Here is a 55,042-nt window from a genome sequence, read left to right as displayed (position 1 = left end):
AGCTGCGCATCTCTACGGTAGGCGTACCGGATTCGATTTTCGCGAGCGTCGTGATGGATAATCCGGATTGGGCGGCCAGGTCTTTTTGGCGAATTTTTCGCTCTAGTCGCCTGGTTTTGGCCAGAAGCCCTATTTTCATTAGCCTGTCGGCACACGCTAAAGGAAAAATATTCATTTTAAGGCCTGCTAAAACAGTTCTTATGTTAGATAAAAACTACTATAGCAGCTCTTATGTTTTGGGTTGCTTCGGTTTTTTGAGCGCTACCCAGTGCCAATTCTCACATCAGGCCTGCGCGGTGAATGGCACCAGCTCCGCCAGTATTTGCAGGGGGCTGCGCAGTCTCTGTAGGAGCTAGCGCAGCTCGCGATGGGCTGCAAGGCAGCCCCGGCAATATTGGCTGCGAAGCTGAGAACCTGGGGCCGCTGCGCAGCCCATCGCGAGCTACGCTAGCTCCTACCGGATCACGCAGGCTTTTTAAATTCTGAGCAAGACAGTTGCTCCGAAAGGTTTCGTAATTTCTGTAGGTGCTGGCCTTGCCATCGATGAGTCCGTTGCAGGAATAGCCGAACTCTGGCTACTCGCAGAACCTGTGGGAGCGGGCTTGCCCGCGAAGCAGACAACTCGGTGGCAGGCACCGGCTTCGCCGGTGTTCGCGGGCAAGCCCGCTCCCACAGTAACTGCACAGGTCAGCTATATTCCATGCAACCTGAGCGCCCGCTGAGCGCACTCCCGCCAGTTCAACTTGCGCTTCACCATCGGCGCCATCCCATCACCTTCAGCTGCCATCACCACTGGCATATCGCGCATCCTCACCCACGGTTCGCTCTGCCAATACAGCAGCGTCGCCGTCCGCCCGCCCGGCCAGCACATTCGCCCTAGACGAGGTGTATCCGCCGCTCCATCCACCTGCGCGTCACGCAGCGTAGATGGCGGTTCTCCGGAACATGGTGATGCGCCAGCAAGGTGTAGGCCCCGGACTCGCTGACCATCGCGGTCTCCTGGTACTGCCCGTAGCGCAGCAGCTGCACGGTGCGGTACTGGTCTGGGTCGAGCTTGCGGATGCAGTGTTCGTCGAAGAAGCGAGCGCTCAACCGGCCGAGTTCGTGGGCGCAGAACCAGGCTTGGGATTCGAGCCAGAGGGTATTAAGAGGGCGGTTGTTGCGGGTGAAGAGGGTAGGTGTATAGAGACTGTCCATGCTTGGCCATCCTGATATGGGAGAGCCGTTTCTGACGGGAACGGGATGCCGCTATGTGAGCGTTCTTAAGCGCCGGAAAACGCTATCGCGATCTCAAAGGAGAGGCAAGGTTGGAGCCAGTAGGACGCGTCCTCTTTTTCCTTGCAATAAAAAAGGCTGCCATACGGCAGCCTTCTCGACGATCAGCTCGAACAATCAGTCCCAGCTCAACGCACCACCTGTTTGATACTCGATCACGCGCGTCTCGAAGAAGTTCTTCTCTTTCTTCAAGTCCATGATCTCGCTCATCCAAGGGAACGGGTTGGTAGTCCCTGGGTACTCTTCCTTCAAACCAATCTGAGTCAAACGACGGTTGGCGATGAACTTGAGGTAGTCCTCCATCATCGCTGCGTTCATGCCCAGTACGCCGCGTGGCATGGTGTCGCGGGCGTATTCGATCTCCAGCTGGGTCCCTTGCAGGATCATCTGGGTCGCTTCTTCCTTCATCGCCGCATCCCACAGGTGCGGGTTCTCGATCTTGATCTGGTTGATCACGTCGATACCGAAGTTCAGGTGCATCGACTCGTCACGCAGGATGTACTGGAACTGCTCGGCAACGCCGGTCATCTTGTTGCGGCGGCCCATCGACAGGATCTGGGTGAAGCCGCAGTAGAAGAAGATGCCTTCCAGCACGCAGTAGTAGGCGATCAGGTTGCGCAGCAGTTCTTTGTCGGTTTCGACGGTGCCGGTGTTGAATTCCGGGTCGGAGATGGCGCGGGTGTACTTCAGGCCCCAGGCGGCTTTCTTCGCCACCGACGGGATCTCGTGGTACATGTTGAAGATCTCGCCTTCATCCATGCCCAGCGACTCGATGCAGTACTGGTAGGCGTGGGTGTGGATCGCCTCTTCGAAGGCCTGGCGCAGGATGTACTGGCGGCACTCCGGGTTGGTGATCAGGCGGTACACGGCCAGGGCCAGGTTGTTGGCAACCAGCGAGTCGGCGGTGGAGAAGAAGCCGAGGTTGCGCATCACGATGCGGCGCTCGTCTTCGGTCAGGCCGTCCATGCTCTTCCACAGGGCGATGTCGGCGGTCATGTTGACCTCTTGCGGCATCCAGTGGTTGGCGCAGCCGTCCAGGTACTTCTGCCAGGCCCAGTCGTACTTGAATGGAACCAGCTGGTTGAGGTCGGCGCGGCAGTTGATCATGCGCTTTTCGTCAACCGCAACACGGGCCGAGGAGCCTTCCAGCTCGGCCAGGCCTTCGGCGATGTCGAGGGCGTCCAGGGCAGCCTTGGCGCGCTTTACCGCGTCCGAGTCGGTCGCGGTGGCCGCACGGGCTTCCAGGGCGGCAGCACCACCGGCGCTGTCGAGCTTGTCGAGGGTCGCAGCGGCAGAGGCCTGCGCAGGGGTGTTGCCTTTGGCGGCGACTTCGCCGTCTTCTTTGTCGAATTCGTCCCAGCTCAGCATGGTTTGGCTCCTGCTTGAGGGTCGCCCTGGGGCAACCGGTTGGATTTTAAGAATGTGATGCCTGACGCAAGGCCGTTACGGCGAATGGACAGCTGAGAGGCTGACTCTCGTTACATCTGGCTTGTGCCTGGCCAGGCCTTGGGAAGGGGCCAGGGACATGAATGGGTGCCCTTTTCAGAGGGGGCGGAGTATACCGGAATTCGCTTTCGATCGGGGCGCGTGTCTTGCGGGTGAAGGTAAATTTTCGACCGGTGTGGCGCGCTTCCGTTCGGCTGGCTCTTTCCGAATCCTACGGAGGGGAAGTGTAGCGCCATCCTATATGTTGTGCCAGTTCATATTTTTCGGCACAGCATATTGTGTTCGATGGTTTTCGACATCAAAGCGAGAGTCCGCGCCCTGAAGGCCCGCACTACGGGATGTCGGGTCGTTTGCGAGCTGCTTGCGTAGGCGCGAAAGGGTGGGTTGGCACTCGTGCGCCACACCCGCCTGCGCGACCTGCAACTCATCCTGTTCCAGAGGTGCTGAGGCGCTCAAGCCGTGTGATGGCTTCGCAAGGTGCAAAAATCTCAGGGCAGGGGTGAGCGGTCACTCGCTTCAATGGTAGGCCTTGCACCAAATCCCACGCACCAACCAGAACCGTCCTGCATCAAGGCCTGCTGGCTACTGGTATGGTTCTACAGCTGACGACCTTTGGAGCAGTCTGTTCATGAACCACTCCAGAAGGATCCATAGTTGAAACACTTACCCTGCTCAATACGATTGTTCATGCGCAGAGAAAAACAAATTACAGTGTACTGGTCATGAAAAAACTATTAATCGCTTTAGCAGTATGTATGCTCTGTGGTTGCTCCCACTTCTTCAATAGTCCCTACGGCGGTCGTGGTAACGTTCACAGCATTGCATGCGACGCCACTCCGCCGAATCAGCCTGGCTGTTATGAGCGCCAATACGAAGAGGGCGTGCTAAATAAACTGGTTGATGTGATTCGCGAAAGGCTGTGATGGTCAATCAAATGGCTGGGGTGCCATAGTTTTAAAGCGCTGCCCATGTTGTCACTACAAAAGAAAAAGCCGGGCGCTAAATCCTCCCGGCTTCTTCTGTTGAACACAAGTCAGTATAAAAAGGGCGATAGAAGGGTTACCCCATCGATCGCCCTTTTTTCACCCTACTGGCAGGCTTCGCAATCCGGCTCGTCGATCGCGCAGGCCTTTGGCACTGGCGCTGGGCCCGCTGCCTGGACCGGGGCGCTGTCGCCGCCGCTGGATACGGCGTTGAGCTTGCCGGTGTTGATGGTCGACTTCTCGGTGCTGGTGGCGGCCAGGGCGCGGAGGTAGTAGGTGGTTTTCAGGCCACGGTACCACGCCATGCGGTAGGTCACGTCCAGCTTCTTGCCCGATGCGCCGGCGATGTACAGGTTCAGCGACTGAGCCTGGTCGATCCACTTCTGGCGACGGGAGGCGGCGTCGACGATCCACTTGGTTTCCACTTCGAACGCGGTGGCGTACAGGTCTTTGAGCTCTTGCGGGATACGCTCGATCTGCTGCACCGAACCGTCGTAGTACTTCAGGTCGTTGATCATCACCGAGTCCCACAGGCCGCGGGCCTTCAGGTCGCGGACCAGGTACGGGTTGATCACGGTGAACTCGCCCGACAGGTTCGATTTCACGTACAGGTTCTGGTAGGTCGGCTCGATCGACTGCGAAACGCCAGTGATGTTGGCGATGGTCGCGGTTGGCGCGATGGCCATGATGTTCGAGTTACGAATGCCTTTCTGTACGCGGGCACGCACCGGCGCCCAGTCCAGGGACTCTTCCAGGTTAACGTCGATGTACTTCTGGCCACGGGCCTCGATCAGGATCTGTTGCGAATCCAGCGGCAGGATGCCCTTGGACCACAGCGAACCCTGGAAGGTCTCGTAGGCGCCACGCTCGTCGGCCAGGTCGCAGGAAGCCTGGATCGCGTAGTAGCTGACCGCTTCCATCGACTTGTCGGCGAACTCGACGGCCGCGTCGGAGCCGTACGGGATGTGCTGCAGGTACAGCGCGTCCTGGAAGCCCATGATGCCCAGGCCAACCGGGCGGTGCTTGAAGTTCGAGTTACGCGCTTGCGGCACCGAGTAGTAGTTGATGTCGATCACGTTGTCGAGCATGCGCACGGCGGTGTTCACGGTGCGTTGCAGCTTGGCGGTGTCCAGCTTGCCATCGACGATGTGGTTCGGCAGGTTGATCGAGCCCAGGTTGCAGACCGCGATCTCGTCCTTGTTGGTGTTCAGGGTGATCTCGGTGCACAGGTTCGAGCTGTGGACCACGCCCACGTGCTGCTGCGGCGAGCGCAGGTTGCATGGGTCCTTGAAGGTCAGCCATGGGTGGCCGGTCTCGAACAGCATCGACAGCATCTTGCGCCACAGGTCTTTGGCCTGGATGGTCTTGAACACCTTGATCTTGTTGTACTCGGTCAGGGCTTCGTAGTACTCGTAGCGCTCTTCGAAGGCCTTGCCGGTCAGGTCGTGCAGGTCTGGCACTTCCGATGGCGAGAACAGGGTCCACTTGCCGTCATCGAAGACGCGCTTCATGAACAGGTCAGGGATCCAGTTGGCGGTGTTCATGTCGTGGGTACGACGGCGGTCATCACCGGTGTTCTTGCGCAGCTCGATGAATTCTTCGATGTCCAGGTGCCAGGTTTCCAGGTAGGCACACACGGCGCCTTTGCGCTTGCCACCCTGGTTCACGGCAACGGCGGTGTCGTTGACCACTTTCAGGAACGGCACGACGCCCTGGGATTTACCGTTGGTGCCCTTGATGTAGGAGCCCAGTGCACGCACAGGGGTCCAGTCGTTGCCCAGGCCACCGGCGAATTTCGACAGCATGGCGTTGTCGTGGATCGCGTGGTAGATGCCCGACAGGTCGTCCGGCACGGTGGTCAGGTAGCAGCTCGACAGCTGCGGGCGCAGGGTGCCGGCGTTGAACAGGGTCGGGGTCGAGGCCATGTAGTCGAACGACGAGAGCAGGTTGTAGAACTCGATCGCACGGGCTTCTTTGTCTTTCTCTTCCAGCGCCAGGCCCATGGCCACACGCATGAAGAACACCTGCGGCAGCTCGAAGCGCACGCCATCCTTGTGGATGAAGTAGCGGTCGTACAGGGTTTGCAGGCCCAGGTAGGTGAACTGCTGGTCGCGCTCGTGGTTGATCGCCTTGCCCAGTTTTTCCAGGTCGAAGTCGGCCAGCGCCGGGTTCAGCAGCTCGAACTCGATGCCCTTGGCCACGTAGGCCGGCAGGGCCTTGGCGTACAGGTCGGCCATCTCGTGGTGGGTGGCGCTGTCGGCGACGTTCAGGAAGCCCAGGCCTTCGGCGCGCAGGGTGTCCATCAGCAGGCGGGCGGTGACGAACGAGTAGTTCGGCTCACGCTCGACCAGGGTACGGGCGGTCATCACCAGGGCGGTGTTGACGTCCTTGATGGCCACGCCGTCGTACAGGTTCTTCAGGGTTTCGCGCTGGATCAGGTCGCCATCGACTTCGGCCAGGCCTTCGCAGGCTTCGCTGATGATGGTGTTCAGGCGCGCCATGTCCAGCGGCGCCAGGCTGCCGTCGGCCAGGGTGATGCGGATGCTTGGGTGCGGCTCGACCACGGCGTCGGTGCTGACGCGGGTGGCACGCTCTTTGGCGCGCTGCTCGCGGTAGATCACGTAGTCACGGGCGACTTTTTGCTCGCCGGCACGCATCAGGGCCAGTTCGACCTGGTCCTGGATTTCTTCGATGTGGATGGTGCCACCCGATGGCATGCGACGCTTGAACGTGGCGGTGACCTGCTCGGTCAGGCGCGCGACGGTGTCGTGGATGCGCGACGAGGCGGCGGCGGTGCCGCCTTCAACTGCGAGGAACGCCTTGGTGATGGCCACGGTGATCTTGTCGTCGGTGTAGGGGACGACAGTGCCGTTGCGCTTGATCACGCGCAGTTGGCCCGGCGCGGTGGCGGCCAGATCCTGGTTGGATTCGGCGGCCTGGGGCGCTTTGGCCTGCGGGTTCTCGCGAGTTGTGTCGGTTTGCATGGGTGGGTGTCTCCACAGTTTCTATAGTGTTCAGGCGCCTTATGGGCGCCCACCGTTCCGTCCACTTGCTCGATGGCCCTGGCGAGGATGCGTCATGCACGCGCATCCACCCGCTCGGGCGTACCGACTTCGGGACAGATCAGGAATTAGGGGCAAGAACCTTGCCGCTCCCTGGCCGAAGTCAAATGCTCTGGCATAGGCCAAAACAGGCTGTTCAGTTTCCGCTAGGAGCGGTTTGATCGTTGAAACCACAACGAGTTCTGCCAGAAAAATCGCTTGAATTTCTCTGCTGACTCATGCTTGGCGTTGGTGGGTGAAACCCAACATCTAGTGGTTTGCTGCGCTGGGGATACAAGATAATGCGGTCCAGGGGTCTTTGCAAGGCAATCGCCTGTGGATAACTTGTGCGTACTTTGTGTGTGAATAGTGGGTAATCGCTGTAGGCCTAGTGCCAAGGGGTTTGCACTATTTTTCTCTCGCCCGCTGCCCCCAGGCAGAAAATTTCGGGCGCGAACCCTATCACAAAAAGCGGTTCAGTCGAGGGGGCCGTTGGGCAGGTTGGCAGTGCCCGGTGGCGGACGTAGTATCGGCAGCGGATGTTGCGCTTTGGCGAAAGGACAACAACACATAACAAGAGAAGGGCAGGGCCATGGACCAACCCAGCAACCGCATCCTCATCGTCGAAGACGACCAGCGCCTGGCCGAACTCACCGCCGAATACCTGCAAGGCAATGGTTTCGAGGTGGCGGTGGAGGGCGATGGCGCCCGTGCCGCGCGGCGCATCGTCGACAGCCAGCCAGACCTGGTGATTCTCGACCTGATGCTGCCCGGCGAAGATGGCCTGAGCATCTGCCGCCGGGTACGCAGCCAGTACCCCGGCCCGATCCTCATGCTCACCGCGCGCAGCGACGAACTCGACCAGGTTCAGGGCCTGGATCTGGGGGCCGATGACTACGTCTGCAAACCGGTGCGCCCGCGCTTGCTGCTGGCGCGCATCCAGGCCCTGCTGCGGCGCAGCGAAAGCCCCGACAACAAGCGCCAGGCCCTGGCCTTCGGCGCCCTGCGCATCGACAACCGCCTGCGCGAGGCGTGGCTCGGCGAGCACCCCATCGACCTTACCGGCGCCGAGTTCGACCTGCTCTGGCTGCTGGCCAGCCATGCCGGGCGGGTGCTGTCCCGCGAGCAGATCTTCACCGCGCTGCGGGGGGTGGGCTACGACGGCCAGGACCGCTCGATCGACGTGCGCATCTCCAGAATCCGCCCCAAGATCGGCGACGATCCCCTCCAGCCGCGGCTGATAAAGACCCTGCGCAGCAAGGGCTACCTGTTCGTCGGCGAGGCGCCATGAACCTCAACCGCTCGATCTTCCTGCGCATCTATGGCGGCATGCTCGGGGTGCTGGTGCTGGTGGCGCTGCTCGGGGCGCTCAGCCTGCACCTGGTCAACGAAGTGCGCGCCGCCCAGCACCGCGAACGCCTGGCCCAGGGCACCTTCAGCCTGATGGCCGATAACCTGGCGCAGCAGAACGACACCGAACGCAAACGCTCGCTGCTGATCTGGGAGCGCCTGCTCGGGGTGCCGCTGGCCTTGCAGCCGATCACCGCGCGCACCCTCGACGGCGGCCAGCGCGCACGCCTGCAGCGCGGCCTGGTGGTGGTGGAGAAGACCGGCCCGCACGCCGCCCAGGTGCTGCGCAGGGTCGGCCAGGAAGAGTGGCTGCTGGTGGCGCAGGTCAAGCAGGTCAGCGAGCAATTGGCGCGCGCCACCCTTTACCTGCTGGCCGACGAACTGGTGCGCTACCCGGTGACCGAGCAGCCGCAGCGCCTGGCGGACATCACCCGCAGCAAGGGCTTCGGCTTTGGCGTGGCCCTGCAGCGCATCGAGCGCGCGGGCCTGGACGATGACCAGCGCCGCCGGGTAGAGGAGGGCGACACGGTCATGGCGCTGGGCCGCGATGGCGATTCGATCCGCGTGTTCGCCGGCCTGCCGGGCTCGCCCCTGGTGCTGGAAATCGGCCCGCTGTATCAATTGAATCCGTACCCGCCGCAGTTGCTGGTGCTGATCGCCTGCCTGGGCCTGTGCCTGATCGGCCTGGTGGTGTACTTGCTGGTGCGCCAGCTGGAGCGGCGGGTGTCGGGCATGGAGGTTGCGGCCACGCGCATCGCCCAAGGCAGCCTCGACACCCGTGTGCCGGCCGGCGACGCCGACTCGGTGGGGCGCCTGGCGGCGGCTTTCAATGGCATGGCCGAACACCTGCAGCGCTCGCTGAGCATGCAGCGCGAACTGGTGCGTGCCGTGTCCCACGAGCTGCGCACGCCGGTCGCGCGGCTGCGCTTCGGCCTGGAAATGCTCGAAAGCGCCAGCACCGAGCAAGCCCGCGCCAAGCACCTGGCCGGCATGGATGGCGACATCCAGGACCTGGACAAGCTGGTGGACGAGATGCTGACCTACGCCCGCCTGGAGCAGGGCGCACCGGCCCTGAAGTTCCAGCGCGTCGACCTCGACGCCTTGCTCGGCCGGGTGATCCAGGAGTTGGCGCCGCTCAACAGCCATGTGCGCCTGGTACGCGGCGAGTGCCAGGGCCACGACGGGGCCTGGGTGGAGGCCGAACCCCGCTACCTGCACCGCGCCCTGCAGAACCTGGTGAGCAATGCCCTGCGCCACGCCGCCAGCGAGGTGCGCCTGAGCTACCAGTTGGGCCAGCAGCGTTGCCGCATTGATGTGCAAGACGATGGCCCGGGTATCCCGGAAGGCTTCTGGGACCGCATCTTCACCCCCTTCACCCGCCTGGACGACAGCCGCACCCGCGCCTCGGGCGGCCATGGCCTGGGCCTGTCGATCGTGCGGCGGATCATCTACTGGCACGCCGGCCGCGCCACGGTAGGGCGCAGCGAGGCGCTGGGCGGTGCCTGCTTCAGCCTCACCTGGCCGCGCGAGCAAGCCGCGCAGTAAGGCTTAGACGCTGATCAGGCTGAGCAGGTGGCCGTCCTGCACGCAGAACTGGCCCTGCAGTTCCACGCCCTGGTGCCATTGGGCAGAGAGGTCGGTGAGCAGGCGCAGGCGCGCCAGGCCATCGGCCGACCATTCCAGCACCTCGGCATGTTCGAAATAGAAGCGCTGGCCCGTCAGCGGGTACAGGGCCTTGAACAGGCTTTCCTTGAGCGAGAAGGTCAGGGTGACGGCCAGGCCGAGTTGGCTGCGGTCCAGGCGTTCGAGTTCGGGTGGTGTCAGGATTTCGCCCATCAGGCGCTCGGCGCGCTCGTCATCGAGCAGCGCTTCCTGATCCAGCCCGATGCCACCGCAGCTGCCGTCGGCGGCCACCACGGCGGCGGCCCAGCCTTTACCGTGGGTGATCGAGCCATGGATGCCGGCCGGCCAGATCGGCGCGCGGTCCGCGTGGGTGCCAGGTACGTAATCGCGGCCATCCAGGCGCTGCAGCGCGGCGCGGGCACAGACGCGCCCGGCCAGGTACTCGGCCTGGCGCTTGGCCACCGAGCGTTGCAGGCTGGCGCTGGGCACGATGCCGGCGCGCTGGAAGTCGTCGGCAGCCAGATGGGCAGGGTCGAAGGCGCAACTGACCAGCACCGCGCCAGGCAACGGGCGGGGCAGGGGCCAGTGGTGCTGAAGTGGGGCGCAGCAGGCGGGGATTCTGTTCATGGCGGCTATTGTGCCAGCCGTGAGCCTTGTGTGGGAGATGTGGCGCAGCTCACCTTCTTGCAGGGGCGTGCCGGCCCCGCGAAGGGCCGCACAGCGGCCCCAGCGATAATTACTTGAACACCTGCTTGAAGAACGTCTGCATGTCCGCCCACGAGCTTTTGTCCGCCGCCTCGTTGTAGCCGATGTCCGGCCCACCGTGGTCGCCATGGCTCAACCGGTCGGCATCGGGGTTGGTGAACCCGTGCTTGGCCCCGGGAATGCTGACGAACTGGTAATTGACCTTGGCCGCATCCATTTCCTTCTTGAAGGCGTCCACCTGTTGCGGGGTGACCATGCTGTCGTCCGCGCCGTGCTCGACCAGAATGTAGGCCCGCACCACGCCAGGCTTCTCGACCGGCGTCTGGGTAGCCAGTGCGCCATGGAAGCTCACCACGGCATCGAGCCTCGCGCCCCGGCGCGCAGCGTCCAGCACCACCTTGCCGCCGAAGCAGTACCCCACCGCGCCCAGCTCATGGCGGTTGGTGTAGGGCTGGCGCTTGAGCAGGTCGAGCCCGGCATCGAAACGCTTGGCCGCCGCATCCGGGTCTTTCATCGCCTCGGCCATGAAGGCCTGGGCATCCTGCGGGTGTTCGGTGTGCTTGCCGTTGCCATACATGTCGATGGCCAGGGCGCTGTAGCCCAGCGCAGCCAGGTCGCGGGCGCGGCGCTTGGCGTAGTCGTTCAGGCCCCACCATTCGTGCACCACCAGGATGCCTGGGCGTTCGCCCTTCACCGCGTCGTCGTAGGCGTAGTAGCCGATCAGCGCGGTGCCGTCGGCGTCCTGGTAACGAATTTCTCGGGTCTGCACTGCCGCTTGGGCGAGGGCGGCGCTGCACATCAGAACTACGGCCAGCAGGGCGCGCATGGTCACTACTCCTTGTTTTGCACTCGAATCGTTCAGCCGCGGTTCAGCCAGGGTTCAGCCGCGGTTCAGGGCACCCTGCTTACTCTAGCTTCCAGACCGCAACAGCGCATTCAACTGGAGTAAGAAGTCATGAAAACCTTCAACACCCTGCTCGCTGCCATGGCCGTTTGTGCCGCCGGCATTACCACTGCCCAGGCCGCTGACGACAACTTCGCCAGCCTGACCTACGGCCAGACCAGCGACAAGGTTCGCAAATCTGGCCTGCTGCAACGCAACACCGACAACCTCAATGCCGACGGCATCATCGGCAAGGATGATACCTGGGGTGTGCGCCTGGGCCAGATCAACGACCAGGGCCGCTACTACATGACCTACGACAACGTGTCGGGCGACCACAGCGGCCTGAAGCTGCGCCAGGAAAACCTGTTGGGCAGCTACGACCTGTTCCTGCCGGTGGGCGATACCACCAAGCTGTTTGGCGGTGCCAGCCTGGGCCTGACCAAGCTGACCCAGGACTCGCCGGGTGCCAGCCGTGATACCGATTACGGTTATGCCTATGGCTTGCAGGGCGGTGTGATCCAGGACATCACCGACAAGGCCTCGGTGGAGCTCGGGTATCGTTACCTGCGCACCAACGCGGCCACCGAAGTGGGCGACCGCGGTGGGCCGAAAGACGGTACCCTGCGCCTGACCAGCAGCGCCCAGACGTACCTGGCGGCCACCTACAAGTTCTGATCGCGCTATGCTGTGCCGGCCGCTTCGCGGGGCAAGCCCGCTCCTGCAAGGGATACGCAATCCTCTGTAGGAGCGGGCTTGCCCCGCGAAAAGGCCGGCACAGGCACTACCCAATCAAGGAGCCTCACATGAAACTGCTGGTGGTCGAGGACGAAGCCTTGCTCAGGCACCACCTCCACACGCGCCTGGGCGAAAGCGGCCATGTGGTCGAAGCCGTGGCCGACGCCGAAGAAGCGCTCTACCAAACCGAACATTTCCATTTCGACCTGGCCATCATCGACCTCGGCCTGCCGGGTATCAGCGGCCTGGAACTGATCGGCCGGTTGCGCGGGCAGGGCAAGGCGTTCCCCATCCTTATCCTCACCGCCCGCGGCAACTGGCAGGACAAGGTCGAAGGCCTGGCCGCCGGTGCCGACGACTACCTGGTCAAGCCATTCCAGTTCGAAGAACTCGAAGCGCGCCTGAATGCCTTGCTGCGCCGCTCCAGCGGCTTCACCCAGTCGACCATCGCCGCCGGCCCGCTGCTGCTCGACCTCAACCGCAAGCAGGCCACCCTGGATGACAAGCCCCTGGCCCTGACGGCCTACGAGTACCGCATCCTCGAATACCTGATGCGCCATCACCAGCAGGTGGTGCCCAAGGACCGCCTGATGGAGCAGCTGTACCCAGGCGACGAGGAGCGTGACCCTAACGTCATCGAAGTGCTGGTTGGCCGCCTGCGGCGCAAGCTCGAAGGCGACAGCGGCTTCAAGCCGATCGACACGGTGCGCGGCCTGGGCTACCTGTTCACCGAGCGCTGCCGATGATCCGTTCGCTGCGGGTGCGCCTGATGCTCGCGGCGGCGGTGCTGGCGCTGTTGTTCATGCTGGCGCTGTTGCCAGCCCTGCAGAAAGCCTTCAGCCTGGCGCTGCAGGAGTCGATCGAGCAGCGCCTGGCCTCGGACGTGACCACGCTGATCTCTGCCGCGCGCATCGAGCATGGCCAGTTGCAGATGCCTGACCTGCTACCCGACGAGCGCTATAACCTGCCCTACACCGGCCTGCTCGGCTATATCTTCGACCGCGATGGCAACCTGGTGTGGCGTTCGCGTGCCACGGCCGACAAGCACATCAACTACCAGCCGCGCTACGACGGGCGCGGCAATGAGTTCGCCCGCATCCACCAGGGCGATGGTGAAGAATTCTTCGTCTATGACGTGGAGATCAAGCTGCTGGGCGGCCAGAGCGCGGCCTACAGCATCGTCGCCCTGCAGCCGCTGAGCGAATACAAGGCCACCTTGCATGGCCTGCGCGAAAAGCTTTACCTGGGCTTCGGCGCAGCCTTGCTGGCGCTGATGGTGCTGCTGTGGGCCGGCCTGACCTGGGGCCTGCGTTCGCTGCGCCGGTTGAGCCACGAACTGGACGAGGTGGAAGCGGGTGCGCGCGATGGCCTGAGCGGTGAGCACCCGCGTGAGTTGCTGCGCCTGACCCGCTCGCTGAACCGCCTGCTGCGCAGCGAGCGCGAGCAGCGCACGCGCTACCGCGACTCGCTGGGCGACCTGGCGCACAGCCTGAAGACCCCGTTGGCGGTATTGCAGGGCGTTGGCGAGAGCATGTTGCAGCGCGACGGCGAGCGCGAGCAGGCACGGGTGCTGCAAAGCCAGATCGAGCGCATGAGCCAGCAGATCGACTACCAGCTGCAGCGCGCCAGCATGCGCAAGAGCGGCCTGGTGCGCCACAGCGTGCAGTTGCTGCCAGTGCTGCAGAGCCTGTGCAGCACCTTGGCCAAGGTGTACCGCGACAAGCAGGTGCAGGTGGACCTGCAAGTGCCCGAACAGGCGCGCCTGCCAATGGAGCGCGGCGCCCTGCTGGAACTGCTGGGCAACCTGCTGGAGAACGCCTACCGCCTGAGCCTTGGGCAGGTGCGGGTTACCCTGCAGCAAGCGCCGGGGGTGCTTACCCTGTGCATCGAGGACGACGGGCCGGGCGTGCCGTCCGACCAGCGCGAGCGGATACTTGAGCGCGGCGAGCGGCTGGACCGCCAGCACCCGGGGCAGGGCATCGGGCTGGCGGTGGTGAAGGATATCGTCGACAGCTACGACGCCCAGCTGAGCCTGGGCGATTCGCCCTTGGGTGGGGCAGCCTTCAGCATCACCTTCCACCTTGATTAACCAGTTCGCGAGCAACCCCGCCCTGTAGGAGCGGGCTTGCCCCGCGAAGAGGCCGCCCCTGCCTAAAAGGGTCAGGCGGATTCCCGCCATCCCCCCTGTACATTTCCCGCCACCGGGCGGAAATCCGCCACACCCTCCCGCGAAATTGCCCTGTCATTGGGCATCCACACCCAGCAAACAGGGCATTTGCACCCTGGATGGGCATTTTGGCATCGCCCTTGCTATCTCATTGGCAGAGGCCTGCCCAGGCAGCTCGAACACAACGACAAATCCCTCCAGGTGCAGGAGGGTTAGCGATTCAGGTGCCCAACCACCCTGGGAAGGGTGAAGCCGGCACACTTGAGGAAAATTAGCCATGACGACACGTCAGCCGCTGTACAAATCCCTGTATGTCCAGGTGTTGGTCGCCATCACCATCGGTATCCTGCTCGGCCACTATTACCCTGAAACCGGCGTCGCCCTGAAGCCGCTGGGTGATGGCTTCGTCAAACTGATCAAGATGGTCATCGCGCCCATCATCTTCTGTACCGTGGTCAGCGGCATCGCCGGCATGCAGAGCATGAAGTCGGTCGGCAAAACCGGCGGCTACGCGCTGCTGTACTTTGAAATCGTCTCCACCATCGCCCTGATCATCGGCCTTGTGGTCGTCAACGTGGTCCAGCCGGGCGCCGGCATGCACATCGACGTCACCACCCTGAACGCCAGCAGCGTGGCCGCCTATGCCGCCGCCGGCGCGCAGCAGACCACCGTCGGCTTCCTGCTCAACGTCATCCCCAACACCGTGGTTGGCGCCTTCGCCAACGGCGACATCCTGCAAGTGCTGATGTTCTCGGTGCTGTTCGGTTTCGCCCTGCACCGCCTGGGCAGCTACGGCAAGCCAGTGCTCGACCTGATCGACCGCTTCGCCCATGTGATGTTCAACATCATCAACATGATCATGAAGCTCGCGCCTATCGGTGCGCTGGGCGCCATGGCCTTCACCATCGGCCAGTACGGCGTTGGCTCGTTGGTGCAACTGGGCTACCTGATGGCCTGCTTCTACATCACTTGCCTGCTGTTCGTGCTGGTGGTGCTGGGCGGTATCTGCCGCGCCCACGGCTTCAGTGTCCTCAAGCTGATCCGCTACATCCGTGAAGAGCTGCTGATCGTGCTGGGTACTTCCTCCTCGGAATCGGCCCTGCCACGCATGCTGGCCAAGATGGAACGCCTGGGTGCGAAGAAATCGGTGGTTGGCCTGGTGATCCCGACTGGCTACTCGTTCAACCTCGACGGTACTTCGATCTACCTGACCATGGCCGCGGTATTCATCGCCCAGGCCACCGACACGCACATGGACATCACCCACCAGATCACCCTGCTGCTGGTGCTGCTGGTGGCCTCCAAGGGTGCTGCCGGCGTGACCGGTTCGGGCTTCATCGTGCTGGCTGCCACCCTGTCGGCGGTTGGTCACCTGCCGGTGGCAGGCCTGGCGCTGATCCTTGGCATCGACCGCTTCATGTCCGAAGCCCGCGCCCTGACCAACCTGGTCGGCAACGCCGTGGCCACCGTGGTCGTGGCCAAGTGGGTCAAGGAAATGGACAACGACAAGCTGGCCTCGGAACTGGCTTCCGGCGGCGGCCCGCTGGTCGATACCCGTCCAACCGACGACCTGGGCGTGGCTGAAGGCCCATCGCGTTGAGCGTGATGATGTGAACAAGAAGGCGACCCTCGGGTCGCCTTTCTTATGCCTGTGTCGGACCCTTCGTGGGGCAATCTAAATATCTAACGGATATTTTTGTAGGAGCGGGCTTGACCCGCGAAGCAGGCACCGCGGTGCATGGCACTGGCTTCGCCGGTGTTCGCGGGGCAAGCCCGCTCCTACAGCAGCAGGGCTATTCGACGCGGGTTTCCCCGCTGTACACCAGAATCGCCCGGCAGCGCCGGCACAGGTATCGGCGCCCCTGCCTGACCAGCTTGTGCCGCTGCGCAGTGAACGGGAAATCACTTTCCGGGCACGGGCAGCGGTAGATGTAGCGCGTCACCACCCGCCGCTGCACCTCATAGTTGTGGCAGCGATTGGGCGGCAGTTCATACACCCCGCGCATGATCAGCTGCCATTCCTCGCCATGGGCCTGGATACGGTCACCGAACAGTTGGTGGGCCACCAGGTGCGCCACCTCGTGGGCCACGGTCTGGCGCAGGAAGTCTTCCTGGTTGTCGCGGTACAGCTGCAGGTTGAAGCGCAGCAGGTTCTCGTGCAGGTGCGCAACGCCAGCCTTCTGCCCGCGCAGCTTGAAGCTGACTTCCGGGCGGGGGAAGGGGCGTTTGAAGAAGGCTTCGGCTTGTTGGTAACAGGTTTCGACGCGTTGTTTAAGCAGCTCGGGCATGGCGGGGCGGTTCTCCTGGCCGGGCATTATGCCGCAAGCAGGGTGCGGCTGCCGAGCCACCGGTCAGCAGCGGCCCAGGCAGACAAAGGCCGCCTTGCGGCGGCCCCTGGCTTGATGCCCCAGTGTTGGTCACTCTAATTGGTATACATCGGCCCCACGCCCAGGCCCCAGATGATCACGGTGGCCGCCATGATCGCCACCAGCACCACCAGGCCCACTGCCAGCACGGAGCTGGAGAACAGGAAGCCTTCGTCGGTCGGGATGTTCATGAAGGTCGGCAAGCCGACATACAGCAGGTAAACGGTGTAGCAGATGGCTGCAGTCCCCAGCAGCATGCCCAGCCACAGGTGCGGATAAAGCGCCGCCAGGCCGCCCAGGAACAGGGGCGTGGCCGTGTAGGTGGCGAACGCCACGCACTGCGCCATGGACGGGTTGGCGTCGTAGGTGCGCGCCATCCAGTGAATGAACGCGCCCATCACCGCCACCCCGGCGAGCATCGCCACGTAGGACATGATGCTCATCCACACTGCGCTTTCCATGGTCAGCATCACCGCTGGCCGCCCGCCAATCACCCAGCCCACCTGGGTTGTGCCGATAAACGCCGAAATGGCAGGGATCGCCGCCAGAATCAAGGTATGCGTCAGGTACATGTGGCTGATGCTTTCTTCTTCGCCACGAATTTCCCGCCACTCCTGGTCGGGATGGGTAAACAGCCCCACTACGTGATGAATCATGCCGGTCACTCCTCTCAGTGTTGCCAACCGCCCCCCACATGGAGCGCAAGCGGCCCGAGGCCAGGAAACCGTAGCAATGCGGTAATGTGGCCTTATTTCGCAGTATAGGAAGCCCGTTACCGCGTCCACCCGGCTTTTTAGAGCAAATTGCACTGTCGGGAAGGTTGCTGATTCCCTTGAAGTCTTTGTCGGAATCCCTACAGGTGCGCGTGGTTTGTGCGTAAAATAGCCGGCTTTTGTCACACCTCGCGGATCCAAGCGCTATGGGCACCCTCTCGGTCAACCAGAACAAACTGCAAAAACGCCTGCGTCGTCTCGCCGGCGAAGCCATCACCGACTACAACATGATCGAGGATGGCGACAAGGTCATGGTCTGCCTGTCCGGCGGCAAGGACAGCTACACCATGCTCGACGTTCTGTTGCACCTGCAGAAGGTGGCACCGATCAAGTTCGAGATCGTTGCGGTGAACATGGACCAGAAGCAGCCGGGCTTCCCCGAGCACGTGCTGCCGGCCTACCTGAAGGAACTGGGCGTCGATTACCACATCGTCGAGAAAGACACCTACTCGGTGGTCAAGGAGTTGGTGCCCGAAGGTAAAACCACCTGCTCGCTGTGCTCGCGCCTGCGCCGTGGCACCCTGTACACCTTTGCCGACGAAATCGGCGCGACCAAGATGGCCTTGGGGCACCACCGCGACGACATCGTCGAAACCTTCTTCCTCAACATGTTCTTCAACGGCGCGCTCAAGGGCATGCCGCCGAAGCTGCGTGCCGACGATGGCCGCAACGTGGTGATCCGCCCGCTGGCCTACTGCAGCGAAAAGGACATCCAGGCCTACTCGGACATGAAGGAATTCCCGATCATCCCGTGCAACCTGTGCGGCTCGCAGGAAAACCTGCAGCGCCAGGTGGTCAAGGACATGCTGGTGGACTGGGAGCGCAAGCACCCAGGCCGTACCGAGAGTATCTTCCGTGCCATGCAGAACGTGGCGCCGTCGCAGTTGGCCGACCGCAACCTGTTCGACTTCACCAGCCTGAAGATCGACGAGAACGCCACCCCACGTTTCCTCGACGTGGTGAACCTCTAAGCCCATGCGTGATTACCAGTGGCTGCATGAGTATTGCCTGAACCGCTTCGGCTCGGCCCAGGCACTGGAAGCGTTCCTGCCGCAGCCGCGCACCCCGGCGCAGTTGCGCGGCATTGGCGATGATCGCTACCTGTCGACCCTGGCCCTGCGCGTGTTCCGTGCCGGGCTCAAGCACAGCCTGGTGGATTCCAAGTGGCCGGCGTTCGAGCAGGTGTTCTTCGGCTTCGACCCGGAGAAGGTGGTGCTGATGGGCGCCGAGCACCTGGAGCGGCTGATGCAGGACGAGCGCATCATCCGCCACCTGGGCAAGCTCAAGAGCGTGCCGCGCAATGCGCAGATGGTTCTGGACATCGCCAAGCAGCAGGGCAGTTTCGGCGCGTTCATCGCCGACTGGCCGGTGACCGATATCGTTGGGCTGTGGAAGTACCTGGCCAAGCATGGCAACCAGCTGGGTGGGTTGTCGGCGCCACGGTTCCTGCGCATGATAGGCAAGGATACGTTCATTCCCACCGATGACATGGCGGCGGCGCTGATCGCGCAGAAGGTGATCGACAAGCAGCCCACCAGCCAGCGCGACCTGGCCCTGGTGCAGCAGGCGTTCAATCAATGGCACGAAGAGAGTGGGCGACCGCTGTGCCAGTTGTCGGTGATGCTGGCGCATACCGTCAACCATTGAATCCGGCGTGGCCCATTCCCCCTGTAGGAGCGGGCTTGCCCCGCGAATGGGCCGCCAAGCGGCCCCCCGATGTCAAAGCCCTTCACCCGCCATACGCCGCTCGAACTGAAACTTCCAGCGCACATACAAAAGCCCGGCAATGAACAACCCCAGGCTCACCAGCACTTCAAGCCAGCCAAACACCGCCCGCCCCGGGTCGAACGCCGCCAGCACGCCCTTGATGAAATAGATGTTCACCACGAAACACGTCCAGGCATGCGCCCGCGCGCTGCCGCTCAGCATGCCCGGCAGCAACAGCAGTAGCGGCACCAGCTCGATCGCCAGAATCACCCCGACCCGCGCCCCATGCAGGTTGGCGAACCACAGGTTGTTCACCACCAGCAGCGCGATCAAGCCAAGGTAGAAGGCCAGGCTCAATGCCCGCGTCAGGCGCAGGCGCGGGGCCAGCCATTGCAATGGCGGCAACACCTTGGGCTTTCTAGCCACGCGCGGCCTCCAGGGCCTTGGCGGTGCTTGCTAGGCGTTGGCCCAGGGCACGGCACAGGGCGATCTCGTGCGGGTCCAGTTCACGCTTGCCGTCGGCGCCGGCATGGTGGCTGGCGCCATACGGCGTGCCGCCGCCGCGGGTTTCCAGCAGCGCCGACTCGCTGTAGGGCAGGCCCATCACCAGCATGCCGTGGTGCATCAGCGGCAGCATCATCGACAGCAGGGTGGTTTCCTGGCCACCGTGCAGGCTGGCGGTGGAAGTGAATACCCCCGCGGGCTTGCCAACCAACTCGCCCCCCAGCCACAGGCTGCTGGTGCCGTCGAGGAAGTATTTCAACGGCGCTGCCATGTTGCCAAAGCGCGTTGGGCTGCCCAGCACCAGGCCGGCGCAGTGGCGCAGGTCGTCGAGGGTCGCGTACAGCGCGCCGCTGGTGGGGATGTCCGGGGCCACCGCTTCGCATTCGGTGGAAATGGCCGGCACCGTGCGCAGGCGTGCTTCCAGGCCGGCCAGCTCGATGCCGCGGGCAATGTGCCGGGCCATCTCGCTGGTGGCGCCGTGGCGGCTGTAATACAGCACCAGGATGTACGGCGCACTCACGGCAGGATCTCCAGCACCTTCTCGGGTGGGCGGCCGATCACGGCCTTGTCACCGGCGACCAGGATCGGCCGTTCGATCAGCTTGGGGTGCTGGGCCATGGCGTCGATCAGCTGCGCATCGGTGAGTGCCGGGTTGGCCAGTTCCAGGGCCTTGTATTCGTCTTCACCGCTGCGCAGCAGTTGGCGCGGGGTGATGCCCAGCTTGCCGAGCAAGGCCTTGAGGGTAGCGGCGTCGGGCGGGGTTTCCAGGTAGCGCACGATGGTCGGCGCCAGGCCGCGTTGTTCAAGCAGTTCCAGCGCGCCGCGGGATTTCGAGCAGCGCGGGTTATGATAGAGCGTCAAGTCAGTCATGTCGGGTCGCATCCAGCTGGGTGTGGCGGCTATTCTAACCGCAGCGACTGACCTATTTGCTTGAAACTTCGAGAAGGATTGACCCATGGCAAGGCGTCTGGCAGCAGTACTGGCCATCACCGCGAGCCTGTTGCTCGGTGGTTGCGGTGCCGATTACGGCATGGACCAAGATGGCAAGACGGTAAAGGCAGAACAGATCGATGGGCACTGGGTGGTGCTCAATTATTGGGCGGAGTGGTGCGGGCCGTGCCGCACCGAGGTGCCGGAACTGAACCAGGCGGCCAAGCAGTGGGCGGCCGAGGGCATCAAGGTGGTGGGGGTGAATTTCGATGGCCTGCAAGGGCCGGAGCTCAAGCAGGCGGCCGATGCGTTGGGCATCGGGTTCACCGTGCTGGCCCAGGACCCGGCCGAACGCTATGAGCTGCCACGCAGCGAGGCCTTGCCGGTGACCTACATCATCGATGACAAAGGCAAGGTGCGCGAGCAACTGATGGGCGAGCAAACCCTGGAAGGGCTGCAGGCCAAGATCAAGGCCCTCAAAGGCGCCTGACCCATTTGGGCCGCTTTGCGGCCCTTCGCGGGCGAGCCCGCTCCCACAGGTACTGTGCAAATCCCTGTGGGAGCGGGCTCGCCCGCGAAGGGCTGCAAAGCAGCCCCAATCGCCTCTAGCCTTCCTCAGGCCAGAACCGCAGCGGCTTGCCCTCGGCGGGCCAGAAGCGCAGTTGCTCGGTCTTCGACACATCCCAGCGCTGCACCGTCTCCAGCGCCTGCAGGAAGCGTTTTTCCTGCTCCATCAACGCCGGCGCGCACAACTTGCGGGTTTTGCCGACCTTGCCAAAGCTCAGTTGCTCGCCATCGAGCGTGTAGGGCGCGAACCAGTGGTTGCAGCCGGCATTGCCATAGGCGCGGCCATCGCTGGCCAGGGTCAGGGTCAGGTGGCTGTAGTCGATCAGCGGGCGTTCGCCGATCCACTCCAGCACATAGCTGCGCTCCTGTTCGAGCTTGGAAGGTTCGGCGGCGCAGCCGAGCAGGCCGCTGGCAACCAGCAGGCCGGTCAGCAGATGCTTCACTCGGCGCTCTCCTGGCAACGCGGGCACAGGTGCTTGTCGCCACGGCTGGCCCAGCCCAGCTCGGCAACACGGGCGCTGGCGGCTGGCTGGCGGGCCTGCTTGCCGAGCTTGGCGTCCACCGCGAACTCGAAGTCCAGCACCGCGTCGCAGCTGTCGCACTCAACTTTCCAGGTGAGGATTTCCAGCTCGTTGAACACCGGGCCACTGGCCACGGCAACCCACTGGCCACGCGGGTTGATCAGGTGGCGCACGCTCTCCACGGTCAGGCGCATGGCCAGGTCCTTGCTGCCCTTGAGGGTCACTACCAGGACATCGCCCTTGTGCATCGAGCCACCGTTGCCGGTGACCTGGTAACGGCCCGGCAGCAGGGCGCGGCACTCGATCAGGGTGTGTTGCGGGTTGAAAAGGGTGTAGCGGAAATCGTGCTCGACCATGGGTCCTCCAGAAATGCCGCGTATCCTAGCATCAACCGCTGACCAGATTCTGCGGATTGCCCGCCGCCCAGCGGATGATGTTGTCCAGCGTGGTGCTGGCGATCGCGGCCAGTGCTTCCTGGGTCAGGAAGGCCTGGTGGGCGGTGATGATCACGTTGGGGAAGGTCAGCAACCGGGCCAGGACGTCGTCCTGCAGCGGCTGGTCGGAACGGTCCTCGAAGAACAGCTGGGCTTCCTCTTCATACACGTCCAGGCCCAGGTAGCCGAGCTGGCCGCTTTTCAGCGCGCCGATCAGCGCCGGGGTGTCGACCAGCGCGCCGCGGCCGGTGTTGATCAGCATGGCGCCGGGCTGAAGCTGGGCCAGGCTTTGCGCATTGATCAGGTGCCGGGTGTGCTCGGTGAGCGGGCAGTGCAGGCTGATGATGCGCGCTTGCTGCAGCAGTTCGGGCAGCGGTAGGTAGCGGGCGCCGAGGGCCAGCAGTTGCGGGTTGGGGTAGGGGTCGTAGGCCAGTAGCTGGCAGCCGAAGCCGGCCATGATCCGGGCGAAGGCCTCGCCGATCTGCCCGGTGCCGACCACGCCGACGGTTTTGCCGTGCAGGTCGAAGCCGGTCAGCCCGTGCAAGGTGAAGTCGCCTTCGCGGGTGCGGTTGTAGGCCCGGTGCAGGCGCCGGTTCAGCGCCAGGATCAGCGCCACGGCGTGCTCGGCCACGGCGTGCGGCGAATAGGCGGGCACCCGCACCACGCTAAGGCCCAGGCGCTTGGCGGCAGCCAGGTCGACATGGTTGTAGCCGGCCGAACGCAGGGCGATCAGGCGCGTGCCACCGGCGGCCAGGTGTTGCAGCACCTGGGCGTCGAGTTCGTCGTTGATGAAGGCGCAGACCACCTCGAAGCCCTGGGCCAGGGCGGCGGTGTCCAGGGTCAGGCGGGCGGGCTGGAAGTGCAGTTCCAGGGCGCTGGCCTGGGCGGCTTGGGTGAAGCTTTCCTGGTCGTAGTGCTGGCTGCTGAACAACAGGGCGCGCATGGTGGGGGTCCTTTTAGATCAGGCGTTGGTGAGCGATTGCGCGCCGCTGCGCGGCGCATCGCGAGCTCTGCTCGCTCCTACCAAGGCGGTGGCGGGTCAGAATCGGTAGGAGCGAGCGAAGCTCGCGATGCGCCGCACAGCGGCGCTCGATCTCACAGGCGCCACATCCCTCAAACCGCCCCCAAACGCTCACGCGCTCAACCGTGCCTGGGCCGCCAGGCGGTTGATGGCGGCATCCAGCTCATCCAGCGCCTGCTGCGCCTGCGGATTCTCCTGCTTGAGCAATGTCTCGCTGCGCTGGCACGCCGCGCGCAACTGCGGCACCCCGCAATAGCGCGAAGCCCCATTCAACCGGTGCACCTGCTCGATCAGGGTAGTGCGGTCCTCGGCCTCCCGCGCGGCATGAATCGCCCTGCGGTCGCTTTCCAGCGATGCCAGCAACATCGCCAGCATGTCCGCCGCAAGGTCCGGCTTGCCAGCCGCCAGGCGCAACCCTTCGTCCGCGTCTAGCACCGGCAGCTCGTGGCCTTCGTCCTGCAACTCGGTAGCCTGCTCCAACGGCGCCGCTCCCAAGCTCAAACCGGTCCACTTCATCACCACCTGGGCCAGCTGGCGCTCGCTGATCGGCTTGGTCAGGTAATCATCCATGCCGCTGTGCAACAGCGCCCGCTTCTCGTTGGCCATGGCATGGGCGGTGAGCGCAACGATCGGCAGCGGGCTGCTGCTCTGGGTGTTTTCCCACAACCGAATTTGCTCGGTGCAGGCACGCCCGTCCATGCCAGGCATTTGCACGTCCATCAGCACCAGGTCGAAGGGCTCGGCCTGCACCGCCTGCACGGCGGTGTAGCCATTGTCGACCGCCACCACCTCGGCGCCGAGGTCTTCCAGCAAGGTCTGCACCAGCAGCAGGTTGGCGGCGTTGTCGTCGACGCACAGAATTCTCGCCCGGCGCTCGCCGCCGTGGTTGTGCCCCGGCTCGCCCAACTGGCGGCGCGGCTGCACCAGTTCCAGCAGCAGGCGGCGCAGCTTGCGCGTGCAGGTCGGCTTGGACAGCAGCTGGCCATGGCCATTGGGCAGGAAGGGGTGGTACAGCGCCTGCTCGGTGGTTGGGCACAGCACCACGCACTGGCAATTGAAGCGCTCCAGTTGCTGGTGGTACTGGCCAAGCTGCTCGGGCGAGAGGTTGCCCAAGTGGGCCCCGAGCACGGCGAACTCGAACGGCATGCCGGCCTGGAACCCGGCCTGCACGCCTTGCAGCAGTTGGTCGAAGGTGGCGAACAGGCTGACGCTCAGGCCGCAGTCCTCCAGTTGATGCTCCAGGGCCTGGCGCGCCAGTTCATGGCCGTCGACGATGGCGGCGCGGCGGCCCAGCAGCGCCTGCAACGGCTGGTCGTCGATGTCGTCGTGGGCCTTGGGCAGGCTCAGGCTGATCCAGAACTGCGAACCTTCGCCGGGTGTGCTGTCGACGCCGATCTCGCCGCCCATCTGCTCGATCAGGCGCTTGGAAATCACCAGCCCCAGGCCCGTGCCGCCTGGCTGGCGGGCCAGCGAGTTGTCGGCCTGGCTGAAGGCCTGGAACAGGGTGCGCACATCCTGGGGCGACAGGCCGATGCCGGTGTCCTGCACGCTGATGCGCAGTTGCGCACTGTCTTCATGCTCGTCTTCAAGCATGGCGCGCACGACGATGGTGCCTTCACGGGTGAACTTGATCGCATTGCTCACCAGGTTGGTGAGGATCTGCTTGAGCCGCAACGGGTCGCCGATCAGCGACGATGGCGTGTCGCGGTAGATCAGGCTGAGCAGTTCCAGCTGCTTGGCGTGGGCGGCGGGGGCGAGGATGGTCAGGGTGTCCTGAACCAGGTCGCGCAGGTTGAACGGAATGCTGTCGAGCACCAGCTTGCCGGCCTCGATCTTGGAGAAGTCGAGGATCTCGTTGATGATCCCCAGCAGGTTGTCGGCGGATTTTTCGATGGTGCTCAGGTAGTCCAGCTGCCGCGGGGTCATCTCGCTTTTCTGCAGCAGGTGGGTGAAACCGAGGATACCGTTGAGCGGGGTGCGGATTTCATGGCTCATGTTGGCCAGGAACTCCGACTTGATGCGGCTGGCCTCCAGGGCTTCCTTGCGCGCCATGTCCAGCTCGATGTTCTGGATCTCGATGGTTTCCAGGTTCTGGCGCACGTCCTCGGTGGCCTGGTCGATGCTGTGCTGCAGTTCCTCGTGGGCGCTGTGCAGGGTTTCGGCCATGCGGTTGATGCCACGGGCCAGCTCGTCCAGTTCATGGCTGCCCATGGCGGGCAGGCGTTCTTCCAGGTGCCCGTCCTTGAGCTGGTTGACCGCGTGCTTGATGCGCGCGATCGGGTTGTTGATGGTGCGGCTCATGCGCATCGCCAGCAGGCCGCTGAGGGCCAGGCAGGCGAGAATCAGCAGCACGCTGGTAAACAGGTTGCGGTAGCCACGCAGCAACATGCCATCGTGGGTCAGTTCGATCTCGACCCAGCCCAACAGGCGCTCGGCCTCGGCGGGTACGGCGTCGGTGGCAAGGTCGCGGTGGTGGCCGAACACCGGCATCAGGTAGCGGGTGGCATCGTTGCTGGTGCGCTGCAGCAACTGGGTGCCGGTGCCGCCGCTGGGCGCCTGGTTGATCATGCTTGGGCCGGCATGGGCCAGGCGGCTGCGGTCCGGGGCGAGGAAGGCCACCGCGCGCACGTCGGGCTGCTCCAGGGTTTGCGAGGCGATGCGTTCCAGCTGCGCCGGCGTCTGTTTGGCCAGGGCAGGGGCGGCCAGCGGCGCCAGCTGTTCGGCAATCATCTTGCCGCGTTGCAGCAACTGGGTGCGCAGCTGGTTCTGCTGCAGCCAGGTGAAGTAGCTGCCCAGCACCAGCGCCATCAGGCTGGCTGGCAGCAGCGCCAGCAACAGCACCCGGCTTCTGATTCCCAAACGATCGAGCACACTCGCCTCCTGTGATGTGCCTGCATGCCGTCGGCGCAGCGACGGACCAAAGCGGAAAGTTACTCCGCTGGCGGTGCTATTGCACCCTTTGTCTGCCAATTGTTGATGCACTCGCGGCATTGGTCGTGGAGCGGTTGCCTGGAAACCGGGCATGCACAATAATCGCGCAACTGAGAATGGATGGCAGTTGCCAATGAATCCTGTAACTAATCATACCTCCAGCATCCTGGCCATCGAGGACGATCCGGTCCTGGGCGCCTACCTGCACGAAGAGCTGCAGCGCGGCGGGTTCCAGGTCACCTGGTGCCGCAATGGCCTGGACGGGCTGGAGACGGCCGGCCGCCAGGCGTTCGACGTGGTGCTGATGGACATCCTGCTGCCGGGCCTGAACGGCCTGGACGCCCTGGCCGTGTTGCGCCAGCGCAGCAGCACGCCGGTGATCCTGATGTCGGCGCTGGGGGCCGAGGCCGACCGTATCAGCGGTTTCCAGCGCGGCGCCGACGACTACCTGCCCAAGCCGTTCAGCATGGCCGAGCTGCAGGTGCGCATCGAGGCGATTCTGCGCCGGGTTGCCCTGGAGCGGCGCAACCAGCCGCTGCTGGATGCCACCAGCGACCAATTGCAGTTCGACGAAGGCCTGTGCGATGTCAGCCTGGCCGGGCAGTGCGCGGGCCTGACGCCCAGCGAGTACCGCCTGCTCGACATCCTGCACCGCAACCTCGACGAGGTGCTGAGCAAGGCCTTCCTTTACCAGCAGGTGCTGCAGCGCGGCTACTCGCGGCATGACCGCAGCCTCGACATGCACGTCAGCCAGATCCGCCGCAAGCTCAAGGGCATCGGTTACCACGAGCGGCAGGTGCGCACGGTGTGGGGCAAGGGCTACGTGCTCAGTGTCGGCGAGGCAGACTGAGCCATGCTCGACCGCCATTCGCTGTTCTGGAAACTGGCCATCCTGCTGGTGGGCTTCTGCCTGCTGATGATTGGCCTGAGCTACACCTGGGGCCGGCACATGGAAACCCAGAACGCCTTTCTCGACGAGCCGGCCCGTGAGGTGCTGCGCGGCTACGCCAGCGAGGCCGAGCAGGCCTGGCGCAGCGGTGGCCGCGAAGGGCTGGACCGCTGGGTGGCGTTGATGCACGGGCGTGAACATGGCTGGGTCGGCGTGCTCGACCCTAGCCTGCGGCCCTTGAACAGCGCCGTGCTCGGCCCGGAAATCATGCAGCGGCTGACCCGCCTGCGCGGGGTGGACTGGCCGATGAGCCGGCGCAGCATCGCCCAGCCCTGGCTGCGTATTCCGTTTCCAGGGGCACCGGAGCAGGGCATGCTGATCATCGAACTGCCGCAGCGGCTGAACCCCGGGCATTACCGGGTGGCCTGGCAGGTGGTCACCAACGGCATCATTCCCGGCCTGTTCACCTTGCTGCTGTGCGTGGGCCTGTACCGCATGCTGATCGTGCCGCTGAACCAGTTGCGCGAGCAGGCCAATGCCTGGCGCGCCGACCAGCTCTCGGCGCGGCTGGACTCGCGCACCATCGCCCGCCACGACGAGTTGGGCGAGCTGGCCCGCGCCTTCGACCAGATGGCCGAGCGCCTGCAGGGCACGGTGGCCATGCAGCAGCAGTTGCTGCGCGACTTGTCCCACGAAATGCGCACGCCGCTCAGCCGCCTGCGCGTGGCCTGCGACGGCGAAACCGACCTGGCCCGCCTGCGCGAACGCCTGGTCCGCGAGGTGGACTGCATGCAGCAACTGGTGGAAGGCACCTTGCAACTGGCCTGGCAGGACGCCGAGCGGGCCCCGATGAACCTGGAGCCGATCCAGGTGCCGGCGCTGTGGGAGTTGCTGGTCGAGGATGCCCGCTACGAAAGCGGCTGGTTACCCGAGCGCCTGCGCTGCGAGGTGGCCAACCACTGCTGGGTGCAGGGCAACCTCAACCACCTGGCCCAGGCGCTGGAGAACATGCTGCGCAACGCCATCCGCCATTCGCCGGAACATGGCGTGGTGCGCCTGGGTGGGCAGCGCGAGGGCGGGTACTGGCGGTTGTGGCTGGAGGATGAAGGTGGCGGGGTGGCCGAGGAGGACCTGGAGCGGATCTTCGCGCCGTTCTCCCGGCTTGACGGCTCGCGGCCGGGTGACGGCGGGTTTGGCTTGGGGCTGAGCATCGCGCGCAGTGCGATCCAGCGCCAGGGCGGGACCTTGTGGGCTGAGAATGGCAAGCGTGGCCTGCGGCTGTGCATGCGGTTGCCGGTGCATGTGCCGGCCCCAGCGCGGGACAAGCCCGCGCCTACAGGGGTACCGCAAGCCCTGTAGGCGCGGGCTTGCCGTGAAGCAGGCGACACCCTTATAGCGTGTAGCTATAGCAACCACAGATTGCGTGATATGGCCGCAGGAGGTTTGCCGGTATGATAGGCGCCCCTGCCGTCCGGATTGTGAAATACGCCATGACCTTGCAGTACCCAACCATCGCCGATTGCGTCGGCAATACGCCCCTGGTTCGCCTGCAGCGCATTGCTGGGGAAACCAGCAATACCCTCCTGCTCAAGCTCGAAGGTAACAATCCCGCCGGCTCCGTGAAAGACCGCCCGGCGCTGTCGATGATCACCCGCGCCGAACTGCGCGGCCAGATCAAGCCGGGCGACACCCTGATCGAAGCCACCTCCGGCAACACCGGCATCGCCCTGGCCATGGCGGCGGCGATCAAGGGCTACAAGATGATCCTGATCATGCCCGACAACTCCACCGCCGAACGCAAGGCGGCCATGACCGCCTACGGCGCCGAGCTGATTCTGGTGACCAAGGAAGAGGGCATGGAAGGCGCTCGCGACCTTGCCGAGAAGCTGCAGGCCGAAGGCCGCGGCCTGGTGCTGGACCAGTTCGCCAATGGCGACAACCCGATCGCCCACTACACCAGCACTGGCCCGGAGATCTGGCAGCAGACCCAGGGCAACATTACCCATTTCGTCAGCTCCATGGGCACCACCGGTACCATCATGGGCTGCTCGCAGTACCTCAAGGAACAGAACCCCAACGTGCAGATCGTCGGCCTGCAGCCGATGGAAGGTTCGGCCATTCCCGGCATCCGCCGCTGGCCGGAGGAGTACCTGCCGAAAATTTTCGACGCCACCCGCGTCGACCGCGTGGTCGACATGTCCCAGCAGGAAGCCGAGGACACCACCCGCCGCCTTGCCCGTGAAGAGGGCATTTTCTGTGGCGTGTCTTCCGGCGGTGCGGTGGCGGCGATGTTGCGCCTGTCCCGCGAAGTGGAAAATGCCGTGATGGTTGCGATCATCTGCGACCGCGGCGACCGATACCTGTCCACCGGCCTGTTCGACCCGAGCTAAATGTCAAAGAAGAAAAGCAACACCGGCCTGCGCTTCCAGCCGGCCGGTGGCAACCGCAGGCCCCAGGTTCCCGTGGGCAAGAAGCAGCGCCTGGACATCGAGCGCCTGGCCGGTGACGGCCGGGGCATCGCTTTCCTCGAAGGGCGCACCTGGTTCGTCAGTGGCGCACTGGCCGGCGAAGCGGTCGAAGCGCGCGTGCTCAATGCCCGTGGCAAGGTGGTCGAGGCGCGCCTGGAGCGCGTGCTGCAAGCCAGCCCCGAGCGCCGCCAGGCGCCGTGCCGCCACTACGAGCGTTGCGGTGGCTGCAACCTGCAGCACCTGCCCCATGACGCCCAGCTGGCGCTCAAGCAGCGCACCTTGGCCGAGCAACTGCAACGGGTGGCAGGCGTGCAGCCCGAGGAATGGGCCGCGCCCCTGAGCGGGCCGGAATTCGGTTACCGGCGCCGGGCGCGGGTGGCGGTGCGCTGGGACGTCAAGGCCAAGCGGCTGGACGTAGGTTTCCGCGCCGAGGCCAGCCAGGACATCGTCGCCATCGACGACTGCGCCGTGCTGGTACAGCCTTTGCAAACTACTCTCCGTCATTTGCCCACCGCGCTGCGCTCGTTGGGCAAGCCGCAGGCGATTGGCCATGTGGAGCTGTTCAGCGGCACCGCAGACGCGCTGCTGGTGCGCCATGTGGCGCCGCTGCCGGAGGAGGACCTGGCGCGCTTGCAGGCGTTCTGCGAGCAGGCCAACGCGCAGCTCTGGCTGCAAGGCGAAGGGGAACCGGCACCGGTGCAGGCGGACGCCAAACTGGGCTTTGCCCTGGCGCCCTGGCAGCTGGAACTGGCGTGGCGCCCGGGCGATTTCGTCCAGGTCAACGCCCAGGTCAACACGGCAATGATCGAGCAGGCCCTGGCCTGGCTCGCGCCGCAGGCCGACGAGCGAGTGCTGGACCTGTTCTGTGGCCTGGGCAACTTCGCCCTGCCACTGGCGCGCCAGGCCCGTGAGGTGGTGGCGGTGGAAGGTGTGCAGGCCATGGTCGATCGGGCCGCGGCCAATGCCCGGGAAAACAATGTGCATAATGCACGCTTTTTTCAGGCCGATTTATCGCAGCCTTTGGCAGGTGCCGGATGGGCCGCCGAGGGCTTTTCTGCGGTACTCTTGGATCCACCGCGCGACGGTGCGTACGAGGTGGTGCAAGGCATCGCCCGGCTCAACGCCAGGCGGCTGGTGTATGTATCGTGCAACCCGGCCACGCTGGCGCGAGACGCCCAGGTGCTGGTCGGCCAGGGGTACCGGTTAAAAAGGGCCGGGATTCTCGACATGTTTCCTCAGACGGCGCATGTCGAGGCCATGGCGTTATTCGAAGTGGGCTAGCAGGCTGGCCCCTTGGTGTGGCTTCCAGGGAGTGGAGGTCGCACGGTGATAGCCAGCGCACCCGTGTGGTGCGCTGTATGGAAAGGTAAAACAAAGATGGTACAGGTGAGAGTGCACCAGCCGGTCAACACCGACGGCAGTATCAATCTCGATGCATGGCTCGATCATGTGGTGAGCGTCGATTCGGCACTGGATCGCGTGGCGCTCAAGGAGGCGTGCGACTTCACCCAGGAGATCGAGAAGAAGGGCAACCCGGCCAAGCATTCCTGGGCCGACGGTACGTCCAGCTTCCAGGCGGGCCTGGAAATCGCCGAAATCCTTGCCGACCTCAAGCTCGACCAGGATTCGCTGGTGGCGGCGGTTATCTACCGTTCGGTACGCGAAGGCAAGGTGACCCTGGCCGAGGTTGGCCAGCGTTTCGGCCCGGTGGTGTCCAAGCTGATCGACGGCGTGCTGCGCATGGCCGCCATCAGTGCCAGCCTCAGCCCGCGCCAGTCGCTGGTGCTGGGTTCGCAGGCGCAGGTGGAGAACCTGCGCAAGATGCTCGTGGCCATGGTCGACGACGTGCGCGTGGCGCTGATCAAGCTGGCCGAGCGTACCTGCGCGATCCGCGCGGTGAAGGCCGCCGATGACGAAAAACGCCTGCGCGTGGCGCGCGAGGTGTTCGACATCTATGCGCCGCTGGCCCACCGCCTGGGCATCGGCCATATCAAGTGGGAGCTGGAAGACCTGTCCTTCCGCTACCTGGAGCCCGACCAGTACAAGCAGATCGCCAAGCTGTTGCACGAGCGCCGGCTGGACCGCGAGCGCTTCATCAGCGACGTGATGAACCAGCTGCAGAACGAGCTGTTGGCCACCGGGGTCAAGGCCGACATCAGCGGCCGGGCCAAGCACATCTATTCGATCTGGCGCAAAATGCAGCGCAAGGGCCTGGAATTCAGCCAGATCTACGACGTGCGCGCAGTGCGTGTGCTGGTGCCGGAGGTGCGTGACTGCTACACCGCGCTGGGCATCGTGCATACCCTGTGGCGGCACATCCCCAAGGAATTCGACGACTACATCGCCAACCCCAAGGAAAACGGCTACCGCTCGCTGCACACCGCGGTGATCGGCCCCGAGGGCAAGGTGCTGGAAGTGCAGATCCGTACCCACGGCATGCACGAGGAAGCGGAACTGGGCGTGTGCGCCCACTGGCGCTACAAGGGCACCGACGTCAAGCCAAGCTCCAACCACTACGAAGAGAAGATTTCCTGGCTGCGCCAGGTGCTGGAGTGGCACGAGGAGCTGGGCGACATCGGCGGCCTGGCCGAGCAGCTGCGGGTCGACATCGAGCCCGACCGGGTTTACGTGTTCACCCCGGACGGCCATGCCATCGACCTGCCCAAGGGCGCCACGCCGCTGGACTTCGCCTACCGGGTGCACACCGAGATTGGCCACAACTGCCGGGGCGCCAAGATCAACGGGCGCATCGTGCCGTTGAACTACAGCCTGCAGACCGGCGAGCAAGTGGAGATCATCACCAGCAAGCACGGCAACCCGAGCCGCGACTGGCTGAACTCCAACCTGGGCTACGTCACCACCTCGCGGGCGCGGGCGAAGATCGTCCACTGGTTCAAGCTGCAGGCACGTGACCAGAACGTCGCCGCCGGCAAGACCCTGCTCGAACGTGAGCTCAGCCGCCTGGGCCTGCCGCAGGTGGACTTCGAGCGCCTGGCCGAGAAAACCAACGTCAAAACCGCCGAGGACATGTTCGCCTCGCTCGGCGCCGGCGACCTGCGCCTGGCGCACCTGGTCAACGCTGCCCAGCAATTGCTCGAACCCGAGCGCATCGAGCAGATCGAGCTGGTGCCGCGCAAGCCCACCGGCCCGCGCACCGGCAAGCGTGGCGATATCCAGATCCAGGGCGTTGGCAACCTGCTGACGCAGATGGCCGGGTGCTGCCAGCCGCTGCCGGGCGATGCCATCGTTGGCTACATCACCCAGGGCCGCGGGGTCAGCATCCACCGCCAGGACTGCGCCTCGGTGCTGCAATTGGCCGGGCGTGAGCCGGAGCGCATGATCCAGGTGAGCTGGGGGCCGATCCCGGTGCAGACCTACCCGGTCGACATCGTGATCCGCGCCTACGACCGCCCAGGCCTGCTGCGCGATGTGTCGCAGGTGCTGCTCAACGAGAAGATCAACGTGCTGGCGGTGAACACCCGCTCGAACAAGGAAGACAACACCGCGCTGATGTCGCTGACCATCGAAATTCCGGGCCTGGATGCGCTGGGGCGCTTGCTGGGCAGGATTTCGCAGTTGCCGAACATCATCGAGACGCGGCGTAACCGTACCCCTTGAGACCGCGGCGCCTGCTTCGCGGGCAAGCCCGCTCCCACAGGGATAGGTGCAAGTTTCAAGCTCTGCACTTCACCTGTGGCAGCGGGCTAGCCCGCGAAGAAGGCTCCACCGAAGGACCTGCTTAACATGACCTACACCCTCGAAGACCTGCTGCACCTCATGGCCCGCCTGCGCGACCCGCAGTACGGCTGCCCATGGGACCTGAAGCAGGACTACGCAAGCATCGTCCCGCACACGATCGAGGAGGCCTACGAAGTGGCCGACACCATCGAGCGCGGCGACTTCGAGCACCTGCAGGGCGAGCTGGGCGACCTCTTGTTCCAGGTGGTCTACTACAGCCAGCTGGCCCGCGAGGAAGGGCGCTTCGAATTCGACGGCGTGGTCGACAGCATCACCCGCAAGCTGATTCGCCGCCACCCGCACGTGTTCCCCACCGGCGAACTCTACGCCCCGCTGGACACCCCCAGCCTGAACGAAGCCCAGGTGAAGTCGCGCTGGGAGGAAATCAAGGCCGAGGAGCGCGCGGAAAAAACCACCCCCGAACAGCTGTCGCTGCTCGATGACGTGCCAGCGGCATTGCCGGCGCTGTCGCGTGCGGCCAAACTGCAAAAGCGTGCGGCCACCGTCGGTTTCGACTGGCCTGCCGCGCTGCCGGTGCTGGACAAGGTGCGCGAGGAACTCGACGAAGTGTTGCAGGCCATGGCCGACAACGACGCCGATGCCCTCGAAGATGAAGTGGGCGACTTGCTGTTCGCCGCCGTCAACCTGGCCCGCCACCTCAAGCAAGACCCGGAAAATGCCCTGCGCCGCGCCAACCGCAAGTTCGAGCGGCGTTTTCGCTTCATCGAACAAGCGCTGCGCGACAGCGGTCGGCCGATTGAAGCCTGTAACCTTGACGAGCTGGACGCCCTTTGGGGTGAAGCCAAGCGTCAGGAAAAGAACCTGCCCAGCTGCGGCTGAGCGGCTGCATAAGTGAGTGAAAATCCATGAGTCTTTCCCTTCGCGACCAATTGCTCAAAGCCGGCCTGGTCAACCAGAAACAGGTCTCGCAGACCAACAAGGCTGAAAAGAAACAGAAACGCCTGGAGCACAAGGGCCAGGTTGAAGTCGACGACAGCCAGCAGCGCATCGCCAAGGAAGCGATGGCCGAAAAAGCCAAGCGCGACCAGGAGCTGAACCGTCAGCAGCAGGAAAAGGCCGAGCAGAAGGCCCGTGTGGCGCAGATCAAGCAGGTGATCGAAGCCACCCGCCTGCCGAAGCTGACCACCGAGGACTACTACAACTTCGTCGATGACAAGAAGGTCAAGCGCATCGCCGTCAACGCCCTGATGCGCACCCGGCTGAGCAACGGGGCGCTGGCCATCGTTTCCCACGCCGGTGGCTACGAGGTGATTCCGCGTGAAGCTGCGGTGAAGATCCAGGAGCGCGACCCTAGCCGCATCCTGCTGCTCAACACCCATGTCGAGGAAGCGGACGAGGACGATCCGTACGCGGCCTACAAGATTCCGGACGACCTGATGTGGTAAACACGAAAAACCCCGCCTCGGCGGGGTTTTTCATGGGAAGACGGTGTCATTGCGTGGTGCGCTGGTTTTCCAGGTCTTCGAGCTCCACGCGGTATTGGTGGGCTTCCTGTTCGTTGTGGAACATCCCGACCAATTGGCCTTGTTGGTGCACATCCCAAATCCGCAGGCCAGCAGCCTGGCCTTCGTGGGACATTTTCGATTCGTCGCGTTCGGTTACTTTGACAGTCATCGTTAAACTCCACTGCTTGAGTTGTCTGCGACACTGTGTCGCACAACCCCTTTATAGAATTTGTTAGCAGGCTAAGTAAATAAAACCGCGATGAAACTATCTTCATGAAACCCCGGAACGCAGAGCGCCTGCCAGGCATGTACCGTTTCTGATGACGCATCGCGAGCTTTGCTCGCTCCTACAGGGCCATGAACGGATCGCTCTGGTAGGAGCGAGCACGGCGGCGCCAACCACGCGCATAAAAAAGCCCCGCACAAGGCGGGGCTTCGCAAACCCAGGGCTTGAGCCCGCTCAGTTACCTTTCACCGACTTGCCGTCGACCGTGCCATCCTGCAGCACGATCACATACTCCTTGCCATCGGTTTCCACCTGGCGCAGTTGCACCAGCAGGTAATCCCAATCCTTGGCGAACCACAACTCGGTCACGCGCTTGTTCTGGCTGGGCGCACGCACGCGCTCGACCTTCACCGCCTCGACCTGGCCGGTCTTGGTGGTGACCTTCTCGGTGCCGAGCACGCGGAAGTCGTAGTTGTCGATCTCGTCGCCATCGACCACCTGGTAGGTCATGCTCTTCTTGCCGGCGGCCACATCGTGCTGCAGTGCCAGCTGGTAGGACGACTTGTCCAGCACGCCACGGTTGAGCGGCAGGCTGATGGCATCCTTGCGGTCGGTGCCAGTGATTTTCTTGGCGGTCCAGTCGAAGGTCAGGTCAACGGTCTTGGCCTTGCCCAAGCCACCGCGCTCGAAGTGGTACTTCTGCGGCAGCAGGGTGTCGTTGTCCATGCGCAGGGTGCTTTGCTCGGTCAGGCTGGCGATCATCATGGACGCCTTGAAATCAAGGTTCCAGCTGCCGTCCTTGTTCTTGACCAGGCTACGCTCGGCGGTGCCGCTCATGGGCAGCTGCTTCCAGTCAGCGGTGTAGCTGGCCGCGAACGGCTTCAGGTCAGCTGCCTGGAGGGGCAGGGCGAGCACGGCGAGAGCCATTAGCAGGGCGCGACGCATAAATTCTCCTAAGGTCGGATCAGGTGACCACTGGCCGGCAGCGGTTGGTCATCCAGTAAGGCACCCTGTTCGCCCAGGCGCAAGCGCCCCTGCGCAAACCAGTGCACCGCCAACGGGTAGATCTGGTGTTCCTGATGGTGGACCCGTTGGGCCAGGCTTTCCACCGTGTCATCAGACACCACCGGTATTACAGCCTGTACGACCAGAGGCCCGCCATCGAGTTCCTCGGTGACGAAGTGCACGCTGCAGCCATGTTCGGCATCGCCTGCTTCCAGTGCCCGGCGGTGGGTATGCAGGCCCTTGTAGCGGGGCAGCAGCGACGGGTGGATGTTGAGCAGGCGGCCCTGGTAGTGGCGCACGAAGCCGCCACTGAGGATGCGCATGAAGCCGGCCAGCACCACCAGGTCGGGGGCGAAGCCGTCGATGCGCGCCATCAGCGCGGCATCGAAGGCTTCACGGCCGTCGAACTGGGTGTGGTCGAGCACGACGGTGTCGATGCCCGCCGCCTCGGCCCGTTGCAGGCCATAGGCGTCGGCGCGGTTGGACACCACCGCGGCGATGCGCACCGGGCTGCCCTCAGCGCGGCAACTGTCGATCAACGCTTGCAGGTTGCTGCCGGAACCCGACAGCAGTACCACGACATTGCAGGGCTTGCTCGGCATCAGTATGCCTTGAGGTTCAGCAGCTCGACCTGGGCAGCACCTTCGGCAGCCTCGGCGATGTGGCCGATGACCCATGGCTGCTCACCGGCAGTGCGCAGTTCGTTCAGGGCGGCGTCGACCTGGCCCTGGGCCACGCAGATGACCATGCCCACGCCGCAGTTCAGCACGCGGTGCATTTCGTGCTCGTCGACGTTGCCTTTTTCCTGCAGGAAGTCGAACACCGCCGGGCGCTGCCAGCTGGCCACGTCAACCACGGCCTGGGCGTTTTTCGGCAGTACGCGCGGGATGTTGTCCAGCAGGCCGCCACCGGTGATGTGGGCCATGGCCTTGACGGCGCCGGTGTTCTTGATCAGCTGCAGCAGCGGCTTGACGTAGATGCGGGTTGGCGCCATCAGCAGGTCGGTCAGTGGCTTGCCGTCGAGCTGGGTGTTCTCGATGTCGGTGCCGGACACTTCGAGGATCTTGCGGATCAGCGAGTAGCCGTTGGAGTGCGGGCCCGAGGACGGCAGGGCGATCAGCGCGTCGCCGGTGGCAACCTTGGAACCGTCGATGATCTCGGCCTTTTCCACCACGCCGACGCAGAAGCCGGCCAGGTCGTAGTCTTCGCCTTCGTACATGCCTGGCATCTCGGCGGTTTCGCCGCCAACCAGCGAGCAGCCTGCCAGTTCACAGCCGGCGCCGATGCCGGTGACCACGGTGGCGGCCACGTCGACGTTCAGCTTGCCGGTGGCGTAGTAGTCGAGGAAGAACAGCGGCTCGGCGCCGCAGACCACCAGGTCGTTGACGCACATGGCGACCAGGTCCTGGCCGATGCTGTCGTGCTTGTTCAGGTTCAGGGCCAGGCGCAGCTTGGTGCCGACGCCGTCGGTGCCGGAGACCAGCACCGGCTGCTTGTAGCCGGCCGGGATCTCGCAGAGGGCGCCGAAGCCGCCCAGGCCACCCATGACTTCAGGGCGTGCGGTGCGTTTTGCCACGCCCTTGATGCGTTCGACCAGTGCTTCGCCGGCGTCGATGTCTACACCGGCGTCCTTGTAGCTCAGGGAGGGTTGCTTGCTCATTGATCCAGGCCTTTAAGAGGGAGGGATTCGTAAAAACGACCAAGACGGCCAAGGCCGGCTGGAAAGCGGCGGCTGCCTGAAACGTCAGTGGTCTGTGAAGGCGCGCGATTTTATCAGGGTTGCCGTGCAGCGGCCATCCTCAGGCCGACGGGCAGGGCATGAAAATGGGGATAAATCGTGTTGCCCCCCCGAAATAAGTGTAGGAGCGAGCGCAGCTCGCGATGCGCCGCCCAGGCGCCGCTCGATCTCCCGGCCACTGAACCTGTAAAGCCAAACACCTGTCAGACCCAACACATCCCCCCACCCCCTTATCTTTCACCCCTAGCGACTGGTTACCTGCTGCCCCCGTGTATAAGGTATAGGCATTGCGGTAAAAGGACAGGAATCCCCCATGCGTTCAATCACCATTCTGGCAGCCAGTTGCCTGGCCCTGATTTCGCTCACCGCCCAGGCTGAAAATGTCTCCGGGCTCTACCAGGTCCACCAACCGCTCGAAGGGCAGGGCGCCGAAGCCCGCACTGCTGCCACCGCCAAGGCCTTCGAAACCCTGGTGCTGCGCCTGACCGGCGACCCGAAGGCTGCGCAGAACCCGGCCCTGGCCGAGCTGCGCAAAGACCCGCAGCGTATCGTCAACCAGGTCGGCACCGAAGCTGGGCCGCCAGAGGCGGTGTTGGTCGAGTTCGACCCGGGCAGCACCGAGCAGGCCCTGCGCAAGGCGGGCCTGGCCCTGTGGGGCAGCAACCGGCCGTCAATCCTCAGCTGGTGGCTGAACGACAGCGCCGAGGGCAGTAACCTGGTCGGCGATGGCCAGGCCAGTGCCCAACCGCTGCGCCACGCCGCGCAGCACCGTGGGTTGCCGTTGCGCCTGCCGTTGGCCGACCTGCAGGAGCAACTGGTGGCCAATGCCAAGCAGCTCGAAGGCAACGACCCCGCGCCCCTGCGTGAGGCGGCCGAGCGCTATGGCGCCGATGCCCTGCTGGCTGTGCATGCCCAGCAAGCCGATGGCAAGTGGCAGGGCAAATGGCAGCTGTGGCTGGGTAACCAGCGTGAGCAGGGCACTGCCGAGGGCGCCGACCAGGCGGCCCTGGCCGATGCGGTGATGCTGGCGGTGAGCAACCGCCTGGCGCCACGCTACGTCACCAAGCCTGGCAGCAGTGGCCAGGTACAACTGCAGGTACAAGGCATGAACCTGCAGCGCTATGCCGAACTCAGCCGCGTGCTCGAACCCTATGGCCCACACCTGCAATTGGCCGAGGGTGGCACCCTGACCTATGCCGTCAGCGGCAGCCCTGAGCAGTTGCGTGCCCAGCTTGGCCTGGCCAAGTTGCAGGAAGTGCCGGCCGAGCAGGCGCCTGCCACGCCGGCGCCGGCCGCCCCAGGGACAACGCCTGGCACGAACCCGCCGCCCGCCGCGGCCAAGCCGTTCGACGGCCTGCGTTTTCACTGGTAAGGAGTACCGTTGGTGACTGATATGCGCCGCTGGATCTTGATCGGCACGGGTTTGCTGGTACTCGTGCTTCTTTATAGCCTGCACAACATCCTCACCCCGTTCCTGGTGGGCATCCTGCTGGCCTACATGGCCGACCCACTGGTCGATCGCCTGGAGCGCCTGGGCCTGTCGCGCACCTGGGGCGTGGTGGTGGTGTTCGGGTTGATCACCCTGGTACTGATGGCACTGCTGCTGGTGCTGGTGCCGATGCTGGCCAAGCAGCTGGTGCGCCTGTACGAGTTGGCGCCGCAGATCCTCGACTGGCTGCAGCACGTGGCCTTGCCCTGGGTGCAGCACAAGCTGGGCCTGGCCGATGGCTTCTGGAAGTTCGACAAGATCAAGGCCGCCATCGGCGAGCACATGGGCCAGACCACCGACATCGTCGGCGTGGTGCTGTCCCAGGCGACCGCGTCGAGCCTGGCATTGATCGCCTGGCTGGCGAACATGGTGCTGATCCCCGTGGTGGGCTTCTACCTGCTGCGCGACTGGGACCTGATGATGGCCAAGCTGCGCAGCCTGCTGCCGCGCCAGCGGGAGGAGCAGGTGGTGAGCCTGGCGGGCGAGTGCCACGAGGTACTGGGGGCGTTCGTGCGTGGGCAACTGCTGGTGATGGTCGCCCTGGGCATCATCTATTCGGCAGGCTTGATGCTGGTTGGCCTGGAGCTGGGGCTGTTGATCGGCATGCTGGCGGGGCTGGCGGCCATCGTGCCGTACATGGGCTTCATCATCGGCATTGGCGCGGCGTTGCTGGCGGGGCTGTTCCAGTTCGGCGGCGACCTGTACCCGATGCTGGGCATCGTGGCGGTGTTCATGGTCGGCCAGGCGCTGGAGGGGATGGTGCTGACCCCGTTGCTGGTGGGCGACCGCATCGGCCTGCACCCGGTGGCGGTGATCTTCGCCATTCTTGCCGGTGGCGAGTTGTTCGGCTTCACCGGCGTGCTGCTGGCGCTGCCGGTGGCGGCGGTGATCATGGTGCTGCTGCGGCATGTGCACGATCTGTATAAGGAATCGGACATGTATGGGGGTGATCCTGACCCGGATCTTTGATGACAGCAGGGGCCCGAGGTGAAATCTTCAACGCCCAGGCCCCTCGCCACACACCGCAACTCGTTGATTTTCCTTGCGCTATCTGCCTGCGTGATTGTGCGCCCCGCAATGCGGGTATAGACTTTGCACATTGTTCACCAAAGGCCCCCTGCGGTCGTCCCGACTGCCCGCGAGCATGAAACCACCGATCCAGTTGCCCCTGGGTGTGCGCCTGCGCGATGACGCCACCTTCATCAACTACTATCCGGGCGCCAATGCCGCGGCGTTGGGCTATGTCGAGCGGCTATGCGAAGCCGATGCCGGCTGGACCGAGAGCCTCATCTACCTGTGGGGCAAGCAGGGCGTTGGCCGCAGCCACCTGTTGCAGGCCGCCACCCACCGCTTCCAGCAGCGCGGCGAACCGGCCGTGTACCTGCCGCTGGCGCAACTGCTCGACCGCGGCGTGGAACTGCTCGACTACCTGGCCCAGTACGAACTGGTGTGCATCGACGACCTGCACGTGATCGCCGGCAAGGCGGATTGGGAAGAGGCCATGTTCCACCTCTTCAACCGCCTGCGCGACAGCGGCCGGCGCCTGCTGCTGGCGGCCTCTGCGTCGCCCCGCGAACTGCCGATCAAGCTGCCCGACCTCAAGTCGCGGTTGACCTTGGCCCTGGTCTTTCAGATGCGCGGCCTGTCCGATGAAGACAAGCTGCGCGCCCTGCAGCTGCGCGCCTCGCGCCGTGGCCTGCACCTGACCGACGAAGTCGGCCATTTCATCCTTACCCGTGGCACGCGCAGCATGAGCGCGCTGTTCGACCTGCTCGAACGGCTCGATCAAGCCTCACTGCAGGCACAACGCAAGCTGACCATCCCGTTCCTGAAGGAAACCCTCGGCTGGTAAAGCCCGTAAACACTGGGCTCTGAGGGGCAAAACGAAAAAGTCACATCTTTTTCGATAAAATTTGCAAATGGCCGTGATAGAGGGCATAGTTTCCCCCTTCTAAAGGATTACAGACACGGTCGTGCCCATGCTGAAGCGCTTCGCACCCCTCGTGCCCCTCGCACTCGTGACCCTGCTTTTTGGCTGCGCGGCCCAAGGCCCGATTTCCCAGCCTCAGGATCACACCCCGGTTGCCTCGCAATCGGTTACCAAGGCCCATGCTTCTGCTTCTTCCGTTTTCGGCGAAGAAGAACAGGCCACCGAAGATGACCTGGAGGCCTTCTCCAGCAGCAAGCCTTATCAGCTCCCGGTGCTGGCCGACAGCATCCTTGAGCGTGGCATGTCGCTGATCGGCACCCGCTACCGCTTCGGTGGTACCTCGGAAGCGTCCGGTTTCGACTGCAGTGGCTTCATCGGCTACCTGTTCCGCGAAGAGGCCGGCATGAACCTGCCGCGCTCCACCCGCGAAATGATCAACGTCGATGCGCCCAAGGTAGCCCGCAACAAGCTCAAGCCGGGTGACCTGCTGTTCTTCAGCACCAATGGCCGTGGCCGCGTCAGCCATGCCGGCATCTACCTGGGTGACAACCAGTTCATCCACTCCAGCAGCCGCCGCAGCGGCGGTGTGCGCATCGACAGCCTCGGTGACCGCTACTGGAGCAAGACCTTCATCGAAGCCAAGCGCGCCTTGGCCATGGCGCCGACCACCAATATCGCGCGCAACTGATATCAAAATGATGTACCCTGCCACGGCGGCGTAGCTGAAAAAGCTCGCCGCCGTGCGCATTTACAGAAAGCGTCTAATCTAAATTCTCAACTCTTTTTCGGCTGCGGCCCTGCGGTCTCAGACAGGATGTTCTGGCCATGGCGATGATGGCGCGCTTCGCATTCCTTTCCCTGGTGGCACTGCTTGCCGCCTGCTCCAGCCGTGCCCCGGCGCCGGCCCCCGTGGTGCAGCCACGCATTACCTATAGCCAACCCGAAGGCTCGCCCCTGGCAGACGACGTGCTGATCCGCGCGATTGGCCTGGTCGGCACGCCATACCGCTGGGGCGGCAACACCCCGGACTCGGGCTTTGATTGCAGCGGCCTGATCGGCTACGTGTACCGCGACGCGGCCGGCATCAGCCTGCCGCGCTCCACGCGGGAGATGATCGTGATGCGCGCGCCAACCGTGGACATCAACGCGCTGCAGTCCGGCGACCTGGTGTTCTTCGCCACGGGCGGTGGTTCACAGGTCAGCCATGCGGGCATCTACGTGGGCGAGGGGCGCTTCGTGCATGCGCCTTCCACCGGCGGCACGGTGCGCCTGGACTACCTGTCCAACAGCTATTGGTCCAAGGCCTACCTGCAGGCCAAGCGCGTGATCCCGCAGGGTAATCTGGCGCAGAACCGCTGAAACACTGCCCGGCTCACGCCTGCTTGAGCAGCAGCGCCACGCCGGGGTAGTACTGGCCCATCTGGTTGTGCAGCTTGCGGTAGGCATAGGGGAAGTACCAGGCGATGGCGCAGGCGTTGTGCTTCTGCAGGTCTTCCACCAAGTCTTGCAGCTCCTCGGGGCTGGCGTGTTGGCCAACTTTCCACGGGGTGATGAACAGCGCACCGGCGCGCAACTGGCTGGCGTAGGCCATGTGCCGGGCGATGCTGGTGGTTTCCTGCAGGGCTGCGGCCATGTCCAGGCGCGCGACCTTCGGCCAGCGCTGGCTCACGCTCAGGTACAGCGCCTCCTCGGCGCTGCAGATCGACAGGTCGCAGCGCCCCTCCAGCTCACCCTCGTCGCGCTGCTTGTTGCTGGCAAACTGTTGCAGGGTGGCCAGCTCGGCCTGCCAGGCAGCGGCGGCGAGCATTCCGGTGTTGGTCTGGATGCCGTGCCAGTAGGGCGCTTCGGCATCACCGTTGAACTGGTTGAAACGGTCGATGCAGTCGACCCAGCGCTCCAGTACCGGGCTTAGGAACTCCAGGCGTGGGTTGTTGATGATCTGGCCTTGCATGCGGCGCACTCCTGTTGTCGTTGTGATAGCGTCGTGCCGAAAATGATGGCCATGTGATATCACCTTGCTCAGTGTGGCACAAGCCGACGGATCGGCCATTGATCCAGGCCACTTTTGCCAGTGCGCGGCGGCGGGGTTCGATTGACGGTCCCGGTGCAACCCTCTAACCTTCGCGCGTGTTTCAGGTGCCCTGCCAGCCCCCACTGGGCAGGGTGAAACTGGGAAGCCGGTGGCCGCCAACAAGGCGCGAATCCGGCGCTGCCCCCGCAACGGTAGGTGAGTCGAAGCTGCGCACAGCCACTGGGTGAACCCCTGGGAAGGCGCGCAGGCTCCGGGCCAAGGCCCGCTCACAAGCCCGGAGACCGGCCTGAAACTGCCAACGGCATCACGGAGGGTGATGCGCGGTGCACCGTGGCTTGTGCCATTGCTCCTGCGCGTTCTCCGTTTGCCTGCCTTTTACCTGCCGTCGCTGTTCACGCGGCGCCAGCCTGCGGAGAACCCTTCATGAGCGAACCCACCGAACGCGACGAACGCCACCTGGCGCGCATGCAGCGCAAGAAGGCGATCATCGACGAGCGCATTGCCAATTCCCCCAACGAATGCGGCCTGCTGCTGGTGCTCACCGGCAATGGCAAGGGCAAGAGCAGCTCGGCCTTCGGCATGCTCGCCCGCGCCCTGGGCCACGGCATGCACTGCGGCGTGGTGCAGTTCATCAAAGGCCGCAACAGCACCGGCGAGGAGCTGTTCTTCCGCCGCTTCCCCGAGCAGGTGCGCTACCACGTGATGGGCGAAGGCTTCACCTGGGAAACCCAGGACCGCCAGCGCGACATCGCCGCTGCCGAAGCTGCCTGGGCGGTTTCGCGCCAGTTGCTGCAAGACCCAAGCGTGCAGTTCGTGGTGCTCGATGAACTGAACATCGCCCTCAAGCACGGCTACCTCGACCTGGACCAGGTGCTGAGCGACATCCAGGCCCGCCCACCGATGCAGCACGTCATCGTCACCGGCCGCGCGGCCAAGCCCGAAATGATCGAACTGGCCGATACCGTGACTGAAATGGGCATGCTCAAGCACGCCTTCCAGGCCGGTATTCGCGCGCAGAAGGGCGTTGAGCTGTGAGTGAAATGCGCAGCTGCCCGGCAGTGCTGATCGCAGCACCTGCCTCCGGCCAGGGCAAGACCACCGTCACCGCCGCCCTGGCACGCCTGCACCGCAACCTCGGGCGCAAGGTGCGGGTGTTCAAGTGCGGCCCGGACTTTCTCGATCCGATGATCCTCGAACGGGCCAGCGGCGCGCCGGTGTACCAGCTCGACCTGTGGATGATTGGCGCCGAGGAAAGCCGTCGGCTGCTGTGGGAAGCGGCAGCCGACGCCGACCTGATTCTTATCGAAGGGGTGATGGGGTTGTTCGACGGCACCCCGTCCAGTGCCGACCTGGCGCGCCACTTCGGTGTGCCGGTGCTGGCGGTGATCGACGGTACGGCGATGGCCCAGACCTTTGGCGCCCTGGCCCTGGGGCTGGCGCGCTACCAGGCCGACCTGCCGTTCGCCGGTGTGCTGGCCAACCGGGTCGGCAGCCTGCGCCATGCGCAGTTGCTCGAAGGCAGCCTGACCGAGGGCCTGCGTTGGTATGGCGGGCTGTCGCGTGAGCGTGGTATCGAACTGCCCAGCCGCCACCTGGGGCTGGTTCAGGCCAGTGAACTGAATGACCTGGATGCCCGCCTGGACGCCGCGGCCCAAGCGCTGGGCGCCAGTTGCGATGCGGCGCTGCCACCGCCGGTAGCCTTTGCTGCACCTGCGCCGCAGCAGGGCAGTGCTGCCTTGAGTGGCGTGCGTATCGGCGTGGCACGGGACGAGGCGTTCGCCTTCACCTATGGCGCCAACCTCGACCTGCTGCGCAGCCTCGGCGCGCAGTTGGTGTTCTTCTCGCCGTTGCACGACCGTGAACTGCCTGCAGTAGACAGCCTCTACCTGCCAGGCGGCTACCCGGAGCTGCACCACCACGCACTGGCCGCCAACGCGCCCATGCTCGAAGCGATCCGCGCCCACCATGCCCAGGGCAAGCCGCTGCTGGCCGAGTGTGGTGGCATGCTGTACCTGCTCGATGCGCTCACCGATGTGGCCGGCGAGCGCGCCGCGCTGCTGGGCTTGCTGCCGGGCGAGGCGACCATGCAGAAGCGCCTGGCGGCCCTGGCCCTGCAAGCGGTGGAGCTACCGGAAGGCACCCTGCGCGGGCACACCTACCATCACTCGCTGACCAGCACCGAACTTGAGCCCATCGCCCGTGGCCTGAGCCCCAACGGCGGGCGTGGCAACGAAGCGGTGTACCGCCTGGGCCGGCTGACGGCCTCCTATGTGCACTTCTATTTCCCTTCCAACCCAGGCGCAGCGGCGGCGCTGTTGCGGCCATGAGCGAACACGCCTACAGCGCCGCCGAGCGCGCCGCGATTTACCGTGCCATTGGCGAGCGCCGCGACATGCGCCACTTTGCCGGCGGCAGCGTAGCCCCTGAGCTGCTTGGCCGCTTGCTGTCGGCGGCGCACCAGGCGCCCAGCGTCGGCCTGATGCAGCCCTGGCGCTTCATTCGCATCAGCCAGCGGGCATTGCGCGGGCGCATTCAGGCGCTGGTCGAGGAGGAGCGGGTGCGCACGGCCGAGGCCTTGGGCGAGCGCTCCGACGCCTTCATGAAGCTCAAGGTCGAAGGTATCGATGACTGCGCCGAAGTGTTGGTGGCGGCGCTGATGGACCACCGCGAAGCACACATCTTCGGCCGCCGCACCTTGCCGGAAATGGACCTGGCCTCGCTGGCCTGCGCCATCCAGAACCTGTGGCTGGCCGCACGCGCCGAGGGCCTGGGCATGGGCTGGGTGTCGCTGTTCGACCCGCAGGCCCTGGCTGCCTTGCTGGGCATGCCCGCCGGGGCCAAGCCGGTGGCGGTGCTGTGCCTGGGGCCGGTCACCGAGTTTTACCAGCAGCCGATGCTGGTGCAGGAAAACTGGGCGCAGGAGCGGCCCTTGAGCGAGATGCTGTTTGAAAACCAATGGGGAGAACGCCCATGAGCGTGGCCTTGCTGACCGTGGCCGGGATGGCCCTGGACGCTTTGCTGGGTGAGCCGCGCCGGCGCCACCCGTTGGTGGGCTTTGGTAACCTCGCAGCCGGCCTGGAGCGGCGCATGAACCCTGGCGGCCGTGGCTGGCGCAGCCATGGCGTAAGCGCCTGGTTCATTGCCGTGGTGCCGTTGACCCTGGTGGCGCTGGTGCTGTCATGGCTGCCCTATGTGGGCTGGCTGGTTGACGTGCTGGCGCTGTATTGCGCCCTGGGCCTGCGCAGCCTGGGCGAGCATGTGCTGCCGGTGGCCAATGCCCTGCGCCAGGGCGACCTGGAGCAGGCGCGGCGCCGTGTGGGTTACCTGGTCAGCCGGGAAACCCGCGAGCTGGATGAGCCCGCTGTCGCCCGTGCGGCCACCGAATCGGTGCTGGAGAACGGCAGCGATGCGGTGTTCGCGGCGCTGTTCTGGTTCGCCGTGGCCGGTGCGCCGGGGGTGGTGCTGTACCGCCTGAGCAATACCCTGGATGCCATGTGGGGTTACCGCAACGAGCGCTTCGAGCGCTTTGGCTGGTGCGCCGCCCGCATCGACGATGTGCTGAACTATATTCCCGCAAGGCTGGTGGCGCTGACCTACGCGCTGCTTGGAAAAACCCGCCAGGCCCTGGTCTGCTGGCGCAAGCAGGCGCCGCTGTGGGACAGCCCCAACGCCGGGCCGGTGATGGCCGCCGGTGCCGGTGCGCTGGGCGTCGAACTGGGCGGCCCGGCGGTGTACCACGGTGAATTGCACGAGCGCCCGCGCCTGGGCGAAGGGCCCATGGCCGATGCCGACGCCATTGAGCGTGGCTGGGGCCTGGTACAGCGTGGCGTGTGGTTGTGGGTGTTGCTGATCTGCCTGGGAGCCTACCTGAATGCTTGAGCACGGTGGCCGCCTGCTGCGTGCAGTGCGGCAATACGCAATCGCCCGGGAAGACTGGCTCGACCTGTCCAGCGGCATCGCGCCGTGGCCTTACCCGATACCGCCTATCCCGCTGGATGCCTGGGCACGCTTGCCAGAAGTCGAAGATGGCCTCGAAGCCGCGGCGCGGCGCTATTACGGTGCCACGCACCTGTTGCCGGTGGCCGGCTCGCAAGCGGCCATCCAGGCCCTGCCCACGCTGCGCCCACGCGGGCGAGTGGGCGTGTTGTCGCCTTGCTATGCCGAACACCCCCACGCCTGGCAGCGTGCCGGGCATCAGCTGGTGGAGCTGGATGAAAGCCAGGTTGAGGGTGCCCTCGACAACCTCGATGTGCTGGTGCTGGTCAACCCGAACAACCCCACCGGCCTGCAGGTTTCGCGCGAGCGCCTGCTGGCCTGGCACGCACGCCTGGCTGCGCGCGGTGGCTGGTTGCTGGTAGACGAAGCCTTCATGGACAACACCCCCGAACACAGTGTGGCCGACTGCGCCGAGCGCCCGGGGCTGATCGTGCTGCGTTCGTTCGGCAAGTTCTTTGGCCTGGCCGGTGTGCGGCTGGGCTGCGTCCTGGCAGCGCCGCCACTGCTGCAGCGCCTGGGCGAACTGCTGGGGCCCTGGACCGTCAGCGGCCCGACCCGTGTGCTGGCCCAGGCCTGCTTTGCCGACGCGCCCGCGCACCTGGCGCAGATCGCGCGTTGTGCCCAGGCCAGCCAGCGCCTGGCCGGCCTGCTGGCCAGCTACGGACTGGCGCCCAGCGGCGGCTGCGACCTGTTCCAGTACGTGCGCAGCGCCCGCGCCGCCCACTTGCATGACTTCCTGGCCCGCCGTGGCATCCTCGTGCGCCTGTTCGCCGAGCCTGCCGCCGTGCGCCTGGGCCTGCCCGCCTGCGCCGCCGATGAACAGCGCCTGGCCCAGGCCCTGGCCGATTATCAGAAGGAAACGGCATGACCACCCTCATGGTGCAAGGCACCACCTCCGATGCCGGCAAGAGCACGCTGGTCACCGCCCTGTGCCGCTGGCTGCTGCGCCAGGGCGTTGGCGTGGTGCCGTTCAAACCGCAGAACATGGCGCTCAACAGCGCCGTGACCGCCGACGGCGGCGAAATCGGCCGTGCCCAGGCCGTGCAGGCCCAAGCTTGCCGCCTGGCGCCGCACACCGACATGAACCCGGTGCTGCTCAAGCCCAACAGCGACACCGGCGCGCAAGTGATCATCCATGGCCGTGCGGTCACCAGCATGAACGCGGTGGCCTACCACGACTACAAGGCCATCGCCATGCAGGCCGTGCTGGCCTCGCACCAGCGCCTGAGCGCTGCCTACCCGGTGGTGATGGTCGAAGGCGCAGGCTCGCCGGCCGAGATCAACCTGCGTGCCGGTGACATCGCCAACATGGGTTTTGCCGAGGCGGTGGACTGCCCGGTGATCCTGGTGGCAGACATCAACCGAGGCGGGGTGTTCGCCCACCTGGTCGGTACCCTGGAACTGCTGTCGCCCAGCGAGCAGGCGCGGGTCAAGGGCTTTGTCATCAACCGTTTCCGGGGTGATATCGCCTTGTTGCAGCCAGGCCTTGACTGGCTGGAGCAACGCACCGGCAAGCCGGTGCTGGGGGTGTTGCCCTACGTCACCGACCTGCACCTGGAGGCCGAGGACGGCATCGACCGGCGCCAGGGCAGCAAGCATGCGCGCGTGCTCAAGGTGATCGTGCCGGTGCTGCCGCGCATCAGCAACCACACCGACTTCGACCCGTTGCGCCTGCACCCGCAGGTGGACCTTCAATTCATTGGCCCAGGCCAGCCGATTCCGCCGGCCGACCTGATTATCCTGCCAGGCTCGAAAAGCGTGCGCGGTGACCTGGCGCAACTGCGCGCCCGTGGCTGGGACCAGGCCATTGCCCGGCACCTGCGTTACGGTGGCAAGCTGATCGGTATCTGTGGTGGCCTGCAGATGCTCGGCAGCGAGGTGCACGACCCGCTGGGGCTGGAGGGCCCGGCTGGCTCCAGCCCGGGGTTGGGGTTGTTCGACTATGCCACGGTGCTCGAAGCCGACAAGCAATTGCGCAACGTCGCCGGCACCCTGAACCTCGAAGCCTCGGCGGTAGCCGGTTACGAGATCCATGCCGGGGTCACCACGGGCCCCGCGCTGCAGCACCCTGCCGTACAGCTGGCCGATGGCCGCAGCGATGGTGCCATCAGCGCCGACGGGCAGATCCTCGCCACCTACCTGCACGGCCTGTTCGAAGGCAGCCAGTCGTGCGCCGCGCTGTTGCGTTGGGCGGGCTTGGAAGATGCCCTGACCATCGACTACGAGGCGCTGCGCGAACGGGATATCGAACGCCTGGCCGACCTGGTGCAGCAACACCTGGACACCGCGCACCTGCGCAGCCTGTGTGGAGTCGCCTGACATGCTCAACCTGATTCTCGGCGGTGCCCGCTCCGGCAAGAGCCGCCTGGCCGAGCAACTGGCCAGTGACAGTGGCCTGCCAGTGACCTATATCGCCACCAGCCAGCCGCTGGATGGCGAAATGAACGCCCGTGTGCGCCTGCACCGCGAACGTCGCCCGGCTGACTGGGGCCTGATCGAAGAGCCGTTGGCCCTGGCCCGCGTGCTGCGCGCCGAAGCCGCCGCTGGCCGATGCCTGCTGGTGGACTGCTTGACCCTGTGGCTGACCAATTTGCTGATGCTCGAAGATGACCAGCGCCTGGCCGATGAGCGCGACGCGCTGCTGGAGTGCCTGGTGCAGTTACCCGGCACGGTGATTCTGGTCAGCAACGAAACCGGCCTGGGCGTGGTGCCCATGGGCGAGCTGACCCGGCGCTATGTCGACCTGGCCGGCTGGCTGCACCAGGCCGTGGCCGAACGCTGCCAGCGCGTGGTGCTGACCGTTGCCGGCCTTCCTCTTATGCTCAAAGGACCCGCTCTATGACAATCGCCTGGTGGCGTGATGCCTGCCAACCCCTCGACCTCGCCGCCATGGACCAGGCCCGCGCCCGTCAGCAGCAACTGACCAAACCCGCCGGCTCGCTGGGCCAACTGGAAGGGCTGGCCGAGCGCCTGGCCGGCCTGCAGGGTTGCGAACGCCCCAGCCTGGAGCGTGTCGCCATTACCATTTTCGCCGGTGACCACGGGGTGGTGGAGGAGGGCATCTCGGCCTATCCGCAGGCGGTGACCGGGCAGATGCTGCGCAACTTCGTCGGTGGCGGCGCGGCAATCAGCGTGCTGGCGCGCCAGCTGCAGGCCAGCCTGGAAGTGGTTGACCTGGGCACCATCGACCTGGCGCTGGCGCTGCCTGGGGTACGCCACTTGCACCTGGGTGCCGGCACCGCCAACTTCGCCCGCGAGCCGGCCATGACCGATGAGCAACTGCAGGCTGCCTTGCAGGCTGGCCGTGACGCGGCATTGCGCGCGGCGGCGGCCGGCGCACAGCTGTTCATCGGCGGTGAAATGGGCATTGGCAATACCTCTGCCGCCGCCGCGCTGGCCAGCACGCTGCTGGAGTGCCCGGCACGTGAATTGAGCGGCCCCGGCACCGGCCTGGACAGCGCAGGGGTTAGCCACAAGGCTGAGGTGATCGAGCGTGCGCTGGCCTTGCATGGCCTGGAGCGTGATGACCCGTTGCGGGCCTTGGCCTGCGTCGGCGGCTTCGAGATCGCCGCCCTGGCCGGGGCCTACCTGGCCTGCGCCCAGCAGGGTATCGCGGTGTTGGTGGACGGCTTCATCTGCAGTGTCGCTGCGCTGCTGGCCGTGCGCCTGAACCCCCAGTCCCGCGACTGGCTGCTGTTCGCTCACCAGGGTGCGGAGCCTGGGCACAAGGCCTTGCTGGCTGAGCTGCAGGCCCAGCCGCTGCTGGCCCTGGGCCTGCGCCTGGGCGAGGGCAGCGGCGCCGCCTTGGCCGTGCCGCTGCTGCGCCTGGCCTGTGCCCTGCACGGGCAGATGGCGACCTTTGCCGAGGCCGCCGTGGCGGACCGCCCGGCATGATCCTCGACCTGCTGCGCCACGGCGAAACCGAGCAGGGCGGTGGCCTGCGTGGCAGCCTCGACGATGCCCTGACCGCCAAGGGCTGGGCGCAGATGCACGAAGCCGTGGCCGCTGCCGGCCCCTGGGATGTACTGGTCAGCTCGCCGTTGCAGCGTTGTGCACGCTTCGCCCAGACGCTGGGGCTGCCCGTGCAGCTGGAGGCTGATCTGCAGGAATTGCATTTCGGTGAATGGGAAGGCCGCAGTGCCTTGCAGATCATGCAAACCCAGGCCGAGGCCCTAGGGCAGTTCTGGGCCGACCCTTACCGCTTCACGCCGCCAGGGGGCGAGCCGGTCAGTGCCTTTGCCGATCGCGTGTTTGCCGCGGTCGAGCGCTTGCAGCAGGCGCACGCCGGCAAGCGCGTGCTGCTGGTCACCCATGGTGGCGTGATGCGCCTGCTGCTGGCGCGCGCCCGTCGTTTGCCCCGGGAGCAGTTGCTGCAGGTCGAGGTCGGCCACGGCGCGTTGGTACGCCTGGTGATGGGGGAAGACGGCGTACTGGGCGAGGAGGCTTGAGATGCTGCCGTTCTGGATTGCCCTGCAATTTCTAAGCAGCCTTCCGGTTAGCCTGCCGGGCATGCCCGAGCCACGGGAAATGGGCCGCTCGCTGTTGTGCTATCCGCTGGTAGGGCTGCTGTTCGGCCTGCTGCTATGGCTGGCCAGCCTTGGCCTGCAGGGCACCGCAGCGCCGCTGCAGGCGGCCCTGTTGCTGGCGCTGTGGGTGTTGCTCAGCGGGGCGCTGCACCTGGACGGGCTGGCCGACAGTGCCGATGCCTGGCTGGGGGGCTTTGGCGACCGCGAGCGCACCTTGCTGATTATGAAGGACCCGCGCAGCGGGCCGATTGCCGTGGTTACCCTGGTCGTGGTGCTGCTGCTGAAGTTCTGTGCCCTGTGGGTGCTGGTGGAGCGGGGTGCAGGTGCCTTGCTGGTGCTGGCGCCGGTGGTGGGGCGGGCGGCGATGTTGGGTTTGTTCCTGAGTACGCCTTATGTGCGCAAGGGCGGCTTGGGGCAGGCGTTGGCCGAGCACCTGCCGCGGTGTGAGGCTGGCGGGGTGTTGCTGGCGTGCGCAGGGCTGTGCCTGGTGCTGGGTGGCTGGCAGGTGGTATGGCCGCTGCTGGCGGCGCTGGGGGTGTTTTGCGGGTTGCGGCGGATGATGTGCCAGCGCCTGGGCGGCACGACCGGGGACACGGCGGGGGCATTGCTGGAGTTGCTGGAACTCACTGTGCTGGTGGGTTTGGCTGTTTGACCTGTGCTGGCCTCTTCGCGGGGCAAGCCCGCTCCTACAAGGGCGCCACGATTCCGGCCTGTAGGAGCGGGCTTGCCCCGCGAAGAGGCCGGCACGGTGTGGCCACCTGAAACTTCTTGCAACAACCTGGAAGCGGGTATATACACGTAATCATGTTGACCAGTGAATGCATCTGCACCCATCTGCGCCGCGCTGCCCGTGGGGTGAGCCGGCACTATGACGAAGCCCTTGCCGGTTTCGGCATCAATGTCGCGCAGTTTTCCCTGCTACGCCACTTGCAGCGGCTCGACCGCCCCAGCATCACCACCCTGGCCGAGGCCATGGGGCTGGAGCGCAGCACGCTTGGCCGCAACCTGCGGGTGCTGGAGGCCGATGGCCTGGTGGCCCTGGCCGAGGGTGACGACCAGCGTAACCGCGTGGTGCTGCTGACGGCTGCAGGCGCTGCCCGTGTGCAGGCGGCCCTTCCGGCCTGGGAGCAGGCGCAGTCGGCGCTGGTCGGGCAGTTGGGCGAAACGCAACGCGATGCGTTGGTGCACTTGCTGGAGCGGTTGGCTTGATTCACGACAATTAGAAGCGGGTATATACCCGCGTAACCTTGCGATGTGCTGGAGAGAATGACAATGACTTCGGTGTGGCGGACCAGCGGGTGGGTATTGGCGGGGGCTGCGCTGATTCTGGCGTTGTCCTTGGGTGTTCGGCATGGCTTCGGCCTTTTCCTGGCGCCGATGAGCGCCGATTTCGGTTGGGGCCGCGAGGTGTTCGCCTTCGCCATCGCCCTGCAGAACCTGATTTGGGGCCTGGCCCAGCCCTTCGCCGGTGCCCTGGCCGACCGCCTGGGCGCGGCGCGGGTGGTGATCCTTGGCGGTATTCTCTACGCCGCTGGGCTATTGCTGATGAGCACGGCCGATTCGGCCTGGTCGTTGTCGCTGAGCGCTGGCCTGTTGATCGGCATTGGCCTTTCTGGCACCTCGTTCTCGGTGATCCTCGGCGTGGTTGGCCGCGCCGTTCCCGCCGAAAAGCGCAGCATGGCCATGGGCATCGCCAGTGCCGCGGGTTCGTTCGGCCAGTTCGCCATGTTGCCGGGCACCTTGGGGTTGATCGAGTGGCTGGGTTGGTCGGCGGCCTTGGTGGTGCTGGGGCTGATGGTGGCGTTGATCGTGCCCTTCGTTGGCCTGCTGCGTGACCGCCCGTTGCCAAGCCATGGGGCCGAGCAGACGCTGGGCCAGGCGCTGCGTGAAGCGTGTTCGCATTCCGGGTTCTGGCTGCTGGCGCTGGGCTTTTTCGTCTGTGGTTTCCAGGTGGTGTTCATTGGGGTGCACTTGCCGGCCTACCTGGTCGACCAGCACCTGCCTGCGACCACGGGCACCACGGTGCTGGCGTTGGTTGGGCTGTTCAATATCGTTGGCACCTATACCGCAGGTTGGCTGGGTGGGCGCATGTCCAAGCCACGCTTGCTGACGGCGCTGTACCTGCTGCGCGCGGTGGTGATCGTGTTGTTCCTGTGGGCGCCGGTGAGCCAGTACAGCGCTTATCTGTTCGGTATTGCGATGGGCCTGCTGTGGCTTTCTACCGTACCGCTGACCAACGGCACCGTGGCCACGGTGTTTGGCGTGCGCAACCTGTCGATGCTGGGTGGCATCGTATTCCTGTTCCACCAGCTGGGTGCGTTCTTGGGCGGGTGGTTGGGCGGGGTGGTGTACGACCGCACGGGCAACTATGACCTGGTATGGCAGATTTCGATCCTGCTCAGCCTGCTGGCGGCGGCGTTGAATTGGCCGGTGCGCGAACGCCCTGTTGCCCGGCTTCAGGCCAAGCCGGCATGAACCGTTTCCTTGCCCGTGGGTTGCTGGCCCTGGCCGGGGTGTTGCTGCTGGCGGTGGTGTGGTGGGGTTGGCACCGGGGTGGGATGGCGTTGATGCAACTGGGCATGGGGGTTTGCTGAGGTTGGGCGCCGCGAGCGGCGCATCGCGAGCTGCGCTCGCTCCTACCAGGCCTGCGGTCACCCCTCCCCGATAGGAGCGAGCAAAGCTCGCGATGCGTCGCCCAGGCGGCGCCCGATTTCACAGGCGCAGCCGCAATCGCTGGGCATGGGTATTTGTTAAGCGCTACCCTGCAAGTTCACCGATTGTGTTGCAGGAGGTAGGAACGATGCGTGCTCGATGGCTGATGTTGCCGTTGCTGACCGTGCTCGCCGTGGGCACGAGTTGGGCGGCGGGGTGCCCTGCGGTGTTGCAGGGGAGCTTGCCGAAGTTGCAGGGCAAGGAGCAGATCGACCTGTGCCAGCGGTTTGCGGGCAAGCCGCTGGTGGTGGTCAACACGGCGAGCTATTGCGGTTTCGCGCCGCAATTCGACGGCCTGGAGGCTACCTACAAGGAATATCACGAGCAGGGCCTGGAGATGCTGGGCGTGCCGTCCAACGACTTCAAGCAGGAAGACGCTGACAGCGAGAAAACGGCGAAGGTCTGTTATGCCAATTACGGTGTGACGTTCACCATGACCAAGGCGCAGGCGGTGCGGGGTAACGATGCGATACCGTTGTTCGCTGAACTGGCGCGTCAGAGCAGTGCGCCGAAGTGGAATTTCTACAAGTATGTGGTGGATCGGCAGGGCAAGGTGATTGGTAATTTCTCCAGCCTTACCAAGCCGGATGATCCGGCTTTCAGGGCTGCGATCGAGAAGGCGATAGCCTCGCACCCATAGCGCGGCGCGCTCTGGCTCTGGGCTTTGATCTTGCCTTTGATCTTGATCTTGATCTTGATCTTGCTTCTAAGTGCGCGGTAGTTCAGGCAACACAAATTGCGACCTCAGGAGGCCGAACGGAGGTCTTGCGGAGGGAGGTGACGGGCATGGATGCCCGTCAAGCGCTGGGCCCCAGGATGGGGCCTGCAGCGCGGTCCTCCCGGGAGCAAGGCCGGAGTGAGG

General features: G+C 64.8%; 54 protein-coding genes, 1 pseudogene and 1 riboswitch (1 of these 56 cut by a window edge). Of the genes and pseudogenes, 35 read left to right on the top strand and 20 right to left on the bottom strand.

Annotated elements, in window-relative coordinates; all coding sequences use genetic code 11:
• From F3J44_RS27130 to F3J44_RS27115, 4 genes are all read right to left on the bottom strand, one after another.
• Window positions 1-175 carry the 5' portion of a helix-turn-helix domain-containing protein gene (locus F3J44_RS27130; protein ID WP_167069460.1) on the bottom strand. The gene continues 128 nt to the left of window position 1, outside the view, so 175 of the gene's 303 nt are visible here — the first part of the coding sequence; it begins with the start codon at window positions 173-175; the stop codon falls past the left edge of the window.
• Between the two features lie 701 nt (window positions 176-876).
• Window positions 877-1,197, bottom strand: coding sequence for a Bro-N domain-containing protein (locus F3J44_RS29655; protein ID WP_205300211.1), 321 nt, complete (start codon window positions 1,195-1,197; stop codon window positions 877-879).
• 195 nt (window positions 1,198-1,392) lie between these two features.
• A complete protein-coding gene (locus tag F3J44_RS27120; protein WP_167069464.1) occupies window positions 1,393-2,643 on the bottom strand; it encodes a ribonucleotide-diphosphate reductase subunit beta in 1,251 nt (416 codons plus the stop codon).
• A gap of 1,165 nt (window positions 2,644-3,808) precedes the next feature.
• The gene (locus F3J44_RS27115; RefSeq protein ID WP_167069466.1) at window positions 3,809-6,688 is read right to left on the bottom strand and encodes a ribonucleoside-diphosphate reductase subunit alpha; all 2,880 of its coding nucleotides are present in this window, start codon (window positions 6,686-6,688) and stop codon (window positions 3,809-3,811) included.
• Window positions 6,689-7,337: 649 nt separating this feature from the next.
• On the opposite strand from F3J44_RS27115, the gene F3J44_RS27110 reads away from it, so the two are divergent.
• Both F3J44_RS27110 and F3J44_RS27105 read left to right on the top strand, forming a co-directional pair.
• Window positions 7,338-8,036 (top strand): response regulator transcription factor, encoded by a 699-nt coding sequence (locus tag F3J44_RS27110; RefSeq protein ID WP_167069468.1) that lies wholly within the window; start codon window positions 7,338-7,340, stop codon window positions 8,034-8,036.
• Window positions 8,033-9,640: an ATP-binding protein gene (locus F3J44_RS27105; RefSeq protein ID WP_167277521.1), complete on the top strand. Its 1,608-nt coding sequence runs from the start codon at window positions 8,033-8,035 to the stop codon at window positions 9,638-9,640. Before F3J44_RS27110 ends, F3J44_RS27105 begins: the two co-directional genes overlap by 4 nt.
• 3 nt (window positions 9,641-9,643) lie before the next feature.
• Here F3J44_RS27105 and F3J44_RS27100 read toward each other — a convergent pair whose 3' ends face one another.
• Both F3J44_RS27100 and F3J44_RS27095 read right to left on the bottom strand, forming a co-directional pair.
• A complete protein-coding gene (locus tag F3J44_RS27100) occupies window positions 9,644-10,345 on the bottom strand; it encodes a 4'-phosphopantetheinyl transferase (RefSeq protein WP_167277520.1) in 702 nt (233 codons plus the stop codon).
• A gap of 109 nt (window positions 10,346-10,454) precedes the next feature.
• Window positions 10,455-11,249 (bottom strand): dienelactone hydrolase family protein, encoded by a 795-nt coding sequence (locus F3J44_RS27095; protein ID WP_167069475.1) that lies wholly within the window; start codon window positions 11,247-11,249, stop codon window positions 10,455-10,457.
• Between the two features lie 129 nt (window positions 11,250-11,378).
• Between F3J44_RS27095 and F3J44_RS27090 the strand changes: the two genes are divergently transcribed.
• The 4 genes from F3J44_RS27090 to F3J44_RS27075 all read left to right on the top strand — a co-directional run bounded on the left by F3J44_RS27090 (window position 11,379) and on the right by F3J44_RS27075 (window position 15,811).
• On the top strand, window positions 11,379-11,984 hold the full coding sequence (locus tag F3J44_RS27090) for an outer membrane beta-barrel protein (RefSeq protein ID WP_167277518.1): 606 nt from the start codon (window positions 11,379-11,381) through the stop codon (window positions 11,982-11,984).
• Window positions 11,985-12,112: 128 nt separating this feature from the next.
• Window positions 12,113-12,790 carry a response regulator gene (locus F3J44_RS27085; protein ID WP_167069478.1) on the top strand — a complete coding sequence of 226 codons (678 nt, stop codon included), beginning with the start codon at window positions 12,113-12,115 and terminating at the stop codon, window positions 12,788-12,790.
• Window positions 12,787-14,133: an ATP-binding protein gene (locus F3J44_RS27080; protein ID WP_167277516.1), complete on the top strand. Its 1,347-nt coding sequence runs from the start codon at window positions 12,787-12,789 to the stop codon at window positions 14,131-14,133. The genes F3J44_RS27085 and F3J44_RS27080 overlap by 4 nt, the downstream gene beginning before the upstream one ends.
• Window positions 14,134-14,488: 355 nt before the next feature.
• Window positions 14,489-15,811, top strand: coding sequence for a dicarboxylate/amino acid:cation symporter (locus tag F3J44_RS27075; protein ID WP_167069482.1), 1,323 nt, complete (start codon window positions 14,489-14,491; stop codon window positions 15,809-15,811).
• A gap of 193 nt (window positions 15,812-16,004) precedes the next feature.
• Here F3J44_RS27075 and F3J44_RS27070 read toward each other — a convergent pair whose 3' ends face one another.
• Window positions 16,005-16,499, bottom strand: a complete 495-nt coding sequence (locus F3J44_RS27070; protein ID WP_167069484.1) for a SprT family zinc-dependent metalloprotease — start codon at window positions 16,497-16,499, stop codon at window positions 16,005-16,007.
• Window positions 16,500-16,633: 134 nt separating this feature from the next.
• A complete protein-coding gene (locus tag F3J44_RS27065; RefSeq protein ID WP_370526476.1) occupies window positions 16,634-17,230 on the bottom strand; it encodes a Yip1 family protein in 597 nt (198 codons plus the stop codon).
• A 266-nt stretch (window positions 17,231-17,496) separates the two neighbouring features.
• Between F3J44_RS27065 and ttcA the strand changes: the two are divergent.
• Both ttcA and F3J44_RS27055 read left to right on the top strand, forming a co-directional pair.
• A pseudogene (gene ttcA / locus F3J44_RS27060) lies at window positions 17,497-18,273 on the top strand (tRNA 2-thiocytidine(32) synthetase TtcA); the annotation flags it as partial.
• A gap of 52 nt (window positions 18,274-18,325) precedes the next feature.
• Window positions 18,326-18,997: a DNA-3-methyladenine glycosylase I gene (locus F3J44_RS27055; RefSeq protein ID WP_167277514.1), complete on the top strand. Its 672-nt coding sequence runs from the start codon at window positions 18,326-18,328 to the stop codon at window positions 18,995-18,997.
• 72 nt (window positions 18,998-19,069) lie between these two features.
• Here F3J44_RS27055 and F3J44_RS27050 read toward each other — a convergent pair whose 3' ends face one another.
• From F3J44_RS27050 to arsC, 3 genes are read right to left on the bottom strand one after another with little or no spacing between them, the layout of a single operon-like run.
• On the bottom strand, window positions 19,070-19,483 hold the full coding sequence (locus F3J44_RS27050; RefSeq protein ID WP_167277513.1) for a DUF2069 domain-containing protein: 414 nt from the start codon (window positions 19,481-19,483) through the stop codon (window positions 19,070-19,072).
• Window positions 19,476-20,081, bottom strand: coding sequence for an NAD(P)H:quinone oxidoreductase (gene wrbA, locus F3J44_RS27045; RefSeq protein WP_167277511.1), 606 nt, complete (start codon window positions 20,079-20,081; stop codon window positions 19,476-19,478). The genes F3J44_RS27050 and wrbA overlap by 8 nt, the downstream gene beginning before the upstream one ends.
• A complete protein-coding gene (gene arsC / locus F3J44_RS27040; RefSeq protein ID WP_167069495.1) occupies window positions 20,078-20,431 on the bottom strand; it encodes an arsenate reductase (glutaredoxin) in 354 nt (117 codons plus the stop codon). Before arsC ends, wrbA begins: the two co-directional genes overlap by 4 nt.
• Before the next feature lie 85 nt (window positions 20,432-20,516).
• On the opposite strand from arsC, the gene F3J44_RS27035 reads away from it, so the two are divergent.
• Window positions 20,517-20,981 (top strand): TlpA disulfide reductase family protein, encoded by a 465-nt coding sequence (locus tag F3J44_RS27035; RefSeq protein ID WP_167069497.1) that lies wholly within the window; start codon window positions 20,517-20,519, stop codon window positions 20,979-20,981.
• A 115-nt stretch (window positions 20,982-21,096) separates the two neighbouring features.
• Here F3J44_RS27035 and F3J44_RS27030 read toward each other — a convergent pair whose 3' ends face one another.
• From F3J44_RS27030 to F3J44_RS27015, 4 genes are all read right to left on the bottom strand, one after another.
• Window positions 21,097-21,501 (bottom strand): META domain-containing protein, encoded by a 405-nt coding sequence (locus F3J44_RS27030; RefSeq protein ID WP_167069499.1) that lies wholly within the window; start codon window positions 21,499-21,501, stop codon window positions 21,097-21,099.
• Window positions 21,498-21,935 carry a hypothetical protein gene (locus F3J44_RS27025; protein ID WP_167069501.1) on the bottom strand — a complete coding sequence of 146 codons (438 nt, stop codon included), beginning with the start codon at window positions 21,933-21,935 and terminating at the stop codon, window positions 21,498-21,500. The genes F3J44_RS27030 and F3J44_RS27025 overlap by 4 nt, the downstream gene beginning before the upstream one ends.
• 31 nt (window positions 21,936-21,966) lie before the next feature.
• Window positions 21,967-22,956 carry a 2-hydroxyacid dehydrogenase gene (locus tag F3J44_RS27020; protein WP_167277510.1) on the bottom strand — a complete coding sequence of 330 codons (990 nt, stop codon included), beginning with the start codon at window positions 22,954-22,956 and terminating at the stop codon, window positions 21,967-21,969.
• Between the two features lie 189 nt (window positions 22,957-23,145).
• Window positions 23,146-25,905, bottom strand: a complete 2,760-nt coding sequence (locus tag F3J44_RS27015; protein WP_167277508.1) for a response regulator — start codon at window positions 25,903-25,905, stop codon at window positions 23,146-23,148.
• A gap of 193 nt (window positions 25,906-26,098) precedes the next feature.
• Between F3J44_RS27015 and F3J44_RS27010 the strand changes: the two genes are divergently transcribed.
• The 7 genes from F3J44_RS27010 to F3J44_RS26980 all read left to right on the top strand — a co-directional run bounded on the left by F3J44_RS27010 (window position 26,099) and on the right by F3J44_RS26980 (window position 34,466).
• Window positions 26,099-26,815, top strand: coding sequence for a response regulator transcription factor (locus tag F3J44_RS27010; RefSeq protein WP_167277507.1), 717 nt, complete (start codon window positions 26,099-26,101; stop codon window positions 26,813-26,815).
• Between the two features lie 3 nt (window positions 26,816-26,818).
• A complete protein-coding gene (locus tag F3J44_RS27005) occupies window positions 26,819-28,213 on the top strand; it encodes a sensor histidine kinase (protein ID WP_167277501.1) in 1,395 nt (464 codons plus the stop codon).
• A gap of 131 nt (window positions 28,214-28,344) precedes the next feature.
• Window positions 28,345-29,244, top strand: a complete 900-nt coding sequence (gene cysM, locus F3J44_RS27000) for a cysteine synthase CysM (RefSeq protein ID WP_205300209.1) — start codon at window positions 28,345-28,347, stop codon at window positions 29,242-29,244.
• Window positions 29,245-30,603 carry a 23S rRNA (uracil(1939)-C(5))-methyltransferase RlmD gene (gene rlmD, locus F3J44_RS26995; RefSeq protein WP_167277497.1) on the top strand — a complete coding sequence of 453 codons (1,359 nt, stop codon included), beginning with the start codon at window positions 29,245-29,247 and terminating at the stop codon, window positions 30,601-30,603.
• Between the two features lie 96 nt (window positions 30,604-30,699).
• The gene (relA, locus tag F3J44_RS26990; protein ID WP_167069515.1) at window positions 30,700-32,940 is read left to right on the top strand and encodes a GTP diphosphokinase; all 2,241 of its coding nucleotides are present in this window, start codon (window positions 30,700-30,702) and stop codon (window positions 32,938-32,940) included.
• Between the two features lie 126 nt (window positions 32,941-33,066).
• Window positions 33,067-33,900, top strand: coding sequence for a nucleoside triphosphate pyrophosphohydrolase (mazG, locus tag F3J44_RS26985; RefSeq protein ID WP_167277496.1), 834 nt, complete (start codon window positions 33,067-33,069; stop codon window positions 33,898-33,900).
• A 26-nt stretch (window positions 33,901-33,926) separates the two neighbouring features.
• Window positions 33,927-34,466 carry a DUF2058 domain-containing protein gene (locus F3J44_RS26980; RefSeq protein ID WP_167069518.1) on the top strand — a complete coding sequence of 180 codons (540 nt, stop codon included), beginning with the start codon at window positions 33,927-33,929 and terminating at the stop codon, window positions 34,464-34,466.
• Window positions 34,467-34,512: 46 nt separating this feature from the next.
• Here F3J44_RS26980 and F3J44_RS26975 read toward each other — a convergent pair whose 3' ends face one another.
• The 4 genes from F3J44_RS26975 to purM form a co-directional block, all read right to left on the bottom strand.
• A complete protein-coding gene (locus tag F3J44_RS26975; protein WP_167069520.1) occupies window positions 34,513-34,695 on the bottom strand; it encodes a hypothetical protein in 183 nt (60 codons plus the stop codon).
• A 291-nt stretch (window positions 34,696-34,986) separates the two neighbouring features.
• Window positions 34,987-35,697 carry a DUF3108 domain-containing protein gene (locus F3J44_RS26970; RefSeq protein ID WP_167069522.1) on the bottom strand — a complete coding sequence of 237 codons (711 nt, stop codon included), beginning with the start codon at window positions 35,695-35,697 and terminating at the stop codon, window positions 34,987-34,989.
• 8 nt (window positions 35,698-35,705) lie between these two features.
• Window positions 35,706-36,359: a phosphoribosylglycinamide formyltransferase gene (gene purN / locus F3J44_RS26965; protein ID WP_167277495.1), complete on the bottom strand. Its 654-nt coding sequence runs from the start codon at window positions 36,357-36,359 to the stop codon at window positions 35,706-35,708.
• The gene (gene purM / locus F3J44_RS26960; protein WP_167277494.1) at window positions 36,359-37,417 is read right to left on the bottom strand and encodes a phosphoribosylformylglycinamidine cyclo-ligase; all 1,059 of its coding nucleotides are present in this window, start codon (window positions 37,415-37,417) and stop codon (window positions 36,359-36,361) included. Before purM ends, purN begins: the two co-directional genes overlap by 1 nt.
• A gap of 391 nt (window positions 37,418-37,808) precedes the next feature.
• Here purM and F3J44_RS26955 point away from each other — a divergent pair, with 391 nt between their 5' ends.
• The 5 genes from F3J44_RS26955 to F3J44_RS26935 all read left to right on the top strand — a co-directional run bounded on the left by F3J44_RS26955 (window position 37,809) and on the right by F3J44_RS26935 (window position 42,273).
• The gene (locus tag F3J44_RS26955) at window positions 37,809-38,867 is read left to right on the top strand and encodes a DUF2066 domain-containing protein (RefSeq protein WP_167277493.1); all 1,059 of its coding nucleotides are present in this window, start codon (window positions 37,809-37,811) and stop codon (window positions 38,865-38,867) included.
• 21 nt (window positions 38,868-38,888) lie between these two features.
• Window positions 38,889-39,953 (top strand): AI-2E family transporter, encoded by a 1,065-nt coding sequence (locus F3J44_RS26950; protein WP_240158553.1) that lies wholly within the window; start codon window positions 38,889-38,891, stop codon window positions 39,951-39,953.
• A gap of 175 nt (window positions 39,954-40,128) precedes the next feature.
• Window positions 40,129-40,836 (top strand): DnaA regulatory inactivator Hda, encoded by a 708-nt coding sequence (gene hda / locus F3J44_RS26945; RefSeq protein ID WP_008092169.1) that lies wholly within the window; start codon window positions 40,129-40,131, stop codon window positions 40,834-40,836.
• Window positions 40,837-41,002: 166 nt separating this feature from the next.
• Window positions 41,003-41,602: a C40 family peptidase gene (locus tag F3J44_RS26940; protein WP_205300208.1), complete on the top strand. Its 600-nt coding sequence runs from the start codon at window positions 41,003-41,005 to the stop codon at window positions 41,600-41,602.
• A gap of 137 nt (window positions 41,603-41,739) precedes the next feature.
• On the top strand, window positions 41,740-42,273 hold the full coding sequence (locus F3J44_RS26935) for a C40 family peptidase (RefSeq protein ID WP_167069534.1): 534 nt from the start codon (window positions 41,740-41,742) through the stop codon (window positions 42,271-42,273).
• A 13-nt stretch (window positions 42,274-42,286) separates the two neighbouring features.
• Here the strand turns inward: F3J44_RS26935 and F3J44_RS26930 are convergent, their stop codons facing one another.
• Window positions 42,287-42,865 (bottom strand): hypothetical protein, encoded by a 579-nt coding sequence (locus F3J44_RS26930; protein ID WP_167069536.1) that lies wholly within the window; start codon window positions 42,863-42,865, stop codon window positions 42,287-42,289.
• 166 nt (window positions 42,866-43,031) lie between these two features.
• A riboswitch (cobalamin riboswitch) is annotated at window positions 43,032-43,251 on the top strand.
• A gap of 118 nt (window positions 43,252-43,369) precedes the next feature.
• On the opposite strand from F3J44_RS26930, the gene cobO reads away from it, so the two are divergent.
• From cobO to F3J44_RS26865, 14 genes are all read left to right on the top strand, one after another.
• The gene (gene cobO, locus F3J44_RS26925; RefSeq protein WP_167069538.1) at window positions 43,370-43,981 is read left to right on the top strand and encodes a cob(I)yrinic acid a,c-diamide adenosyltransferase; all 612 of its coding nucleotides are present in this window, start codon (window positions 43,370-43,372) and stop codon (window positions 43,979-43,981) included.
• Between the two features lie 5 nt (window positions 43,982-43,986).
• A complete protein-coding gene (locus F3J44_RS26920) occupies window positions 43,987-45,273 on the top strand; it encodes a cobyrinate a,c-diamide synthase (protein ID WP_240158551.1) in 1,287 nt (428 codons plus the stop codon).
• Entirely contained in the window at window positions 45,270-45,920 is a 651-nt protein-coding gene (gene bluB, locus F3J44_RS26915) for a 5,6-dimethylbenzimidazole synthase (RefSeq protein WP_167069542.1), read from the top strand. The genes F3J44_RS26920 and bluB overlap by 4 nt, the downstream gene beginning before the upstream one ends.
• Window positions 45,917-46,825 (top strand): adenosylcobinamide-phosphate synthase CbiB, encoded by a 909-nt coding sequence (gene cbiB, locus F3J44_RS26910; RefSeq protein WP_167277490.1) that lies wholly within the window; start codon window positions 45,917-45,919, stop codon window positions 46,823-46,825. The genes bluB and cbiB overlap by 4 nt, the downstream gene beginning before the upstream one ends.
• Window positions 46,818-47,810: a threonine-phosphate decarboxylase CobD gene (gene cobD / locus F3J44_RS26905; RefSeq protein WP_167277489.1), complete on the top strand. Its 993-nt coding sequence runs from the start codon at window positions 46,818-46,820 to the stop codon at window positions 47,808-47,810. The genes cbiB and cobD overlap by 8 nt, the downstream gene beginning before the upstream one ends.
• Window positions 47,807-49,261 (top strand): cobyric acid synthase, encoded by a 1,455-nt coding sequence (locus F3J44_RS26900; protein ID WP_167277488.1) that lies wholly within the window; start codon window positions 47,807-47,809, stop codon window positions 49,259-49,261. The genes cobD and F3J44_RS26900 overlap by 4 nt, the downstream gene beginning before the upstream one ends.
• A gap of 1 nt (window position 49,262) precedes the next feature.
• Window positions 49,263-49,784, top strand: coding sequence for a bifunctional adenosylcobinamide kinase/adenosylcobinamide-phosphate guanylyltransferase (gene cobU / locus F3J44_RS26895; protein WP_167277487.1), 522 nt, complete (start codon window positions 49,263-49,265; stop codon window positions 49,782-49,784).
• Window positions 49,781-50,836 (top strand): nicotinate-nucleotide--dimethylbenzimidazole phosphoribosyltransferase, encoded by a 1,056-nt coding sequence (gene cobT / locus F3J44_RS26890; RefSeq protein ID WP_167069552.1) that lies wholly within the window; start codon window positions 49,781-49,783, stop codon window positions 50,834-50,836. Before cobU ends, cobT begins: the two co-directional genes overlap by 4 nt.
• A complete protein-coding gene (cobC, locus tag F3J44_RS26885; protein ID WP_167277486.1) occupies window positions 50,833-51,390 on the top strand; it encodes an alpha-ribazole phosphatase family protein in 558 nt (185 codons plus the stop codon). Before cobT ends, cobC begins: the two co-directional genes overlap by 4 nt.
• A 1-nt stretch (window position 51,391) precedes the next feature.
• Window positions 51,392-52,120: an adenosylcobinamide-GDP ribazoletransferase gene (locus tag F3J44_RS26880; RefSeq protein WP_167277485.1), complete on the top strand. Its 729-nt coding sequence runs from the start codon at window positions 51,392-51,394 to the stop codon at window positions 52,118-52,120.
• 152 nt (window positions 52,121-52,272) lie between these two features.
• Complete coding sequence (locus F3J44_RS26875) at window positions 52,273-52,677, top strand: MarR family winged helix-turn-helix transcriptional regulator (protein WP_167277484.1); 405 nt, start codon at window positions 52,273-52,275, stop codon at window positions 52,675-52,677.
• A gap of 63 nt (window positions 52,678-52,740) precedes the next feature.
• Window positions 52,741-53,943: an MFS transporter gene (locus tag F3J44_RS26870; protein ID WP_167068082.1), complete on the top strand. Its 1,203-nt coding sequence runs from the start codon at window positions 52,741-52,743 to the stop codon at window positions 53,941-53,943.
• Window positions 53,940-54,062: a hypothetical protein gene (locus tag F3J44_RS30155; protein WP_255432086.1), complete on the top strand. Its 123-nt coding sequence runs from the start codon at window positions 53,940-53,942 to the stop codon at window positions 54,060-54,062. Before F3J44_RS26870 ends, F3J44_RS30155 begins: the two co-directional genes overlap by 4 nt.
• Before the next feature lie 206 nt (window positions 54,063-54,268).
• The gene (locus F3J44_RS26865; protein WP_167068079.1) at window positions 54,269-54,820 is read left to right on the top strand and encodes a glutathione peroxidase; all 552 of its coding nucleotides are present in this window, start codon (window positions 54,269-54,271) and stop codon (window positions 54,818-54,820) included.
• Window positions 54,821-55,042: the final 222 nt, after the last annotated feature.

This window comes from Pantoea sp. Tr-811 (assembly GCF_011752535.1).
In the GTDB taxonomy this organism is placed as follows: domain Bacteria; phylum Pseudomonadota; class Gammaproteobacteria; order Pseudomonadales; family Pseudomonadaceae; genus Aquipseudomonas.
Note: the sequence above shows the minus strand (reverse complement) of the source record. Positions and strands in the feature narration are given on the sequence as shown.

What these genes read in the sequence shown, in the direction of transcription:
- F3J44_RS29655 (WP_205300211.1), bottom strand. Translation starts at nt 1,197, where the DNA reads ATGGACAGTCTCTATACACCTACCCTCTTCACCCGCAACAACCGCCCT.
- F3J44_RS27120 (WP_167069464.1), bottom strand. Translation starts at nt 2,643, where the DNA reads ATGCTGAGCTGGGACGAATTCGACAAAGAAGACGGCGAAGTCGCCGCC.
- F3J44_RS27115 (WP_167069466.1), bottom strand. Translation starts at nt 6,688, where the DNA reads ATGCAAACCGACACAACTCGCGAGAACCCGCAGGCCAAAGCGCCCCAG.
- F3J44_RS27110 (WP_167069468.1), top strand. Translation starts at nt 7,338, where the DNA reads ATGGACCAACCCAGCAACCGCATCCTCATCGTCGAAGACGACCAGCGC.
- F3J44_RS27105 (WP_167277521.1), top strand. Translation starts at nt 8,033, where the DNA reads ATGAACCTCAACCGCTCGATCTTCCTGCGCATCTATGGCGGCATGCTC.
- F3J44_RS27100 (WP_167277520.1), bottom strand. Translation starts at nt 10,345, where the DNA reads ATGAACAGAATCCCCGCCTGCTGCGCCCCACTTCAGCACCACTGGCCC.
- F3J44_RS27095 (WP_167069475.1), bottom strand. Translation starts at nt 11,249, where the DNA reads ATGCGCGCCCTGCTGGCCGTAGTTCTGATGTGCAGCGCCGCCCTCGCC.
- F3J44_RS27090 (WP_167277518.1), top strand. Translation starts at nt 11,379, where the DNA reads ATGAAAACCTTCAACACCCTGCTCGCTGCCATGGCCGTTTGTGCCGCC.
- F3J44_RS27085 (WP_167069478.1), top strand. Translation starts at nt 12,113, where the DNA reads ATGAAACTGCTGGTGGTCGAGGACGAAGCCTTGCTCAGGCACCACCTC.
- F3J44_RS27080 (WP_167277516.1), top strand. Translation starts at nt 12,787, where the DNA reads ATGATCCGTTCGCTGCGGGTGCGCCTGATGCTCGCGGCGGCGGTGCTG.
- F3J44_RS27075 (WP_167069482.1), top strand. Translation starts at nt 14,489, where the DNA reads ATGACGACACGTCAGCCGCTGTACAAATCCCTGTATGTCCAGGTGTTG.
- F3J44_RS27070 (WP_167069484.1), bottom strand. Translation starts at nt 16,499, where the DNA reads ATGCCCGAGCTGCTTAAACAACGCGTCGAAACCTGTTACCAACAAGCC.
- F3J44_RS27055 (WP_167277514.1), top strand. Translation starts at nt 18,326, where the DNA reads ATGCGTGATTACCAGTGGCTGCATGAGTATTGCCTGAACCGCTTCGGC.
- arsC (WP_167069495.1), bottom strand. Translation starts at nt 20,431, where the DNA reads ATGACTGACTTGACGCTCTATCATAACCCGCGCTGCTCGAAATCCCGC.
- F3J44_RS27035 (WP_167069497.1), top strand. Translation starts at nt 20,517, where the DNA reads ATGGCAAGGCGTCTGGCAGCAGTACTGGCCATCACCGCGAGCCTGTTG.
- F3J44_RS27025 (WP_167069501.1), bottom strand. Translation starts at nt 21,935, where the DNA reads ATGGTCGAGCACGATTTCCGCTACACCCTTTTCAACCCGCAACACACC.
- F3J44_RS27020 (WP_167277510.1), bottom strand. Translation starts at nt 22,956, where the DNA reads ATGCGCGCCCTGTTGTTCAGCAGCCAGCACTACGACCAGGAAAGCTTC.
- F3J44_RS27010 (WP_167277507.1), top strand. Translation starts at nt 26,099, where the DNA reads ATGAATCCTGTAACTAATCATACCTCCAGCATCCTGGCCATCGAGGAC.
- F3J44_RS27005 (WP_167277501.1), top strand. Translation starts at nt 26,819, where the DNA reads ATGCTCGACCGCCATTCGCTGTTCTGGAAACTGGCCATCCTGCTGGTG.
- cysM (WP_205300209.1), top strand. Translation starts at nt 28,345, where the DNA reads ATGACCTTGCAGTACCCAACCATCGCCGATTGCGTCGGCAATACGCCC.
- rlmD (WP_167277497.1), top strand. Translation starts at nt 29,245, where the DNA reads ATGTCAAAGAAGAAAAGCAACACCGGCCTGCGCTTCCAGCCGGCCGGT.
- relA (WP_167069515.1), top strand. Translation starts at nt 30,700, where the DNA reads ATGGTACAGGTGAGAGTGCACCAGCCGGTCAACACCGACGGCAGTATC.
- mazG (WP_167277496.1), top strand. Translation starts at nt 33,067, where the DNA reads ATGACCTACACCCTCGAAGACCTGCTGCACCTCATGGCCCGCCTGCGC.
- F3J44_RS26980 (WP_167069518.1), top strand. Translation starts at nt 33,927, where the DNA reads ATGAGTCTTTCCCTTCGCGACCAATTGCTCAAAGCCGGCCTGGTCAAC.
- F3J44_RS26975 (WP_167069520.1), bottom strand. Translation starts at nt 34,695, where the DNA reads ATGACTGTCAAAGTAACCGAACGCGACGAATCGAAAATGTCCCACGAA.
- F3J44_RS26970 (WP_167069522.1), bottom strand. Translation starts at nt 35,697, where the DNA reads ATGCGTCGCGCCCTGCTAATGGCTCTCGCCGTGCTCGCCCTGCCCCTC.
- purN (WP_167277495.1), bottom strand. Translation starts at nt 36,359, where the DNA reads ATGCCGAGCAAGCCCTGCAATGTCGTGGTACTGCTGTCGGGTTCCGGC.
- purM (WP_167277494.1), bottom strand. Translation starts at nt 37,417, where the DNA reads ATGAGCAAGCAACCCTCCCTGAGCTACAAGGACGCCGGTGTAGACATC.
- F3J44_RS26955 (WP_167277493.1), top strand. Translation starts at nt 37,809, where the DNA reads ATGCGTTCAATCACCATTCTGGCAGCCAGTTGCCTGGCCCTGATTTCG.
- F3J44_RS26950 (WP_240158553.1), top strand. Translation starts at nt 38,889, where the DNA reads ATGCGCCGCTGGATCTTGATCGGCACGGGTTTGCTGGTACTCGTGCTT.
- hda (WP_008092169.1), top strand. Translation starts at nt 40,129, where the DNA reads ATGAAACCACCGATCCAGTTGCCCCTGGGTGTGCGCCTGCGCGATGAC.
- F3J44_RS26935 (WP_167069534.1), top strand. Translation starts at nt 41,740, where the DNA reads ATGGCGATGATGGCGCGCTTCGCATTCCTTTCCCTGGTGGCACTGCTT.
- F3J44_RS26930 (WP_167069536.1), bottom strand. Translation starts at nt 42,865, where the DNA reads ATGCAAGGCCAGATCATCAACAACCCACGCCTGGAGTTCCTAAGCCCG.
- cobO (WP_167069538.1), top strand. Translation starts at nt 43,370, where the DNA reads ATGAGCGAACCCACCGAACGCGACGAACGCCACCTGGCGCGCATGCAG.
- F3J44_RS26920 (WP_240158551.1), top strand. Translation starts at nt 43,987, where the DNA reads ATGCGCAGCTGCCCGGCAGTGCTGATCGCAGCACCTGCCTCCGGCCAG.
- bluB (WP_167069542.1), top strand. Translation starts at nt 45,270, where the DNA reads ATGAGCGAACACGCCTACAGCGCCGCCGAGCGCGCCGCGATTTACCGT.
- cbiB (WP_167277490.1), top strand. Translation starts at nt 45,917, where the DNA reads ATGAGCGTGGCCTTGCTGACCGTGGCCGGGATGGCCCTGGACGCTTTG.
- cobD (WP_167277489.1), top strand. Translation starts at nt 46,818, where the DNA reads ATGCTTGAGCACGGTGGCCGCCTGCTGCGTGCAGTGCGGCAATACGCA.
- F3J44_RS26900 (WP_167277488.1), top strand. Translation starts at nt 47,807, where the DNA reads ATGACCACCCTCATGGTGCAAGGCACCACCTCCGATGCCGGCAAGAGC.
- cobU (WP_167277487.1), top strand. Translation starts at nt 49,263, where the DNA reads ATGCTCAACCTGATTCTCGGCGGTGCCCGCTCCGGCAAGAGCCGCCTG.
- cobT (WP_167069552.1), top strand. Translation starts at nt 49,781, where the DNA reads ATGACAATCGCCTGGTGGCGTGATGCCTGCCAACCCCTCGACCTCGCC.
- cobC (WP_167277486.1), top strand. Translation starts at nt 50,833, where the DNA reads ATGATCCTCGACCTGCTGCGCCACGGCGAAACCGAGCAGGGCGGTGGC.
- F3J44_RS26880 (WP_167277485.1), top strand. Translation starts at nt 51,392, where the DNA reads ATGCTGCCGTTCTGGATTGCCCTGCAATTTCTAAGCAGCCTTCCGGTT.
- F3J44_RS26875 (WP_167277484.1), top strand. Translation starts at nt 52,273, where the DNA reads ATGTTGACCAGTGAATGCATCTGCACCCATCTGCGCCGCGCTGCCCGT.
- F3J44_RS26870 (WP_167068082.1), top strand. Translation starts at nt 52,741, where the DNA reads ATGACTTCGGTGTGGCGGACCAGCGGGTGGGTATTGGCGGGGGCTGCG.
- F3J44_RS30155 (WP_255432086.1), top strand. Translation starts at nt 53,940, where the DNA reads ATGAACCGTTTCCTTGCCCGTGGGTTGCTGGCCCTGGCCGGGGTGTTG.
- F3J44_RS26865 (WP_167068079.1), top strand. Translation starts at nt 54,269, where the DNA reads ATGCGTGCTCGATGGCTGATGTTGCCGTTGCTGACCGTGCTCGCCGTG.